At 73.3% G+C, this 57,462-nt stretch carries 51 protein-coding genes and 1 tRNA gene (2 of these 52 running past the window's edge); 35 read left to right on the plus strand and 17 right to left on the minus strand.

Annotated features, from left to right (window positions below):
- Positions 1-257: the 5' portion of a hypothetical protein gene (locus BU52_RS17650; protein ID WP_037935313.1), read on the minus strand. 19 nt of this gene lie to the left of the window's left edge; only the first 257 of its 276 coding nucleotides appear in the window; it begins with the start codon at positions 255-257; its stop codon lies off the left edge, out of view.
- Between the two features lie 299 nt (positions 258-556).
- Here BU52_RS17650 and BU52_RS17655 point away from each other — a divergent pair, with 299 nt between their 5' ends.
- The 4 genes from BU52_RS17655 (at position 557) to BU52_RS17670 (ending at position 6,102) form a co-directional block, all read left to right on the plus strand.
- Positions 557-3,430, plus strand: coding sequence for a beta-N-acetylglucosaminidase domain-containing protein (locus tag BU52_RS17655; protein WP_037935315.1), 2,874 nt, complete (start codon positions 557-559; stop codon positions 3,428-3,430).
- A gap of 79 nt (positions 3,431-3,509) precedes the next feature.
- Entirely contained in the window at positions 3,510-4,043 is a 534-nt protein-coding gene (locus BU52_RS17660) for a PadR family transcriptional regulator (RefSeq protein WP_037935316.1), read from the plus strand.
- Positions 4,040-4,738, plus strand: a complete 699-nt coding sequence (locus BU52_RS17665) for an ABC transporter ATP-binding protein (protein WP_037935317.1) — start codon at positions 4,040-4,042, stop codon at positions 4,736-4,738. Before BU52_RS17660 ends, BU52_RS17665 begins: the two co-directional genes overlap by 4 nt.
- Positions 4,735-6,102 carry a hypothetical protein gene (locus tag BU52_RS17670; protein WP_037935318.1) on the plus strand — a complete coding sequence of 456 codons (1,368 nt, stop codon included), beginning with the start codon at positions 4,735-4,737 and terminating at the stop codon, positions 6,100-6,102. The genes BU52_RS17665 and BU52_RS17670 overlap by 4 nt, the downstream gene beginning before the upstream one ends.
- 83 nt (positions 6,103-6,185) lie before the next feature.
- On the opposite strand, the gene BU52_RS17675 is transcribed toward BU52_RS17670, so the two are convergent.
- Positions 6,186-6,722: an HNH endonuclease gene (locus BU52_RS17675; protein ID WP_037935320.1), complete on the minus strand. Its 537-nt coding sequence runs from the start codon at positions 6,720-6,722 to the stop codon at positions 6,186-6,188.
- Between the two features lie 314 nt (positions 6,723-7,036).
- Here BU52_RS17675 and BU52_RS17680 point away from each other — a divergent pair, with 314 nt between their 5' ends.
- From BU52_RS17680 to BU52_RS17735, 11 genes are all read left to right on the plus strand, one after another.
- Positions 7,037-8,122, plus strand: coding sequence for a mechanosensitive ion channel family protein (locus BU52_RS17680; RefSeq protein WP_037935324.1), 1,086 nt, complete (start codon positions 7,037-7,039; stop codon positions 8,120-8,122).
- Between the two features lie 160 nt (positions 8,123-8,282).
- On the plus strand, positions 8,283-9,497 hold the full coding sequence (locus BU52_RS17685) for an ROK family transcriptional regulator (protein ID WP_037935327.1): 1,215 nt from the start codon (positions 8,283-8,285) through the stop codon (positions 9,495-9,497).
- A 52-nt stretch (positions 9,498-9,549) separates the two neighbouring features.
- Positions 9,550-10,815 (plus strand): 6-phospho-beta-glucosidase, encoded by a 1,266-nt coding sequence (locus tag BU52_RS17690; RefSeq protein ID WP_037935517.1) that lies wholly within the window; start codon positions 9,550-9,552, stop codon positions 10,813-10,815.
- A complete protein-coding gene (locus BU52_RS17695) occupies positions 10,806-11,777 on the plus strand; it encodes an N-acetylglucosamine kinase (protein ID WP_037935329.1) in 972 nt (323 codons plus the stop codon). Before BU52_RS17690 ends, BU52_RS17695 begins: the two co-directional genes overlap by 10 nt.
- A 261-nt stretch (positions 11,778-12,038) precedes the next feature.
- Positions 12,039-13,472: a hypothetical protein gene (locus BU52_RS17700; RefSeq protein ID WP_037935333.1), complete on the plus strand. Its 1,434-nt coding sequence runs from the start codon at positions 12,039-12,041 to the stop codon at positions 13,470-13,472.
- Positions 13,473-13,537: 65 nt separating this feature from the next.
- On the plus strand, positions 13,538-14,602 hold the full coding sequence (locus BU52_RS17705; protein ID WP_037935519.1) for a glutamate ABC transporter substrate-binding protein: 1,065 nt from the start codon (positions 13,538-13,540) through the stop codon (positions 14,600-14,602).
- 60 nt (positions 14,603-14,662) lie between these two features.
- Complete coding sequence (locus BU52_RS17710; protein WP_037935339.1) at positions 14,663-16,000, plus strand: hypothetical protein; 1,338 nt, start codon at positions 14,663-14,665, stop codon at positions 15,998-16,000.
- A 31-nt stretch (positions 16,001-16,031) separates the two neighbouring features.
- A complete protein-coding gene (locus tag BU52_RS17720) occupies positions 16,032-18,596 on the plus strand; it encodes a serine/threonine-protein kinase (protein ID WP_051858323.1) in 2,565 nt (854 codons plus the stop codon).
- Between the two features lie 3 nt (positions 18,597-18,599).
- Complete coding sequence (locus tag BU52_RS17725; RefSeq protein ID WP_037935521.1) at positions 18,600-20,117, plus strand: PP2C family serine/threonine-protein phosphatase; 1,518 nt, start codon at positions 18,600-18,602, stop codon at positions 20,115-20,117.
- Positions 20,118-20,229: 112 nt separating this feature from the next.
- The gene (locus BU52_RS17730; protein WP_037935345.1) at positions 20,230-21,576 is read left to right on the plus strand and encodes a vWA domain-containing protein; all 1,347 of its coding nucleotides are present in this window, start codon (positions 20,230-20,232) and stop codon (positions 21,574-21,576) included.
- Positions 21,577-21,658: 82 nt separating this feature from the next.
- The gene (locus BU52_RS17735) at positions 21,659-22,924 is read left to right on the plus strand and encodes an FHA domain-containing protein (RefSeq protein ID WP_037935348.1); all 1,266 of its coding nucleotides are present in this window, start codon (positions 21,659-21,661) and stop codon (positions 22,922-22,924) included.
- A 26-nt stretch (positions 22,925-22,950) separates the two neighbouring features.
- Here the strand turns inward: BU52_RS17735 and BU52_RS17740 are convergent, their stop codons facing one another.
- Positions 22,951-23,934 carry a methyltransferase domain-containing protein gene (locus BU52_RS17740; protein ID WP_037935351.1) on the minus strand — a complete coding sequence of 328 codons (984 nt, stop codon included), beginning with the start codon at positions 23,932-23,934 and terminating at the stop codon, positions 22,951-22,953.
- A gap of 49 nt (positions 23,935-23,983) precedes the next feature.
- On the opposite strand from BU52_RS17740, the gene BU52_RS17745 reads away from it, so the two are divergent.
- The 4 genes from BU52_RS17745 to BU52_RS17760 all read left to right on the plus strand — a co-directional run bounded on the left by BU52_RS17745 (position 23,984) and on the right by BU52_RS17760 (position 31,604).
- Entirely contained in the window at positions 23,984-24,397 is a 414-nt protein-coding gene (locus BU52_RS17745; protein WP_037935352.1) for a globin, read from the plus strand.
- Positions 24,398-24,540: 143 nt separating this feature from the next.
- Positions 24,541-27,819, plus strand: coding sequence for an FtsX-like permease family protein (locus tag BU52_RS17750; protein WP_037935356.1), 3,279 nt, complete (start codon positions 24,541-24,543; stop codon positions 27,817-27,819).
- Between the two features lies 1 nt (position 27,820).
- A complete protein-coding gene (locus BU52_RS17755; RefSeq protein ID WP_037935359.1) occupies positions 27,821-30,577 on the plus strand; it encodes an FtsX-like permease family protein in 2,757 nt (918 codons plus the stop codon).
- A 58-nt stretch (positions 30,578-30,635) separates the two neighbouring features.
- Complete coding sequence (locus BU52_RS17760; protein ID WP_037935362.1) at positions 30,636-31,604, plus strand: ABC transporter ATP-binding protein; 969 nt, start codon at positions 30,636-30,638, stop codon at positions 31,602-31,604.
- 19 nt (positions 31,605-31,623) lie between these two features.
- On the opposite strand, the gene BU52_RS17765 is transcribed toward BU52_RS17760, so the two are convergent.
- Genes BU52_RS17765 through ettA form a run of 3 tightly spaced genes read right to left on the minus strand, consistent with a single transcriptional unit; the run spans position 31,624 to position 34,380 of the window.
- Complete coding sequence (locus tag BU52_RS17765; RefSeq protein ID WP_037935366.1) at positions 31,624-32,289, minus strand: hypothetical protein; 666 nt, start codon at positions 32,287-32,289, stop codon at positions 31,624-31,626.
- Positions 32,286-32,711 (minus strand): acyl-CoA thioesterase, encoded by a 426-nt coding sequence (locus BU52_RS17770; protein ID WP_037935369.1) that lies wholly within the window; start codon positions 32,709-32,711, stop codon positions 32,286-32,288. The genes BU52_RS17765 and BU52_RS17770 overlap by 4 nt, the downstream gene beginning before the upstream one ends.
- A gap of 4 nt (positions 32,712-32,715) precedes the next feature.
- The gene (gene ettA, locus BU52_RS17775; protein ID WP_037935370.1) at positions 32,716-34,380 is read right to left on the minus strand and encodes an energy-dependent translational throttle protein EttA; all 1,665 of its coding nucleotides are present in this window, start codon (positions 34,378-34,380) and stop codon (positions 32,716-32,718) included.
- A 234-nt stretch (positions 34,381-34,614) separates the two neighbouring features.
- Here ettA and BU52_RS17780 point away from each other — a divergent pair, with 234 nt between their 5' ends.
- Complete coding sequence (locus tag BU52_RS17780) at positions 34,615-35,157, plus strand: DUF4262 domain-containing protein (RefSeq protein ID WP_157847890.1); 543 nt, start codon at positions 34,615-34,617, stop codon at positions 35,155-35,157.
- Between the two features lie 46 nt (positions 35,158-35,203).
- Here BU52_RS17780 and BU52_RS17785 read toward each other — a convergent pair whose 3' ends face one another.
- Complete coding sequence (locus tag BU52_RS17785) at positions 35,204-35,959, minus strand: GntR family transcriptional regulator (RefSeq protein ID WP_037935372.1); 756 nt, start codon at positions 35,957-35,959, stop codon at positions 35,204-35,206.
- Positions 35,960-36,039: 80 nt separating this feature from the next.
- Here BU52_RS17785 and BU52_RS36390 point away from each other — a divergent pair, with 80 nt between their 5' ends.
- The 8 genes from BU52_RS36390 (at position 36,040) to BU52_RS17820 (ending at position 40,954) form a co-directional block, all read left to right on the plus strand.
- A complete protein-coding gene (locus BU52_RS36390; protein WP_037935375.1) occupies positions 36,040-36,318 on the plus strand; it encodes a hypothetical protein in 279 nt (92 codons plus the stop codon).
- 308 nt (positions 36,319-36,626) lie between these two features.
- Complete coding sequence (locus tag BU52_RS33730; RefSeq protein ID WP_078903301.1) at positions 36,627-36,830, plus strand: hypothetical protein; 204 nt, start codon at positions 36,627-36,629, stop codon at positions 36,828-36,830.
- Complete coding sequence (locus BU52_RS36395) at positions 36,827-37,096, plus strand: hypothetical protein (RefSeq protein WP_051858329.1); 270 nt, start codon at positions 36,827-36,829, stop codon at positions 37,094-37,096. Before BU52_RS33730 ends, BU52_RS36395 begins: the two co-directional genes overlap by 4 nt.
- Positions 37,093-37,797: a GntR family transcriptional regulator gene (locus BU52_RS17800; RefSeq protein ID WP_327149978.1), complete on the plus strand. Its 705-nt coding sequence runs from the start codon at positions 37,093-37,095 to the stop codon at positions 37,795-37,797. The genes BU52_RS36395 and BU52_RS17800 overlap by 4 nt, the downstream gene beginning before the upstream one ends.
- The gene (locus tag BU52_RS17805) at positions 37,794-38,084 is read left to right on the plus strand and encodes a hypothetical protein (RefSeq protein WP_037935377.1); all 291 of its coding nucleotides are present in this window, start codon (positions 37,794-37,796) and stop codon (positions 38,082-38,084) included. Before BU52_RS17800 ends, BU52_RS17805 begins: the two co-directional genes overlap by 4 nt.
- Before the next feature lie 624 nt (positions 38,085-38,708).
- Positions 38,709-38,855, plus strand: coding sequence for a helix-turn-helix transcriptional regulator (locus BU52_RS17810; protein WP_235216372.1), 147 nt, complete (start codon positions 38,709-38,711; stop codon positions 38,853-38,855).
- Positions 38,855-40,117 carry a tyrosine-type recombinase/integrase gene (locus BU52_RS17815; protein ID WP_037935382.1) on the plus strand — a complete coding sequence of 421 codons (1,263 nt, stop codon included), beginning with the start codon at positions 38,855-38,857 and terminating at the stop codon, positions 40,115-40,117. Before BU52_RS17810 ends, BU52_RS17815 begins: the two co-directional genes overlap by 1 nt.
- A gap of 279 nt (positions 40,118-40,396) precedes the next feature.
- On the plus strand, positions 40,397-40,954 hold the full coding sequence (locus BU52_RS17820) for a hypothetical protein (RefSeq protein WP_063830015.1): 558 nt from the start codon (positions 40,397-40,399) through the stop codon (positions 40,952-40,954).
- A 19-nt stretch (positions 40,955-40,973) separates the two neighbouring features.
- Here BU52_RS17820 and BU52_RS17825 read toward each other — a convergent pair whose 3' ends face one another.
- The 4 genes from BU52_RS17825 to BU52_RS17840 all read right to left on the minus strand — a co-directional run bounded on the left by BU52_RS17825 (position 40,974) and on the right by BU52_RS17840 (position 46,828).
- A complete protein-coding gene (locus BU52_RS17825) occupies positions 40,974-42,380 on the minus strand; it encodes a Cys-Gln thioester bond-forming surface protein (RefSeq protein ID WP_037935384.1) in 1,407 nt (468 codons plus the stop codon).
- Between the two features lie 280 nt (positions 42,381-42,660).
- Positions 42,661-43,131: a single-stranded DNA-binding protein gene (locus BU52_RS17830; RefSeq protein WP_037935387.1), complete on the minus strand. Its 471-nt coding sequence runs from the start codon at positions 43,129-43,131 to the stop codon at positions 42,661-42,663.
- Between the two features lie 231 nt (positions 43,132-43,362).
- Positions 43,363-45,213 (minus strand): GTPase, encoded by a 1,851-nt coding sequence (locus BU52_RS17835; RefSeq protein WP_037935390.1) that lies wholly within the window; start codon positions 45,211-45,213, stop codon positions 43,363-43,365.
- A gap of 4 nt (positions 45,214-45,217) precedes the next feature.
- Positions 45,218-46,828 carry a dynamin family protein gene (locus BU52_RS17840; protein ID WP_037935395.1) on the minus strand — a complete coding sequence of 537 codons (1,611 nt, stop codon included), beginning with the start codon at positions 46,826-46,828 and terminating at the stop codon, positions 45,218-45,220.
- Positions 46,829-47,148: 320 nt separating this feature from the next.
- On the opposite strand from BU52_RS17840, the gene BU52_RS17845 reads away from it, so the two are divergent.
- Both BU52_RS17845 and BU52_RS17850 read left to right on the plus strand, forming a co-directional pair.
- A tRNA-Arg gene (locus BU52_RS17845) sits at positions 47,149-47,224 on the plus strand.
- Positions 47,225-47,607: 383 nt separating this feature from the next.
- On the plus strand, positions 47,608-48,579 hold the full coding sequence (locus BU52_RS17850; RefSeq protein ID WP_107061199.1) for an alpha/beta fold hydrolase: 972 nt from the start codon (positions 47,608-47,610) through the stop codon (positions 48,577-48,579).
- A gap of 69 nt (positions 48,580-48,648) precedes the next feature.
- On the opposite strand, the gene BU52_RS17855 is transcribed toward BU52_RS17850, so the two are convergent.
- From BU52_RS17855 to BU52_RS17865, 4 genes are all read right to left on the minus strand, one after another.
- Positions 48,649-48,924, minus strand: a complete 276-nt coding sequence (locus BU52_RS17855) for a hypothetical protein (protein ID WP_037935398.1) — start codon at positions 48,922-48,924, stop codon at positions 48,649-48,651.
- A 121-nt stretch (positions 48,925-49,045) separates the two neighbouring features.
- The gene (locus tag BU52_RS17860; protein ID WP_037935400.1) at positions 49,046-49,315 is read right to left on the minus strand and encodes a hypothetical protein; all 270 of its coding nucleotides are present in this window, start codon (positions 49,313-49,315) and stop codon (positions 49,046-49,048) included.
- Between the two features lie 161 nt (positions 49,316-49,476).
- Positions 49,477-49,761 (minus strand): hypothetical protein, encoded by a 285-nt coding sequence (locus BU52_RS33735; protein ID WP_235216367.1) that lies wholly within the window; start codon positions 49,759-49,761, stop codon positions 49,477-49,479.
- A 166-nt stretch (positions 49,762-49,927) separates the two neighbouring features.
- Positions 49,928-50,200: a hypothetical protein gene (locus tag BU52_RS17865; protein ID WP_037935402.1), complete on the minus strand. Its 273-nt coding sequence runs from the start codon at positions 50,198-50,200 to the stop codon at positions 49,928-49,930.
- 311 nt (positions 50,201-50,511) lie between these two features.
- Between BU52_RS17865 and BU52_RS17870 the strand changes: the two genes are divergently transcribed.
- Entirely contained in the window at positions 50,512-50,751 is a 240-nt protein-coding gene (locus tag BU52_RS17870) for a chaplin (RefSeq protein WP_037935404.1), read from the plus strand.
- A gap of 176 nt (positions 50,752-50,927) precedes the next feature.
- Here BU52_RS17870 and BU52_RS17875 read toward each other — a convergent pair whose 3' ends face one another.
- Positions 50,928-51,200: a hypothetical protein gene (locus tag BU52_RS17875; protein ID WP_037935408.1), complete on the minus strand. Its 273-nt coding sequence runs from the start codon at positions 51,198-51,200 to the stop codon at positions 50,928-50,930.
- Between the two features lie 158 nt (positions 51,201-51,358).
- Positions 51,359-52,117: a hypothetical protein gene (locus BU52_RS17880; RefSeq protein ID WP_037935410.1), complete on the minus strand. Its 759-nt coding sequence runs from the start codon at positions 52,115-52,117 to the stop codon at positions 51,359-51,361.
- A 320-nt stretch (positions 52,118-52,437) separates the two neighbouring features.
- Between BU52_RS17880 and BU52_RS17885 the strand changes: the two genes are divergently transcribed.
- The 4 genes in view from BU52_RS17885 to BU52_RS17900 are tightly spaced (at most 44 nt apart) and all read left to right on the plus strand, a layout consistent with a single transcriptional unit that may run on beyond the window.
- Positions 52,438-53,523: a hypothetical protein gene (locus BU52_RS17885; RefSeq protein WP_037935412.1), complete on the plus strand. Its 1,086-nt coding sequence runs from the start codon at positions 52,438-52,440 to the stop codon at positions 53,521-53,523.
- Positions 53,524-53,567: 44 nt separating this feature from the next.
- Positions 53,568-54,812 (plus strand): glycosyltransferase, encoded by a 1,245-nt coding sequence (locus tag BU52_RS17890; RefSeq protein ID WP_200881210.1) that lies wholly within the window; start codon positions 53,568-53,570, stop codon positions 54,810-54,812.
- Complete coding sequence (locus tag BU52_RS17895; RefSeq protein ID WP_037935414.1) at positions 54,809-56,236, plus strand: exopolysaccharide biosynthesis polyprenyl glycosylphosphotransferase; 1,428 nt, start codon at positions 54,809-54,811, stop codon at positions 56,234-56,236. The genes BU52_RS17890 and BU52_RS17895 overlap by 4 nt, the downstream gene beginning before the upstream one ends.
- A gap of 6 nt (positions 56,237-56,242) precedes the next feature.
- Positions 56,243-57,462 carry the 5' portion of an O-antigen ligase family protein gene (locus tag BU52_RS17900; protein WP_037935415.1) on the plus strand. The gene runs 124 nt beyond the window's last position, so 1,220 of the gene's 1,344 nt are visible here — the first part of the coding sequence; it begins with the start codon at positions 56,243-56,245; the stop codon falls past the right edge of the window.

Consider the following 57,462-nt stretch of genomic DNA (forward strand, 5'->3'; position numbering starts at 1 on the left):
TGGGCCGGGAAGGCGTCGAGGCCCGAGGCGTCCGAGAGATCCGTGAAGGCGTCGGACTCGCTGGTCAGGGGAGTGGCCTCGGCGAGCGGTGGTTCGCTGGTGAGGGGCTCGGCGTCGGGCAGCGGGGGTTCGCTGGTCAGCGGGAGCTCGGTGCAGGGGCCCTCCGCGCTGAAGACGCAGAGGTGGAGGTCGTCGGCGGTCGGCTCCGCCGCGTGTTTGGACAGGGCCGGGGGCGGAACGTACGCGGGTGCAGCCACAGAAGGCCTCCTCGTCGAGCACGGTCGCGGATCACGCGGGCGTGCGGGTGCGGGTCGTGCGGGTTATCCCGCAGCCCTACCCACCGGGCGCGAGGGCAGACGCAGAAAGCCTCCCAACGTGCTCCTGCTCACATTCTCTTCCCACCCCCTCACTCCACAGTGGGACAAATGCGCCACAACGTCCACTCTCATTGACACGTTCACCGCAGGAGTGGTGGGCTCTGGATTTCTCGGTAACGGAATGGACACGGTCGCCGGCCCTCGGCCGGGCGGCCGCCCCGAGCGACCCAGGAGGACCCGTGCAGCTGCGGCGTGGGAGGACGGCGAACGCCAGGAGGGCCGCCCTCGCGTTCGCCGTCCTCGCCGGGACCCTGGGGAGCGCGCCGGCCGCCGTTGCGGCACCGCCCGCGCCCGGGACGACCGCCTCCCCGGCATCCCGCGCGGCCGAGGCGGCGGATCCGTCCGTGTGGCCGCGCCCCCACTCCCTGCGGGCGAACGGCGCCGCGGTCCGGGTGACCGGCGAGGTGGCCCTGATCACGGACGGCGCGGCCGACCCGTACGCCGTCGAGGCGTTGCGGGAGCTGCTGCGCGAGGCCGGGGCGCGCCGGTTCACCGCCCCCGGCGCACAGGTGCCCGGGGGGGCGCTCGTGGTGCGCGTGGGCAGGGAACGCGCCTCGGGCGACCCGCGGCACGCCCTTCCGGCCGGCGGCTACACGCTCAGCGCCGGCAAGGGCGCCGTCTCCCTCACCGGCGCGGACGGCGACGGCCTGTTCCACGCCGTGCAGACACTGCGGCAGTTGCTGCGCCCGGACGGCACGATCACCGCGGCCGTCGTGCGCGACTGGCCGGGCACCGCGGTGCGCGGCATCACGGAGGGTTTCTACGGCACCCCGTGGACGCACCGGCAGCGGGTGGCCCAGCTGGACTTCATGGGCCGCACCAAGCAGAACCGGTACCTCTACGCGCCCGGTGACGACCTCCTGCGGCAGGCCCGCTGGCGGGAGCCGTACCCGGCCGGGCGGCGCGCGGAGTTCCGGGAGCTGGCCGAGCGGGCACGGCGCAACCACGTCACGCTCGGCTGGGCGGTGGCGCCGGGGCAGGCGATGTGCTTCGCCTCGGACGACGATCTGCGCGCGCTGACCCGCAAGCTGGACGCGATGCGCGCGCTGGGCTTCGGCGCCTTCCAGCTCCAGTTCCAGGACGTCAGCTACAGCGAGTGGCACTGCGGGGCGGACGCCGACCGGTTCGGGTCGGGCCCCGAGGCCGCCGCCCGCGCCCAGGCGCACGTGGCGAACGCGGTGGCCCGGCACCTGGCGGTCCGTCACCCGGACGCCGCACCCCTGTCCCTGATGCCCACCGAGTACTACGAGGAGGGTTCGACCGCCTACCGGCGGGCCCTCGCCCGCGCCCTGGACGGCGGGGTCGAGGTGGCGTGGACAGGGGTCGGGGTGGTGCCGCGCACCATCACGGGCGGGCAACTGGCTCAGGCACGGGACGTGTTCGGGCACCCGCTGGTGACCATGGACAACTACCCGGTGAACGACTACGCCCCCGGCCGGATCTTCCTCGGCCCCTACCAGGGGCGTGAGCCCGCCGTCGCCGCCGGTTCGGCCGCCCTGCTCGCCAACGCGATGGAGCAGCCCGAGGCGTCCCGCATCCCGCTGTTCACGGCCGCCGACTTCGCCTGGAACCCGCGCGACTACCGCCCCCAGGAGTCCTGGCGGGCGGCGGTCGCCGACCTCGCCGGCGGTGACGCCCGGCGCGAGGAGGCCCTCAGGGCGCTCGCCGGGAACACCGCGTCCTCGGTGCTGGGCGGCGAGGAGTCGGCGTACCTGCGTCCGCTGATGGACGAGTTCTGGCGGACCCGGCCGGCCGCGCGCGGCGGGGACGAGACCGGGGCGGCCGTCCGGCTGCGCGCGGCCTTCACCGCCCTGCGCGACCTGCCGGGGCGGCTGTCCGGCACCGCGCTGGCCACCGAGGTCGCCCCCTGGACGCAGCGACTGGCCCGCTACGGCGACGCCGGTACGACGGCGCTGGACATGCTGCGCGCACAGCAGGCCGGCGACGCGGACGCCGCCTGGACGGCGTACCGGAGGCTCGGCGAGCAGCGGGCCGGGGCCGCGCGGGTGACGGTGGGCAAGGGCGTGCTGGACCCGTTCCTGAGCCGGGCGCAGAAGGCGTACCGGAGCTGGGCCGGCATCGACCACGAGCCGCCCGCGCGGTCCGGCGGCGACCGCACGCTCGACCTCCCGCGCGCCCGCGCCCTGGACGCGGTGACCGTGCTCACCGACCCGGGGACGGAGGGGACCGTGGAGGTGCGCACGCCCGGCGGGGGATGGCGCCGTCTCGGCGCGCTGTCCGAGCGGGGCGCCACCGAGCTGCGCACCGGCGGCGAACCGGTCGGCGCCGTCCGGGTCACCGGCGCCGATCCCGCCCGGGTCCGGCATCTGGTCCCGTGGTTCGCGGACGCGTCCGACGCCTCCCTGGAACTGGCGGACGACCGTGCCGACGCCGACATCGGCGGCACCCTGCGGCTGACGGCCACCCTCGGCTCGCAGCGCCCCGGCGAGGTGCGCGGCAGGCTGACCGTCCGGGCCCCCGAGGGGATCGGCGTCAGGGTGCCGAAGGAGACGCTGACCGTGCCGCGCGGTACGCCGGTGAAGGTGCCGGTCGAGGTGACCGTGAAGCCGGGCACGCCCGCCCGGCCGTACGAGGTCCGGCTCGGCTTCGGCGGCGCGACCCGCACCCTGACCGTCCACGCCGTGCCGCGCACCGGTGGCCAGGACCTGGCCCGCGGGGGCCGGGCGAGCTCCTCGGCCGACGAAACGCCCGACTTCCCGGCCTCGGCGGCGAACGACGGGGACCCGGAGACCCGTTGGTCCTCTCCGGTCGAGGACGGCGCCTGGTGGCAGGTGGAGCTGGAGCGTCCGGTGCGGCTCGGGAAGGTCGCGCTGCACTGGCAGGACGCGTACCCGTCGGCGTACCGGGTGGAGGTGTCGGCGGACGGCCGCGACTGGCGCACGGCGGCCGAGGTCCGGGACGGCCGCGGCGGGCGGGAGACCGTCCGGATGGACGAGCGCGAGGTCCGCCACGTCCGGGTCCAGGGCGAGAAGCGGGCCACGCGGTACGGGTACTCGCTGTGGTCGGTGGAGGCGTACGCGGTCACGGACTGAGCGTCCCTGCGGCATCTCGCGGGAACGCTCCCCAGGACCGCTATTCACTCAGTACATGTACGCAGTGCATAATGGCGCGATGAGCACCCGTCACATCCTGCTGGGCCTGCTCGCCTCGGGGCCGAGCCATGGCTACGACCTCAAGCGACGCCACGACGAACGCTTCCCGCAGGCCCGCCCACTGGCCTACGGGCAGGTCTACACGACCCTGCAGCGCCTGGTCCGGGACGGGCTCGCCGAGGTCGAGGGCACCGGCTCCGACGGCGGCCCGGAGCGCACCATGTACCGCGCCACGGACGAGGGCACGCGTGAACTGACGTGCTGGGCCGGGGAGATCGCCCCACCCGCGCCCTTCGTGACGAACGAGATCTTCGCCAAGGTCGTGGTGTCGATCCTGGCCGACGGCGACCCCGCCGCGTATCTGCGCGCCCAGCGCGCGGCCCACATGGACCGGATGCGGGAGCTCACCGCGGTGAAGTCGGCGAAGGGCGCGGACCTGGCAACCGTGCTCTCGGCGGACTTCGCCCTCAACCACTTGGATGCCGACCTCCGTTGGATGACCACGACGGCGGACCGGCTCACCACCCTGACCGCGGAGGTCGACACGGCATGAGTAACGGGGACAACACGGCGGGACCGCTGCTCGCGGGCCGCGGGCTGGTCAAGGCGCACGGCAGGACCGAGGCGCTGCGGGGTGCCGGCGTCGAACTGAACGCCGGTGAGATCCTCGCGTTGACCGGCCCCAGCGGCAGCGGCAAGTCGACGCTGATGCACTGCCTCTCCGGGATCGTGCGCCCGGACGCGGGCACGGTGACGTACGCCGGCCGCCGGCTGGAGGAGCTGCCGGAGGAGCGGCTGAGCGAACTGCGCCGCACCGAGTTCGGGGTGGTCTTCCAGTTCGGCCAGCTGATCCCGGAGCTGACGGCGGCGGACAACGTGGCGCTGCCGCTGATGCTGGCCGGCGCCGACCGCGCCACGGCCCGGTCGGCGGCCGCGGAGTGGCTGGAGCGGTTCGGGGCGCGGGGTCAGGAAGATCTGCGGCCCGGTGAGATGAGCGGCGGCCAGGCGCAGCGGACCGCGCTGGCCCGAGCGCTGGTCACCGGGCCCAGGGTGGTCTTCGCTGACGAGCCGACGGGCGCCCTGGACTCGCTGGCGGGCGAGCAGCTGATGACGGCCCTGGTGCACACGGCCCGCGAGACGGGCACGGCGGTGCTGCTGATCACGCACGACGCGCAGGTGGCCGCGTACGCGGACCGTGAAGTGCGGCTGCGCGACGGGGTCCTGGCGCCGCAGGGGGTGGCGGCGTGACAGCCTCCCTCACCTCCGACCTGCGGCTGGCCTGGCGGCTCACCCGTGGTTCCGACCGGCGCGAGGGGTGGCGGATCGCGCTCACGGCGACCGGGGCGGCGCTCGCGACCGGGTTCGCACTGGCGGCCGGCGCCTTGGCCTCGTTGCGCGGCGACCACGTCTCCGTGTCCCTCGCCGAGGGTCTGCTCAGCCGGCCCGGTACGCGCGCCGGGGTGATCCTCGCCCTGCTGCTCCTCCTCGTCCCGGTGCTCGGCTTCCTCGGCCAGTGCGCCCGGATCGGGGCGGTGCACCGCGACCGGCGGCTGGCCGGACTGCGGCTGGCGGGGGCGACGCCGGGACAGGTGCGGCGGATCGCGGCACTGGAGACCGGTCTGGCCTGTCTGCTCGGCTCGGCGGTCGCGACGGCCGCCTCGGTGCCGGTCCTGCTGGGGACGTGGGAGCGGCCGGCCGTGCTCACCTGGGTGGTGCTCGCACTGGTCGCGGTCAGCGTGCCGGCACTGGGCGCGGCGACGGGCGCCCTCGCGCTGCGGCGGGTGGTGGCCTCGCCGCTCGGCTGGGTGCGCCGCGTCGGCCCGGCACGGTCGGGGCGCGGGCCGGGCCGGCTGTTCCTCGTGTCGCTGCTGCTGGTGGCCGGGCTGGCGCTGCTCGCGGCGAACACCACCTCAGCCGGCCCCCGCGGCCCGATGCAGCTGCGGACCCCGATGACGGTGTTCGCGGCGCTGCTCGGGGTCGGCGCGGGCGCGGTGTGGCTGTCCGGTGCGGTGTGCCGTCTGGTGGGGCGCACCCTGGCCGGCCGGGCCCGCTCGGCGGCGACGCTGATCGCGGCGGAGCGGCTGCGCGACGACCCGTGGGCGGCGGCCCGCACGCACGCGGCGGTCCTGCTGGTGACGGTGATGGGCACCGGGTTCGTGGGCGTACGGCAGGCGTTCCTCGACACGCTGTACGAGGACCGGCAACTCGGGGAGAGCATCACGTACTACACGACGGGGCTGGACCTGACCGCCGCCGCGATCGCGGTGGGCCTGGTGATCACCCTGTCCGCGCTCGCCGTCGGCACCGCCGAGTCGCTCTCCACCCGCCGCCGGGGCCTGGCCGCGCAGGCCGCCGCCGGGGTGCAGCGCGCGGTGCTGCACCGGGCGCTGATCCTGGAGACCGCGCTGCCGCTCGCGCCGTCCCTGCTGGTGGCGGGCGCCGGTGGGGCGGCGGTGGGGGCCGGCTACTCCGCGGTCACCGCGTCCGGCTCCCTGCCGTGGGCCGCGCTGCTGGTCCCGCTCACGGTCTACGCCGCCTGCCTCCTGTCTGCGGCCACCGCTCTCCCGCTCCTGCGCCGCACGCTCCGCCCGTCGGAACTGCGCCACGCCTGATCTCCGGCCGGGCCCGGCCCCGGGGGAACGGGGTCCCCCGGGGCCGGGGGGCCGTGATGTCGATGCGAAGGCCCGGACCGACGTCAGGCCGACAGGCCGTCGATCCGGGCCATGGCGTCGTCGGCGCCGTACGGCTGCAGGTACGGCAGCCAGCGTGGATCCCTGTGCCCGGTGCCGATGATGCGCCAGGCCAGACCCGTGGGCGGGGCGGGTTTGTGGCGCAGGCGCCAGCCCAGCTCGAACAGGTGGCGGTCGGCCTTCACGTGGTTGCAGCGGCGGCAGGAGGCCACCACGTTGTCCCAGACGTGCTTGCCCCCGCGACTGCGCGGGATGACGTGGTCGACGCTGGTTGCGACGCCACCGCAGTACATGCACCGGCCCCCGTCACGGGCGAACAGCGCCCGGCGGGTGAGGGGAACGGGCCCCCGGTAGGGGACCCGCACGAAACGCTTGAGCCGGACCACGCTGGGTGCGGGGACTGTGACGGTCGCGCTGTGCAGATGGGCGCCGGTCTCCTCGAGGCAGACTGCCTTGTTCTCGAGGACGAGCACGAGCGCTCGGCGGAGCGGTACGACGCCGAGCGGCTCGTACGACGCGTTGAGGACCAGGACATGCGGCACGGACGGCCTCCTTGTACGCCGGCGGCGCGTGGCTCGCGCCGGGACGATCCGTAGTCAGTCTCCCCTCATGCCTGGTGGACGCGCCACCATGTCCCGGTAACGGGCTGGGAGTGTTTTCGACCACATCCCGATTCATCCCCAGGACCATGGCCTGTTCAAGCACGGGTGAGGGCGGTCTCTTCTTCCCACACGGGGCCGTTCCCCCCACAATGCCCCGTTAGTGTGGTGGTTCTGCCCGTCCGGTGACCCGATCGTGACCTCGCCGGACTTGACCGCCGCACCGGGGGCAGACCGTGCACCTGGAGGTACCTGCTGTGTCCTTGTCCGCCGTCCTGTCGGCCGTCGACCCGTCGCCGACGCCCTCGGAGTCCGGGACCCCGCGGGTGCCCTCGCTCCAGGACGCCCAGGAGAGCGCCACGAACGCCGCCGGCTGGGTCGAGGAGAACTGGTCGACGTGGCTCGCCATAGGGCTCAGGGTCCTGCTGATCCTGGTGATCGCGGTCGTGCTGAGAGTCGTGGTGCGGCGGGCGATCACCCAGCTCGTCGACCGCATGTCCCGGACCGGCCAGACGGTGGACGGCTCCTCGCTGGGCGGTCTGCTGGTGAACGCCGAGCGGCGCCGTCAGCGCTCGCAGGCGATCGGCTCGGTGCTGCGCTCGGTGGCCTCGTTCCTGATCCTGGGCACGGCCGGGCTGATGGTCCTCGGCACGTTCCAGATCAATCTGGCCCCGCTGCTGGCCTCGGCCGGTGTGGCGGGCGTGGCGATCGGTTTCGGCGCGCGCAACCTGGTGACGGACTTCCTGTCCGGCGTCTTCATGATCCTGGAGGACCAGTACGGCGTCGGCGACTCGATCGACGCGGGCGTGGCCTCCGGGGAGGTGATCGAGGTCGGGCTGCGGGTGACCAAGCTGCGCGGGGACAACGGCGAGATCTGGTACGTCCGCAACGGCGAGGTCAAGCGCATAGGCAACCTCTCCCAGGGCTGGGCGACCGCGGGCGTCGACGTCACGGTCCGTTCCGACGAGGACCTGGACCGGGTGAAGGCCACGCTGAGCGAGGTCGCCGAGAAGATGGGCAAGGAGGAGCCCTGGAACGAGCTCCTGTGGAGCCCGGTCGAGGTGCTCGGCCTGGACTCGGTGCTGCTGGACTCGATGGTGGTCCGCGTCTCGGCGAAGACCATGCCGGGCAAGTCCCTGACCGTCGAGCGGGAGCTGCGCTGGCGCATCAAGCGCGCCCTCGACGCCTCCGGCATCCGCATCGTCGGCGGCGCCACGGCGACGGAGGACGCCCCGCCCGCCGACCCGACGGCCGGGATCGCGGCCCCCTCCGCCTACGCGAGCACGGTCTCCCCCCAGTCGATGGCCGCGTCCCCGCTGCCCCCGACGAGCACCACGAAGTAGCCGCCGGCCCGCACGAGGGCGGCACCCGGGACTCCCCGGGCGCCGCCCTTTCCCGTTTCCCTTGACGCCCCCTCCGCAGCGGGCTTACGTTCCTCCCGCACCGACAGGAAACTTTCCTGACAGTAGTGCCCGAGCCGAGGAAGGGCAGGTGCCGCATTCCATGGCAGGAACCGCCGGTACGCCCGGCACCCCGCGCGTGCTGCGCGCCATGAACGACCGCGCCGCCCTGGACCTGCTGCTGGAGCACGGGCCCCTGTCGCGCACCCGGATCGGCACGCTCACCGGCCTGTCCAAGCCCACCGCCTCCCAGCTCCTGGCCCGCCTGGAAGCGGCCGGCCTGGTCCTCGCCACCGGCACCACCGAGGGACGCCCCGGCCCCAGCGCCCAGCTGTACGAGGTCAACCCGTCCGCCGGCCACGCGGCCGGCCTCGACGTCACGCCCCGGCGGATCCGCGCCGCCGTCGCCGACCTCACCGGCCGCACGGTCGGCCACGTGGAACTCCCCACCCCCGGCCGCCGTGCCGCCGTCCCCGTCGTCCAGCAGGTCACCGACGCCCTGGACGGCGCGGTGGAGGCGGCGGGACTGTCGCGGGCCGACATCCACCGCCTCGTCATCGGGACACCGGGCGCCTTCGACCCGAACACCGGCCGTCTCCGCTACGCCTCCCACCTCCCCGGCTGGCACTCCCCCACCCTGCTCGACGACCTGGCCGCCGCGCTGGGGATGCCGTTCGAGTACGAGAACGACGTCAACCTGGTCGCCCTCGCCGAGCAGCGCCTCGGCGCGGCGCGCGGCCACACCGACTTCGTCCTCCTGTGGAACGAGGAGGGCCTGGGCGCCGCCCTGGTGCTCGGCGGCCGGCTGCACCGCGGCTGGACGGGCGGCGCCGGTGAGGTCGGCTTCCTGCCGGTGCCCGGCACGCCGCTGGTCCGCCGGGTCACCAAGGCGGGCAGCGGCGGCTTCCAGGAGCTGGCCGGCTCCCGGGCCGTGCTCCGGCTCGCCCGCGAGCTGGGCATCGAGGACATCCCGCGGGGCCCTTGCGCCGAGGCGGCCGCCGCCCTCCTGGAGCGCGCGGCGGCGGCCCCCGTCGACGGACCCCGCCACCGCCTCCTGCGGACCTACGCCACCCGCCTGGCCACCGGCCTGGCCTCCCTGGTCTCCGTCCTGGACCCCGAACTCGTCGTCCTGAGCGGCACCGGCCTCACCTCCGGAGGCGAGGCGCTGCGCGCGCTGGTCCAGGCCGAACTGGAGGAACTGGCCGCCCCCCGTCCCCGCCTCGTCGTGGGCCACGTCCGTGCACGGCCCGTGCTGCGCGGCGCGCTGGAGAGCGCGCTGGCGACCACCCGCGACGAGGTCTTCGACACCTCCCGCTAGGTGTTCTCCTTCGCCCAGAAGGCGTCACCCTCACCGGAACGAAGGGATGACCGTGAAACTCACCGTGGTCGGCGGAGGCTCGACCTACACCCCCGAACTCATCGACGGCTTCGCCCGGCTGAGGGAGACCCTCCCCCTCACCGAGCTGGTCCTCACCGACCCGGCGACGGAGCGACTGGAGCTGATCGGCGCCCTGTCCCGCCGCATCCTCACCCGCCAGGGCCACCCCGGCACGATCACCACGACCACCGACCTGGACGCCGCGGTCGACGGCGCGGACGCGGTCCTGCTCCAACTCCGCGTGGGCGGTCAGGCGGCCCGCCTGCAGGACGAGACCTGGCCCCTGGAATGCGGCTGCGTCGGCCAGGAGACCACCGGCGCGGGCGGACTGGCCAAGGCCCTGCGCACGGTCCCGGTCGTCCTGGACATCGCCGACCGCGTCCGCCGGGCCAGCCCGGACGCCTGGATCATCGACTTCACCAACCCCGTCGGCATCGTCACCCGGGCCCTGCTCCAGGCCGGCCACAAGGCACTGGGCCTGTGCAACGTGGCCATCGGCCTCCAGCGCAAGTTCGCGGCGCTCCTGGACACCGACCCGGCCGCCCTCCACCTGGACCACGTGGGGCTCAACCACCTCACCTGGGAGACGGCGGTCCGCGAAGGCGGCCCCGACGGCGAGGACGTCCTCCCCCGTCTCCTGGCCACCCACGGCGACACGATCGCCGCCGACCTCCGCCTCCCCCGCCCCCTCCTCGACCGCCTGGGCGTGGTCCCGTCCTACTACCTGCGCTACTTCTACGCGCACGACGAGGTCGTACGGGAACAGCGCACCCGTCCCTCCCGGGCGGCCGTGGTGGCCGACATGGAACGCCGCCTCCTGGCCCTCTACGCCGACCCGGCCCTCGCCGAGAAGCCGGCCCTGCTGGCCCGACGCGGCGGCGCCTACTACTCCGAGGCGGCGGTCGACCTGGCAGCGGCCCTGCTCAGGGGCGCGGGATCCCCCCACCAGGTGGTCAACACCCGCAACAACGGCACCCTCCCCTTCCTCCCCGACGACGCGGTCGTCGAGGTCCAGGCGACGGTGGGCCCGAAGGGCGCGGTGCCCCTCCCCGTCGCCCCCGTCGACCCCCTCTTCGCGGGCCTCATGGCCCACGTCACCGCCTACGAGGACCTGGCCCTGGAAGCAGCCCTGCACGGCACCCGGGACCGCGTCTTCCGCGCCCTCCTGGCCCACCCCCTGATCGCCCAGTGCGAGTACGCCGACACCCTCGCCGACAAGCTCGTCGCACACAACAGGGAGCACCTGACGTGGGCCTGACCGCAGGCGTCCTCGCCATCGACGCCGGCAACAGCAAGACCGACGTGGCGGTGGTCGCCCATGACGGCACGGTGCTGGCGACGGCCCGGGGGGAGGGCTTCCGTCCCCCGGCCGTGGGCCTCGCCACGGCGATGGGCGTCCTCGCCGCCACCGTCACCCGGGCCCTGACCGCCGCCGGCGTCCCCGCCGTCGCCCATGTCTCGGCCTGCCTGGCCAACGCCGACCTGCCCGCCGAGGAGCAAGGGCTGACGGCGGCACTGACGGCGTGCGGCTGGGGCAGGACCGTCGAGGTGCGCAACGACACGTTCGCGATCCTGCGGGCGGGGGTGACCGAGCCGCGGGGCGTGGCCGTCGTCTGCGGCGCGGGCATCAACTGCGTGGGCATGCGTCCCGACGGCCGTACGGCGCGCTTCCCGGCGCTCGGTCGTATCTCCGGTGACTGGGGCGGGGGCTGGGCGCTGGCCGAGGAGGCCCTCTGGCACGCGGCCCGCGCGGACGACGGGCGCGGCGCGCCCACGGAGCTGGCGGACGCGCTCCCGGCACACTTCGGGCTGCCCGGCATGCCCGCGCTGATCGAGGCACTGCACCTGGGGACGGTGTCCCCGGCCCGGCGCCACGAACTCGCCCCGGTCCTCTTCGCCACCGCGGCGCAGGGGGACGGGGTCGCGCGGGCGATCGTGGACCGGCAGGCGCAGGAGATCGTGACGATGGCGGTGGTCGCTCTCACGCGGCTGGATCTGCTGGACGAGGAGACGCCCGTGCTGCTGGGCGGGGGTGTGCTGGCGGCGCGGCACACCCTGCTGAACGACCGCATCCACACCCTGCTCACCGAGCGGGCGCCCAAGGCGGTGCCCCGGGTGGTCACGGCGAGCCCTGTGCTGGGGGCGGGGCTGCTGGGACTGGACCACGTGTCGGCACGGCGGTCCGCCCTGGCACGCCTGCGCGCGCATTACGAGGGCTGACACCCCGACCCACCCACCACCCGAAGGCGCCACCCGAGCCCCCACCGCAGGGAAAGCCGCGCCGCAGGCGTACGACCACCCACCCGCACATGGAACCGAACCGAATCGCCGGGCGTGTTCCTGGGCAGGGCGGGACAGGGGCGGCGGTGGCGGAATTCCCGGCAATCGCGCCGCAATCGGATCAAGATCGTGCCAAGGCCGGTGCATATGTCAGTCCCGGCGGCGATACTTGCCGCGGAGGATGACCATGGGGGAGGTCACATGACACACACGCCGAACAGCACGGCACCACCACACAACGCCACCGCGTCCCCCCTGCCCGCGATCCCGCCGCAGCGCGCCACCCCGGCGCCCCCCGCGCCCCCCGCGCCCTCCACCCCCCGCCGCACCGCCTTCGCCGAGGGCGTCGACCGCCTGCGCCATGCCGCCACCACCGAACCCGGCCGCCTCCGCGTCATCGGCGCGGTCCTGGCCACCCTCGTCGTCGCGTTCGGCGCCGTGACGGCCTGGCAGATGACGGACCGTGCCGCGGCCGCGGACGACGTCCTCACCAGCAGCCAGCCCCTCACCTCCGACGCCGCCGACATCTACCGCTCCCTCGCCGACGCCAACACCACGGCCTCCAGCGGCTTCCTCGCGGGCGGTCAGGAGACCGCCGCCTCCCGGGAGCGCTACGAGCGGGACATCCGCACCGCCGCCGCCAAACTCGTCAACGCCGCCGCCAACTCGCACCCCGGCTCCCCCTCCGCGGCGACGATCGCGAAGCTCAACCGCCTGCTCCCGGAGTACAAGGGCCTGGTGGAACGCGCCCGCACGTACAACCGCCAGGGCTACCCCGTCGGCGGCGCCTACCTGCGGTACGCGAACGAGAAGATGCAGGAGGAGATGCTCCCGGCGGCGGAGGACCTCTACACCAGGGAGAACCAGCGCCTCCGTTCCGACTACGCGGACGCGACCCCGTACCCCTGGCCCGCGATCGCCCTCGGCGTCGTCGCGCTCGCGGCCCTCGGCTGGGCCCAGCGCCGCACCTACCTCCGCACCAACCGCGTGCTCAACCACGGCCTGGTGGCGGCGACGGCGACGGCGACCGTGGTCCTGCTGTGGCTGACGGTCGGCCACACCCTCGCCCGCTCGCACCTCGACGACTCCTACGACCACGGCGTCCGCTCGCTCGACGTGCTGCACGACGCGCGCATCGCCTCCCTGAAGGCACGGGGCAACGAGAACCTGACCCTGGTGGCGCGCGGCGCGGAGACGACGACGGTGGGCGACGAGACGTACGACGCCTACGACTACGACTTCGGGCGCGACATGGACACCCTCGCCAAGGGCCTGGCCGGCGCGCAGCGACTCGCCGACGACGACAGCGGCGCGAAGCCGGTCACGGCGGCGGTGGGGAACATGACCGAGTGGAAGAAGCGCCACGAGGCCGCCCGTGAGCAGGACGAGAACGGCAACTACCCGCAGGCGCTGGACATGGTGATCGGCGCCAGGGGCGCGACGGGCGAGTGCTTCGACAGCGTCGACGAGAACCTGGCCACCGCGCTGAAGCACGAGGAGACCGAGTTCCGGCAGGCGGCCGGCGACGGCAGGGACGCGCTGACGGGCCTGCCGGCCGGCGCGGCGGTCCTGGCCGTGCTGGGCGCGGCCGGTGCGCTGCTGGGCATCGGCCGCAGGCTGTCGGAGTACCGATGAACGGACCGATGAACGCGCGCGTGCCGGGCCCGGACGGGGCGACCGAGCCGAAGGGGGCACCGGAGATGACCGCACCACGCCCGTGGGCCCGGCCGAAGGGCTGGGGCGGAGTCGGCGCGATGGCGACGGCCTGCGCCCTGGCCCTGGTCTTCGCTCTGCTCCTGACCTGCGCCGGATCCCTGAACAGCGACTCGGCGGCAACCGGCACCCCGGTGTCCCACACCGAACAGGCACAAGCACAAGCACAGACACAGACCCGGGCCGAAGAGGACTGCACGGCCCCGGAGAAGCAGACCCTGTCCCCCTCCCGCGCCGACGGCCCCACGATCGAGGCGATCAAGAACCGTCAGGGCGAGAAGCGCAAGCTGATCGTCGGAGTGGACCAGAACAGCTACCGCTGGGGCTACCGCGACCCCAACAGCGGTGAGGGCGGCGCCCTCGAGGGCTTCGACATCGACCTGGTGCACCGCATCGCCGAGGACATACTCGGCGACCGGGACGCGGTCCAGTTCAAGGCGATCCCCACCGACCAGCGCATCCCGGCGATCAAGTCCGGCCGGGTCGACATGGTCGTGCGCACGATGACGATCAACTGCGACCGGCTGCGGGACGTGGCGTTCTCCGCACCGTACTTCAGGACGGGCCAGCAGGTCCTGGCCCCCAAGTCCTCGCCGGTCGAGGGGTACGACGAGACCCTCGCGGACCAGGAGGTGTGCACGGCGGCGGGCTCCACGGCGCACTCGACGCTGGAGGCGGACCGGAAGGCGGGCCGGCTCCCGGAGTCCACCGACCTCCGCACGACCGTCCCCAACCAGCTCGACTGCCTGGTGCGGCTGCAACTCGGCGAGGTCGACGCGGTGGTGACCGACGGCGCGCTCGCGGCCAGCCAGGCCGCGCAGGATCCGGCGGTCGAACTCAAGGGGGAGGCCTTCACCGCCGAGTACTACGGCGTGGCGATGAAGAAGGACGCGGACGACCTGGTCCGCCGGGTCAACCAGATCCTGGTGGACTTCCGCGAGGACACCTCGGACGGCTGGGAGTCCTCGTACGCGGACTGGCTGTCGGCCACCCTCGGCGAGGACCCCTCCGCGTCGAAACCCCCGGCCCCCGAGTACCGGCGAACGAACTGACCACCCGCGAACGAACCGACCACCCACAACCGTCAACATCCCCGCAGCGAGAGGTGATCGATGGCCGACACGGATCCCGCCGGGCCGGTACTGGACCGGGACGAGGTGGACCGTGCGCTGGCGCGGCTCGGCGCGGAGCACGAGGCGATCGAGACCTCGCTCCTCGCGCTGCAGGACCACGCGGGCCGAAGACTCCTGGAGGGGGCGCAGCTCACAGGACTCACCGCCGAGCGCTGGAAGGCCACGGAGGCGTCGATCACGCTGCTGTGGACCTGCTTCGACGCGTACACGGACGCCCTGCGCACCGCTCGCGACATCCGGTCCCGCCGCCGCTGGTCCAGCCGGGAGGACCTGGCGGAGCTGACGGAGCTGCTGCGCGGCGAGCCGGTGACGCTGGCCGGCGGCGCGACGGCGGCGGTCGGGGCGACGGCGCCGCACGGCGGCCACCCGAACAGGCTCAGCGAGCGGTATTCGCTCGCCGCGCTCGTCGACCAGATGAACGAGCTGTACGCGACCTCGCTGGACATGGTCGTGGCGGCGGACGCGGTGTGGTCGGCGCTGCCCGCGCGGATCGATTTACTGGCCGCCGAGCTCCAGCGCACGAGCCGGCTCGCGCACTCGGTGGGCGTACGCCCGGGCGAGCACCCGGCGGGCGACGACCTGGAGCGGATCACCCGCACGCTGACGAAGCTGCGCGAGCAGGTGGTGTCCGACCCGCTGGCCTTCTGGAAGCCGGCGGAGGGCAGTTCTGCGCCGGGCGGCGGCAGACCGGACACCACGGTCTACGACCGCGAGGCACGCGCGCTGGAGGACGTGCGCCGGGAGATCGACGCGGTGCTGACGGTGCGCCAGGACGCCGAGAAGAGGATCGTGAGGCTGCGCGACGTGCTGTCCCGGGCCGACCGCACGCTCGCCGAGGCCCGCACCGCGCGCGGCGAGGTGCTGGCCAAGATCGCGGCGACGGAGGTGCCGGTGGTCAGCGGGCCGCCGACGGCGCTGCAGGAGCAGTTGTCGACGGCGGCCGAGTACCGCAGGCACGCGCAGTGGCACCGGCTGTCCCCGCTGCTCGAGTCCCTTGAGCAGAAGGCGGAGGACGAACTGCTGCGCGCCCGGGAGTCGTTGACCGCGGTGACGGCGCCGCTGGCGGTGCGAGCCGAGCTGCGCGGCCGGCTGGACGCGTACAAGGCGAAGGTGGCCCGGCACGGTCTGGCGGAGGATCCCCTCCTGGTGGAGCGGTACGAGAAGGCGCGCCGCATGCTGTGGAGCGCGCCCTGCGATCTGCGCGCCGCCGAGCGGGCGGTGCTGCGCTACCAGCAGGCGGCCTCGGAGCAGCTCGGCACAGCGCCGCGGGTGCCGGGCCAGAGCGGGCCCGACGACCGGAGGGGGCCGGGCGCGTGAGCGACAAGGGGGAGCGACAAGGGGAGGCGTCATGAGCGAGCCGGAGAGCCGGAGGCCCGAGGCCGGCCGGGCACCACGCGCCTGTCAGCGCCCCGAATGCGGCGGCGCGTACGAGGACGTCGGCGGCGGTGAACTGTACTGCGACACCTGCGGTCTCGCCCCGGTCGTGTCGCCGACGGGCCTGGTCGCCTCGCCCCCCACCGGCGTCACGGCCGGGGGCCGCGACGCGCACGGTTCGCACAGCGGGAGCTCCCGCGGCTCCCACGGCTCCCGTGCCGGCGGCCGCAGTTCCCGTACGTCGTCCCAGTCGTCGAAGTCCCGCCGCTCGGTCTCCGGACGGCTCTCCCGCTCCTTCTCGGGCCGGACGTCGGGCCGCTCGGTGTCCGTGCGCAGCTCCGGCACGGGCAGCGGCTCCTCCGGCCGGGGCCGCCTCGGTGCCGGGCTGGTGCAGGTCCCGCCGATCCCGCGCCCCGATCCGCGCGCGATGGTGCTGGACAACCCCGAGGTGCCCGAGCGGAAGCGGTTCTGCTCGCGTGCGGACTGCGGGGCGCCGGTGGGCCGCGCCCGCAGCGGCCGGCCGGGGCGCACGGAGGGTTTCTGCACCAAGTGCGGCCATCCGTACTCCTTCGTGCCGAAGCTCCGGTCCGGGGACGTGGTGCACGGCCAGTACGAGGTGGTCGGCTGCCTGGCGCACGGCGGTCTGGGCTGGATCTACCTCGCCGTGGACCGGGCGGTCTCGGACCGCTGGGTGGTGCTCAAGGGCCTGCTGGACACGGGCGACCAGGACGCGATGGCGGCGGCGATCTCCGAGCGGCGCTTCCTCGCGGAGATCGAGCACGCCAACATCGTGGGGATCCACAACTTCGTGGAACACCTGGACCAGCGGACCGGCTCGCTCGACGGCTACATCGTCATGGAGTACGTCGGCGGCAAGTCCCTCAAGGAGATCGCCAACGCCCGCCGCACCCCGGAGGGCAGGCGGGACCCGCTGCCGGTGGAGCAGGCCTGTGCCTACGGCATCGAGGCCCTGGAGGCGCTCGGCCACCTGCACGACCGGAACCTGCTGTACTGCGACTTCAAGGTCGACAACGCCATCCAGACCGAGGACCAGCTGAAGCTGATCGACATGGGCGCGGTGCGCCGGATGGACGACGAGGAGTCGGCCATCTACGGCACGGTCGGCTACCAGGCGCCGGAGGTCGCCGAGGCGGGCCCCTCGGTGGCGTCCGACCTGTACACGGTGGCCCGGACGCTCGCCGTCCTGACGTTCGACTTCCAGGGGTACACGAACGTCTTCGTGGACTCGCTGCCCGATCCGGACACCATCGAGGTCTTCCGGCAGTACGAGTCGTTCTACCGGCTGCTGGTCCGCGCCACCGACCCGGACCCGGCCCGCAGGTTCGCCTCGGCGCAGGAGATGACCGAGCAGCTGACGGGCGTCCTGCGGGAGGTCGTCTCGCTCCAGACGGGACGGGCCCGTCCCGCGCTGTCCACGCTGTTCGGCCCGGAACTGCGGGTGACGGACACGGAGTTGTTCCCCGCACTGGACGGGGACGTGTCACGCCTGGGCACCAGGACACCTGGGCCCCGGAAGCGCCGGCCCGCCCTCCCCGCCGGCGCCTCCGCCGCCACCACCGCCCCGCCCGTCGCCCTCGTCAAGCCGGTCGACTGCGCCACCGCGGCGCTGGCGCTCCCCGTGCCGCACGTCGACCCCTCCGACCCCAACGCCGGTTTCCTCGCGGGCCTGCTGACGTCCGCGCCCGGTGAGCTGATCAACGCGCTGGCCGCGGCGCCCGCCCCCTCGGCCGAGACCCGGCTGCGCGAGATCCGAGCCCGGCTGGAGACCGGTGAGTGGTCCACCGCGCTGCGGGCGCTGCGCACGGTGGAGGAGCGGGACCCCGACGACTGGCGGGTGGTCTGGTACCGGGGGGTGGCCGCCCAGGTCACCGGCGACCACGAGGGCGCGGCGCTCGCCTTCGACGCGGTCTACGACGCCTTCCCGGGCGAGATCGCGCCGAAGCTGGCGCTGGGCCTGTGCGCGGAGGTGCTGGGCCAGTTGGACAACGCCGCCGAGTACTACCGCCTGGTGTGGTCGACCGACCCGAGCTACGTGAGCGCCGCGTTCGGTCTGGCCCGCGTCCAGTTGGCGGCCGGCGACCGCGGTGGCGCCGTACGGACGCTGGAGTCGGTTCCGGAGTCCTCCATCCACTACACGGCCGCACGGGTGGCGGCCGTCCGGGCGCGGCTGCGGGGACGCGCGGCCACACCCGGTGACGTACCGTTCCTGGACGACCTGACCGCCGCCGCCGGGCAGGTCGAGGCCCTGGAGGCGTACGGTCTGGATCCGGCGCGGCGCGAGCTGTTGTCGGCCGAGGTCCTCGGCTGCGGGCTGGACTGGGTACTCTCCGGGGGCCGGGGTTCCGCCCCTCCCGCCGCCGGGGGCCGGACGCTGCTCGGCAGCGGCCTGGACGAGCGGGGCCTGCGCTTCGGCCTGGAGCGTTCGTACCGCACGCTGGCCCGGCTGGCGCGGAGCGGCGAGGAGAGGATCGACCTGGTGGAACGTGCCAATCGTTACCGCCCCCGGACGTGGGTGTAGTTGATGTCGCAGATGCCTCAGCAGGCCGCTCTGTCGAAGTGCCCGAGCTGTGAGGAGCCCCTCGAGTCGGGTGATCGTTTCTGCGGTGCGTGCGGATACGACCTGTCCGTGGTTCCCGCACGGCCGACGGACGAGCCGACCATCGCGCTGAACGGCTCGGTGCCGCTCCAGGCCCCCGCCGGCCGCGCCCAGTCCGGGCCCCCGTCTGCCCCGTCCGCCGCACCGGCCTGGCCCGCGCCCGGCCCGGACGGTTCCGGCGAGGGCTCCCCGCTGTCCGGCGAGGCCGGCCCGCCGCCCACCCTCGCCGCCGGGGCGCCGGCGGCAGGCACCCCCGTACCGCCGCCGTCCCCGTCCCCGGGCGCGCCCGTACCACCGCCGTCCCCGTCCCCGGGCGCGCCCGTACCGCCGCCCCCGCCCGCGGCGCCCCCCGCCCCGTCGTCCGGGGTGCGTTTCGACCGCCGTGCCCAGCCGGACGCGTCCCCCTCCTCGGTCCCGGAGGGGCACCCCGGCGGCGGCCGACGGCCCGCGCAGCCCGACGAGTACCCGCTCCAGGCGCCGGATCCGCGGGTGACCGCCGGGCCGGCTCAGCAGATCGCCGGTGCCGCGGTGGTGTGCGTGGCCTGTCGTGCGGGCAGGGTGGACGAGGACGGCTACTGCGAGAACTGCGGCCACGCCCAGCCGCGCGAACGGGACCACATGGAACAGGAATGCGGGCCCGTGGCCGCGGTCAGCGACCGCGGACTGCGCCACCACCGCAACGAGGACGCCTTCGGCGTCGGCACCACCACGCTGCCCGACGGCTCGCCCGTCTCCGTGGCGATCGTCTGTGACGGCGTCTCCTCGGCGACCCGCCCCGACGAGGCGTCCCTGGCCGCGTCCCGCGCGGCGAGCGAGTCGCTGCTGGCGGCCCTGCCGCGCGGCACGCACCCGCAGCAGGCGATGCACGACGCGATCATCGCCGCCTCCGACGCGGTCAACGCGCTGGCCGACGAGCCGGACGTGGCCGCCCGCGAGCACGCCCCGCACCAGAACGCCCCGGCGTGCACGATCGTCGGCACGGTGGTGACGGGTGATCTGCTGGTCGTCGGCTGGGTCGGCGACAGCCGCGCCTACTGGGTCCCGGTGGACCGCTCCGCCCCGGCGGCCCGGCTCACCGAGGACGACTCGTGGGCCGCGCAGATGGTCGCCGCGGGCCTGATGGGCGAGGCCGAGGCGTACGCCGACCACCGGGCCCACGCCATCACCGGCTGGCTCGGCGCCGACGCCTACGAACTGGAGCCGCACACCGCGTCCTTCAAGCCGGACCGGCCCGGGCTGATCGTGGTCTGCACGGACGGCCTGTGGAACTACGCGGAATCGGCCGACGAGATGGCCGGGGTCGTCCCGGCCGACGCGGCCGTCCGGCCGCTGCACAGCGCCCGGGTGCTGGTCGGTCACGCGCTCGACGGCGGGGGCCACGACAACGTAACAGTGGCCCTCGTGCCGTTCCCCGCCGTCCCGCAGGGGGCAGGATCGGCCTGAGGCCGCGTACGGGACGCGTCATACGGGGAGGCCTCAACGGACCGGAGGGGACCGGTCCGGCATCCGTCGTCGCCCCGCGCCGCCGGGGCATCCGAGGGGGGAGCGAACAGGCATGGCCATCTTCTCGAAACCGAACGTGCCGCGGTTCTCGGTGGACGTGTACCAGAACGAGTACCTGCCGGAGGGCGGCCGCGAGGTCAACGCCATCGTGACGGTGACGGCGACCGGTGGCGGCACCATCGGCAGCGCGGTGACCGCGCCCCACCTCTACGCGCCGGGTGAGGGACCGTCGGCGGCCGTGGTCCTCATGGTCGACTGCTCCGGCTCGATGGACCATCCGCCGGCCAAGATGCGCAACGCCCGCGACGCGACGGCCGCCGCGGTCGACGCCCTGCGCGACGGCACGCACTTCGCCGTGGTCGGCGGCACCCACGTGGCCAAGGAGGTCTACCCCGGTGCCGGCGGGCTCGCGGTCGCCGACGCCACCACCCGCGAGCAGGCCAAGCAGGCGCTGCGGAGGCTGAGTGCGGGCGGCGGCACGGCGATCGGCACCTGGCTGCGGCTGGCCGACCGGCTGCTGGCGTCGGCGGACGTGGCCATCCGGCACGGGATCCTGCTCACCGACGGCCGCAACGAGCACGAGTCGCCGGAGGACCTGAAGGCGGCGCTGGACTCCTGCGCCGGCCGGTTCACCTGTGACGCGCGCGGTGTGGGCACCGACTGGGAAGTGAAGGAAGTCACAGGCATCGCCTCCGCGCTCCTCGGCACCGCCGACATCGTCGCCGACCCGTCCGGACTCGCCGCCGACTTCACGCGGATGATGGAGACGGCGATGGGCAAGGAGGTCGCGGACGTCTGGCTGCGGCTGTGGACCCCGGTCGGCACGGCGGTGAGGTTCGTCAAACAGGTCGCTCCGACGGTCGAGGAGCTCACCGGCCGCCGCACCGGGGCGGGCCCGCGGGCGGGCGACTACCCGCTCGGCTCCTGGGGGGACGAGTCCCGTGACTACCACATCTGTGTCGAGGTCCCGCCCGCGGGCATCGGCCGGGAGATGCTGGCGGCCCGGCTGTCGCTGGTCGTTCCGGAGCCCGGGGGGAACGTGCGCAACCTCGGGGCGCAGGGTCTGGTGCGGGCCGTGTGGACCGACGACATGGCCGCGTCGACGTCGATCAACCCCCAGGTCGCCCACTACACCGGGCAGGCCGAACTCGCCCAGGTCATCCAGCAGGGGCTCGATCTGCGCAAAGTGGGCGATTTCGACGGAGCAACGGCCAAACTGGGCCGTGCCGTTCAGCTCGCGAGTGCGTCCGGCAACGCGGATACTGCGAAACTGCTTGCGAAGGTGGTGGACGTCGTTGACGCCGCGACCGGTACTGTGCGACTGAAGGCGAAGGTGGAGGAGGCCGACGAGATGACACTCGAGACCCGGTCGACCAAGACCGTTCGTGTAAAGAAGTGATCTGTAGTAATCGAGCCCGACCCCCAGGGGTTGGAGAAATCCGGTCGGAACCGACCGGACAAGGAGAGGGGGAAGCGCCGACATGCCGACCTGCCCGAACGGACACCAGTCGGGTTCCGACGACTGGTGCGAGGTGTGCGGTCACCGCATGGCGGGTGCCGTGCCCCCACCTCCTCCCCCGCCGCCGGCGCCCGGTGGCGGCTACGGCTTCCCGCCGCCCGGCGGCCCTGGTGGCCCGGGAGGCCCCGGTGGTTACGGCGGCCCCGGCGGTTACGGCGGCCCCGGTGGCCCCGGTGGCCCCGGTGGTCCCGGTGGCCGTACGGAGCTGTGCCCGCAGTGCCGCACGCCGCGGGAGGGCGGTGCGCCCTTCTGCGAGGAGTGCCGGTGGAACTTCCTGACGAACACGGCGACGTCGTACACCCCGGCCGCCCCGCGCCCGCCGGCCCCCGGCCCCGGTCCGGGCGGGCCCTTCCAGCAGCAGCCGCCCGGCCCCTCGTACGGCGGTGACTCCTTCGACTACCAGGGCTCGCGTCCCTCGCAGATGAACCGGCCCGCCGAGCCGATCCCGCCGGGCCCGCCCGGCTTCGGCGGCGACCCCTCGCGCCCGGTTCCGCCGCCGCCCGGACCGGGTGGACACGGAGGTCCAGGAGGCCACGGAGGTCACGGCGGCCCCGGCGCTCCACAGGCGTTCCAGCCCGGGCCGCCGGCCCCGCCCGGGTTCCCGCAGGACACCGGCCGCCCCCAGCAGGGCGGGCCGTCCTTCGGCGGCGGTGACGACGACTGGGTGATCTCCCCGCCGGGCGGCCCCGGTGGCCCCGGTGGCCCCGGTGGCCCGAACGGCCCCGGTCAGGGGGGCGGTTACGGCTACCCGCAGCCCGGTGGCACCCAGGCGCCGCCCGGGCCCGGTGGGTTCCCGCAGCAGCCCCGCCCCCCGCAGGGCCCGGCGACCTGGACCGCGACCATCGGCCCGGACCGCGAGTACTTCATGGCGATGATGCAGCGCTCCGGCCCCGAGGCCGCGGGCCTGAACCTGCCCGCGTACTCGCCCGAGCAGCAGCGCCAGCTCACCGGCAACCAGATCACCATCGGCCGCCGCCGCCACTCCACCGGCGACACCCCCGACATCGATCTGTCCACGCCGCCTGAGGACCCGGGCGTCTCGCACCAGCACGCGGTGCTGGTCCAGCAACCGGACGGCACCTGGGCGGTCGTCGACCAGAACTCGACGAACGGCACGACGGTCAACGGCTCGGACGAGCCGATCCAGCCGTTCGTCCCGGTCCCGCTCCAGGACGGCGACCGCGTCCACGTGGGCGCCTGGACGACGATCACCATCCGCCGGGGCTGAGCCGGAGCCCCGTCCGCCGGACGGGGCTAGGCGGCGGGCACCGGCCAGACGTGCGGCCCCCCGGGTTCGTCCAGCCAGACGCGGTCGCCCTCGGCGTCGGCGGTCAGGCCGTAGCGTTCGCGCTGCGGCCTGCCCGCGTCCTCCCACAGGTCGTACGCCCGCCGCGGGTCGAGGGCGCCGGCGGTCAGCGCGAGCAGGAACCGGAACAGATCGCTCCCCCGGGCCGCGGGCGGCAGCCCCTCCAGGTCGGGCTGCTCCCGCCACGACCGTCCCGCGCCGCGCAGCGGCACGAAGTAGGCGGGCGTGTGCAGGAAGCGGCCCTCGGCGTGCCCGGCGTCGCGCACGGTGAGGGCGACGAGTCCGGTGGCGAAGGGGGCGAGGATCCGGCCGCCGGGGCGGCACTGGGCGAGCCAGGCACGCGGCACGGACGGCAGGGCGCAGGTCGCGATGATCCGGTCGTAGGGAGCGCGTGCCGGCACCCCGCGCGTGCCGTCGCCGGTGACGACGGCCGGACGGTGTCCGGCGGCGTCGAGGTGCCGGCGGGCCGACTCGGTGATCTCCGGGTCGAGGTCGACGGTGGTGACCAGGTCGTCGCCGAGCCGGTGGGCGAGCAGGGCGGCGTTGTAGCCGCTGCCCGTGCCGATCTCCAGGACCTTCTGCCCGTCCCGGACCTCGAGGCCGGCCAGCATCAGCGCCATGAGGGAGGGCTGGCTGCTGGAGGAGAGCAGCTCGCCGTCCCGCAGCCGGGTCGCCAGCGGGGCGTCCTCGTAGGCGCCGCGCAGCCACCGTTCGCGCTCCCGTGGGTCGGGGTGCTCACCCCACCGGCGTTCGTATCCGCCGACGACACCCACGTAGTAGTACGGCACGAACAGATGGCGCGGTACGGCGGCGAACGCCTCCCGCCACACCGGATCGGCGTGGAAGGCCCCGCTCGCGCCGATCTCCCGCACGAGCGCCGCCCGCGCCACCGCGGCGGGATCGTCTCGCGCCTCACGGTCGTGGCCGTCCATGTCTCCACCGTACTGAGGCCTTGAGTCCTACGCCGTCGCGTCTGAGACCATGGACGGCGTGACAGAGATTCGGCGCGGCACGCTTCAGGAGCAGACCTTCTACGAGCAGGTCGGCGGGGAGGAGACCTTCCGCCGGCTCGTCCACCGTTTCTACCAGGGAGTGGCGGACGATCCGCTGTTGCGGCCCATGTACCCCGAGGAGGACCTGGGTCCGGCCGAGGAGCGGCTCGCGCTCTTCCTCATGCAGTACTGGGGTGGCCCGACCACCTACAGCGAGAACCGCGGCCACCCGCGGCTGCGGATGCGGCACGTCCCGTTCAAGGTCGACCGCGCGGCCCACGACGCGTGGCTGAGGCACATGCGCGACGCCGTGGACGAGCTGGGCCTGCCCGAGGAGCACGAACAGACCCTGTGGAAGTACCTGACGTACGCGGCGGCGTCCATGATCAACTCTCCGGACTGACGGACGGCCCGGACGGTCGTACTCCGATCCCCCCGCACCGCGTTCCGATCACAATCCGGTCAAGCCCGCGCACCAACCGGTTACCCCCGCCCCGCCCCCTCTGACAGCATCACCCGAAGGTCCGCACAACCACGGGGGGTTGAGTGACTGCCGCAGGGGGCCCGGCACGATTCGTCCTCGCCCGCGCCCGGGCTCACCGCCCCCTGCTCGCGGCCGCGCTCCTCACGGTCCTGCTGACCACGGCGGTGCTGGCGACCCTCACCGCCTACTCCACCACGATCGGCGACGCCGCCCTGCGGCACGCCCTGTCGGATCCCCGTCACGCCGCCGACACCACCCTCACCGTCGAGGCCGAGATCCCCGCCGGCCGGCGTGCCGCCGCGGACCGTGCCGTGCGCGAGGCCGCGCGGGAGGCCTTCGACGGGCTCCCGGTGACCCTGCGCACGCTGACCCGCTCCGGCCCGTACGCCCTGCCCGGTTCCCTGCGCGCACCGGACGGGCGCGCGGCGCCGGACGACGACCCGGACCTCACCCATTTCGCGGCGCTGGACCCCGCCCAGGTACGCGTCACCGAGGGCCGGATGCCCCGCCCGGACGCCGGTGCGGAGATCGAGGCGGCCCTCCCGGAGTCCGCCGCCCGGGCCCTCGGCGTGAAGCCGGGCACCCGGCTCACCCTGGACAACCGGCTCGCGGGCCCGCCGGCGACGGTCCGCGTCACCGGCCTGTACCGGCCGGTCGACACCGCGGCGCCGTACTGGCGCCTGGACGAGCTGCACGGCCGCGGCATCGTCACGCTCCACTTCACGACGTACGGCCCCCTGCTGGCCGACCCCGCCGTGTTCACCGGGAACCGGGTCAGCGCGGGCGCGTCGGGCTGGCTGGCGTCGGCCGACTTCTCGTCGATGACCGGCGAGCGTGTCGACGCGCTGCGCGAGGCGGCACGTGAGGGCACCGCCGCCCTGCCGAAGGCCGCGGCGCTGGGCGGCACGGCGACCGCCGCGAGCGACCTGCCCGCCGCGCTGGACCGCGTCGAGCGCTCCCTGCTCGTCTCCCGCTCCACGCTGCTGGTCATCGCCCTCCAGCTCGCCCTTCTCGCCGCCTGCGCCCTGCTGCTGGTGGCCCGGCTGCTGAGCGCCGAACGGGCGGGCGAGACCCGGCTGTTGCGGGCCCGCGGCGGTTCACGCGTCCAGGTGGCCCGGCTCGCCGCGCTGGAGGCGCTGCTGCTGGCCGTGCCCGCGGCGGCCTGCGCCCCGCTGCTGGCGGGACCGCTCACCAGGCTGCTGGCCGGTCAGGGGGCGCTGGCCCGGATCGGACTGCGCCTGGACGCCTCCGTGGGTGCGGTCACCGGACAGGGCTCCGTGTGGCTGGTGTCGGCGGCGGTGGCGGTGGGCTGCGCACTCGCCGTCACCCTTCCGGCGCTCCTGTCCTCCTTCACGGCCGGCCGTGCCAAGCCGTTGCCGGGCGTGGTGCGCGCCGGTGCGGACCTGGGGCTGCTGGTGGTGGCCGGTGTGGCGTACTGGCAGCTGAGCCGCCGGCCCTCCGGTGCCGTCGGCGAGGACCTCGGGGTCGATCCGCTGCTCGTGGTCGCCCCGGCGCTGGCGCTGCTCGCCGGCACGGTGCTCACGCTGCGGCTGCTGCCGCCGCTGGCGCGGCTCGCCGAGCGCCGGGCGGCGGCCGGCCGGGGGCTGCCGGGTGCGCTGGCGGGCTGGCAGCTGAGCCGCCGCCCGATGCGCGGGACGGGACCGGTGCTGCTGCTGGTGCTCGCCGTGGCGCTCGGCATGCTCGCGATCGGACAGGGCTCCTCGTGGGAGCGCTCGCAGGACGACCAGGCGGACTTCCGGGCCGGCGCCCAGGTGCGCGTGCTGGCCGCCGGGGAGAGCGAGTTCGGCCACACGCAGACGTACGCGGCCGTCCCCGGCGTCCGCCGGGCCGCCCCCGCCTCCCGTACGACCGTGCCGCTGTCCGGCGGCAGGACCGCGACCGTGCTCGCGCTGGACACCACGCGGGCGGCTGAGTGGCTGCTGATGCGCCCCGACCTGGCGCGGGTGCCGGTGGGCACGGCGGTCGCCGGACTGTCGCCCGGGACCACCTCGGCGGGGGTGCGCGTCCCGGCGGGCACCGCGCGCCTCGCGCTCACCGCCCGGATGCGGGGCGCGGCCCCCGAGACCGCGATCGACGTCCACGCCACGGTGGAGGACTCCTCCGGCACGCCGTACACGCTCGGCCTCGGCGGACTGCCCACCGACGGGCGGCCGCACGCGCTCACCCTCGACCTCACGGCGCTCGCCGGGGCGCCGCCCGGCGCACTCACGCTGACCGGGCTCCGGCTGGACCTGCTGCAGCCGTTCGGGAAGGGCGAGCGGCACCGTCTCACCCTGGCGGCGCTGACCGCCACCGACACCGGCGGCCGGGAGCGGGAGCTGCCGCTGCCGGCCACCTGGGAACTGTCGGCCCGCGCCGACGGCGCGGCGTCCTCCCCCGGCGCGAAGACGAGCCCCACCAGGCCCCGCGCGGTCCCGGGCGACCCGGCGACCATCACCTACGCCACCGGGTACCAGCCGCCGGACCTGATCTGGCAGCCCTCGCCGCTCACCATCGGCCTGAGGGTCCCGCAGCCGGCGGCGCCCGAGGTCACCGGCGTGGCCACGGACCGCTACCTCGCCTCCACGGGCGCGCGGCCCGGGCAGCGGCTGGACGTGCGGATCGGCGGGGCCACCGTTCCGGTGCGGATCGTCCGGGCGGTGCGGGCGCTGCCGTCCGTGCCGGGCGGCGGGAAGGACGACGGGGGCGCCCTGCTGGTCGATCTGCGGTCCGTCAACCGGGTGCTCCAGGAGCGCCAGGACGAGGCAGTGCCGCCGAACGAGTGGTGGCTCGCGGTCGAGCCGGGCCGGACCGAGCGGGTGGCCGCCGCGCTGCGCGACCGCCCCGACATGGATCCGTCCCGCGTGGTGGTGCGGGACGAGATCGCCGAGGCGCTGCGCGACGACCCGTTCGGCGCCGGTCCGGGCACGGCGTTCGGGGCGGCGGCCCTCGCGGCGGCGGCGCTGACGGCGGTCGGGTTCGCGGTGAGCGCGGCCGGGTCGCTGCGCGAGCGGTCCGCCGAGTTCGCCGTGCTGCGCGCCCTCGGCGCCTCCCGGCGGCGGCTGGCGCGGGTGGTGCTCGTCGAGCAGGGGGTGCTGGTCGGTCTGGCGCTGGTGGTGGGCGTGGTGCTGGGCGCGGTGCTGGCCCGTGCCGTGGTCCCCCTGATCATGCTGACCGCGGAGGCCGGCCGCCCGGTCCCGGAGGTACTGGTGGAACTGCCTCCCCTCCGGGTGGCGGCCCTGCTGGCCGCCGTGGCCACGGCCCCCCTGCTGATCACGGCCGTGCTGTCCCTGCGCAGGGCGGATTCGGTGACATCTCTGCGCGAACGGGGAGGCGAGTGACGTGACCTTCCGGAGGGGGAGGCGGCCGCGCGCGGTCGCGCCCTGGGTGCGCACGCGGCTGCGGTCGGCGCCCGGGGCTTCGGTGGCGCTCGCGGTGCTGGTCGCGGTGACCGCGTTCCTGGCCGCCGCGCTGCCGCTCGCCGTGGACCGGTACGGCGACGCGGGACTGCGCCGGGAGATGGAGGTGGCCGGGCCCGGCCGCACCACCGTCCAGCTCTTCACCTCCCACGCCGACGCCGCCCTGCCGCAGGAGATGCGGGAGGCCGAGCTGCGCCGGGACGCCGCGCGCGGACCGTACGACAGGATCCTCGCGCTGTCCGGGCGCGCCCTCCCGCTCGACGCGGACCAGTCGTCCCACGGGGTGCGCACCACCCGGCGGCTCGAGGTCCCGGACCCCTGGCTGTCCCGGCCGGACGGGGTACCCCCGCAGTTCCACCTCGTCGCCCGGAGCGGGCTCGCCGGCCACTCCCGGCTGCGGGCGGGCCGGCTGCCGAAGGCCCCGGGCGACGTCACCGCCGCGACGACGGCCGTGGAGGCCGCCGTCAGCGGCGAGACGGCTCGGAAGCTGAACATCGAGGTGGGCTCCGTACTCCACGTGCCCGCCGTGGAACGCGACCCGCTCGTGGTGCGGGTCACGGGCATCGTCGAACCGCGCGCCCCGCAGGAGGCGTACTGGTCGGCCACGCCCGTGCTGCGCACCCCGTACCGGACGACCCGGCCCGACGACCCGTCGCGCAACCAGTACTGGGTCGGCGCGCTGCTGCTCCCCCCCGACGCGGGCCCGGCCCTGCTGGGCACCGGCGGGATGCCCGAGCGGTACTGGATGCTGGCCCCGGACACCTCCGCCCTGCACGCCCACGACCTGCCGGGACTGACGTCGGCCGTGGCCTCCCTGGAGGCGGGCCCGCTGCTCCAGCGGGCGAGCACGGCCGCCTCCGCCACCCTGCTCGCGGAGACCTCGCTCGACGACGTGCTCGGCGAGTACGCCCGGCTGCGGGCGGCCATCGGACCGGTCGTCGCCGTCGCCGCCTTCGGCACCGGCACGGTCGCGGCCGTCGTGCTGATCATGGCCGGCTCCCTCGCCGCCGACCGGCGCCGCACCGAACTCGCCCTGCTGCGGGCCCGTGGCGCCTCCCTGCGCGGTCTCGCGGGCCGGCTGCTGGCGGAGACGGCGGTGGTCGCCGTGCCCGCCGCCGCGCTGGGACTGGCCGCCGCCCGGCTCACGGTCCCCGGGACCCGGCTGCCGTACGCCGTGGCCGCCGCCGGCGCCGTCGCCTTCCTCGCCTGTGTGGCGCCGCCGCTGCGGGCCGTCGCCGCCCACCGCGCGGTGCGCGTGCACGCCGCCCGTGACGACGTCGCCTCGGCCCGTCCGTCGCGGCGGCGCACGGTCGCCGAACTCACGCTGCTCGCCCTGGCGGTGGGCGCGGTGGTGACGCTGCGCACGCGTGGTGCGGCGGACGGCGGGACGGCGTCCGGTGACGGACTGGTGCCGTTCGCGCCGGTGCTGGTCGGGATGATCGCCGCGTTGCTGCTGGTGCGCCTCCACCCGCTGCCGCTGCGCGGGCTGGCCCGTCCGGCGGCGCGGCTGCGCGGCGTGGTCGGGCCGCTGTCGCTGGCCCGCGCGGGCCGTGCGCCGGGGTCCGCGGTGCTGCCCCTGCTGGCGCTGCTGACCGCGCTGACCACCGCCGCCTTCGGCGGCAGCGTCCTCGCCGGGGTGGCCGACGCCCGGGACCGCGCGGCCACGGTCGCCGTCGGCGCCGACGCCCGCGTCGAGGGTGTGCGGGCCCTGCCGTCGGACCTCGCCGGGAAGGTCCGGCGGGCACCGGGGGTGCGGGACGTCACCGCCGTGAGCGTCTTCCACTACTCCTACGCCTCGGACGGCAGGCTGACCGTGCCGGTGGCCGGTGTCGACCCGGCCGGCTACGCGGCACTCACCCGGCACACCGGCATCGGGGCGTTCGACGCGGACGAGCTGAAGACGTCCGGTGCCCCCGGCGGCGGGGCACTGCCCGCCCTGGCCTCCCCCGAGGTGGCCGACCGTTACGGCACCCGGCCGTTCCCGGTGCGCCTGGACGCGGGCCGCTCCGTCACCGTACGGATCGTGGTGGTGCGGGAGCGGACACCGGTGCTGGCCGGGCAGGAGTTCCTGCTCGTGGACCGGTCGGGACTGCCCGCGAAGTCCGCCCGTCCGACCGCGCTGCTGGTCACCGGCGACCGTCCCGACGCGGACGCGCTGCGCGAGGCGGCCGGCGGCGCCGCGCGGGTCCAGCTCCGCACGGAGAGGCTCGCGGATTTCGTCGGCTCGCCGCTGCAGTCCGGCGCCGAGCGCCTCTACACGGCGGCGGTGGCGGCCGGTGCCGGGTACGCCGTGCTCGCGCTGCTGCTGACCCTGCTGCGCGCCGCCCCCGAGCGGGCCGCGCTGCTGGCCCGGCTGCGCACCATGGGCCTCACCCGGGCGCAGGGCCGTCTGCTGCTCGTCCTGGAGTCGCTGCCGCAGGCGCTGCTCGCGGCGGGCGGCGGCATCCTCACGGCCTGGGCCGCCGTCCAACTGCTGTCGCCCGGCATCGACCTGACGACCATCGCCGTCTCGGCGTCCTCGTCCCCGGCGGGCCGGGCGGCGCTGCGCACCGACCCGGTGTCGCTGGTGGTGCCGGCTCTGGCCGTGGTCGCCCTGACCGTCGGGATCTCCGCGGCGCAGGCCTGGTGGTCGGGGCGCAGGGGCCCGGTGCGCGAGCTCCGGGCCGGGGACGCCCGGTGAACCCGCCCCGGCACGCCGTCGTGCCGCGTCGACTTCTCCCCGCAGGAGGCTGCTCCCCATGACCTCGAACCCCACCCTGGCGGATCTCGCCGGCCGCGTCGCCGCCGACCGCGACCGCCCGGCCTACGGCCATGACGCGCTCATCACCTGCGACCGGCTGGTCCGCGTGTTCACCGCGGACGGTGTGGAGGTGCAGGCGCTGCAGGGACTCGACCTGCTGGTGCGCGAGGGCGAGCTGATGGCGCTCGTGGGCGCCTCCGGCAGCGGCAAGTCCACCCTGATGAACATCCTGGCCGGCCTGGACACCCCGACGGCCGGCGCGGCGCGGGTGGCCGGCCGTGACCTGCTCACGATGAGCGCCAAGGACCGCCTCGCCTACCGCCGTGAGGTCGTCGGGTTCGTCTGGCAGCAGACCTCCCGCAATCTGCTGCCCTATCTGACCTCGGCGCAGAACGTCGCGCTGCCGATGCAGCTGGCCGGACGCCGCGGCCGCTCCCGGGCCGGGCGCCGCGCCCGCGCCGAACGCGCCCGGGAACTGCTGGAGCTGCTGGAGGTCGCCGACTGCCGGGACCGCCGCCCGCACGAGATGTCCGGCGGCCAGCAGCAGCGCGTCGCCATCGCCGTGGCCCTCGCGGGCGATCCGTCGGTGCTGCTCGCGGACGAACCCACCGGTGAGCTGGACTCCCACACCGCGGAACAGATCTTCGCCGCGTTCCGCACCGCGAACGAACGGCTCGGCACGACCGTCGTGATCGTCACCCACGACCAGGCGGTGGCCGGCGAGGTGCGCCGCACGGTCGCCATCCGCGACGGCCGCACCTCCACCGAGGTGCTGCGCCGCAGCGAGGTGGACGCCGTCACCGGCCACGAGAGGGTGGTCGCGCGCGAGTACGCCATGCTGGACCGCGCGGGCCGCCTCCAGCTGCCCGCGGAGTACACCCGGGCCCTGGGCATGCGCGACCGCGTCGCGCTGGAACTGGAACCCGACCACATCGCCGTCCGGCCGGACGACAGCGACCGGGAGTGAGCGGCCGGGCGGGCCGGCGTCAGCGCACGCTGAGGCCCAGCGCGCCGATCCCCGCCCGGCGCACGGCGACCGAGCCGTAGGGCGTACGCAGCCGGAGCCAGGACCCCGAGGAGAGCAGGGTCTGCTCGGTGCCCCGCAGGAACCCCAGCGACTGCGCGGCGTGCACCGCCCGCACCGGCAGGCCGGTCCCCGCGACCGTGCGGGACCAGATCTCCCGTCCGGTCCGGTCGAGTTCGGCACGGGTGCGCCGCTCGGGCGGCAGTGTCTCCGTACGGGAACGGAACTCCGCGACCGACGCGGCGACGAGCCCCCGCAGTTCCTCGGGTGCCGGGAGCCCGGGTTCCGCCTGCCAGCCGCCGCGCGGCGGCAGCACCCCGGCCCACGGCGGTCCGGTCACCGCACCGGGTACGGCCGCCGTGGCGGCGGACTCGTCCACGGACTCCAGCAGCTCACCCGCGGACACGGTCACGTCGAGCGTGACGTCGAGCCCGTTCTCGTACGGCTTCGCCAGCCGTACGGCGCGGATCGCGAGCACCTCGAAGGACGGCGGACGGCCGAAGACGGCCAGGGCCGTACCGGCCGCCTGCAGCCGCACCGCGGCGGAACGGTCGTAGTGCAGCAGCCGGGAGAGGAAGGCCGCGAGATCCGCGGCCTCCCCCCCGTCGGCGAGGTGGAGCACCGTCATGCGGCGACGGCCTCCTCCTTCTTGTCCACGGCGTCGTCCATGTACTCCTCGAGGAACTCGCGCTCCTCGTCGGTGATCCGGCGCGGACGCTGCGTCTCGAAGTCGAACGGCACGATGACCGTCGCGGCACGGACATAGATCTGGTCGTCGCCGTCCTTCACCTCGTAGGTGAGGGTGAAGGACGCCGCCCTGATCTCCGTGACCCACAGCTCGATGTCCACGGGCGTGTGCCGGTGGACGAGCTGCCGCTTGTAGTCGATCTCGTGGCGCGCCACCACGGACCCCTGCTTGAAGTCCTTGTCCGGACGGAACAGGAAGTCGATGCGTGCTTCCTCCAGATAGCGGAGGAACACCACGTTGTTGACGTGGCCGTACGCGTCCATGTCCGCCCAGCGCAGCGGGCAGCGGTAGATGTGCCGCAAGAGATCAGCCCCGGGTCAGCTTCTTGTAGGTGGCGCGGTGCGGACGCGCCGCGTCCGGCCCCAGCCGCTCGATCTTGTTCTTCTCGTACGACTCGAAGTTGCCCTCGAACCAGAACCACTTGGAGTCGCCCTCGTAGGCGAGGATGTGCGTGGCGACGCGGTCCAGGAACCACCGGTCGTGGGAGACGACCACGGCGCACCCGGGGAACTCCAGGAGGGCGTTCTCCAGGCTGCTGAGCGTCTCGACGTCGAGGTCGTTGGTCGGCTCGTCGAGGAGCAGCAGGTTGCCGCCCTGCTTGAGCGTGAGCGCGAGGTTCAGCCGGTTGCGCTCACCGCCGGAGAGCACGCCGGCCGGCTTCTGCTGGTCCGGTCCCTTGAACCCGAAGGCGGAGACGTAGGCCCGCGAGGGCATCTCGACCTGGCCGACGTTGATGTAGTCCAGTTCGTCGGAGACGACGGCCCACAGCGTCTTCTTCGGGTCGATGTTCTCCCGGCTCTGGTCGACGTACGAGATCTTGACCGTCTCGCCGACCTTGATGGACCCGGAGTCGGGCTCCTCGATCCCCTGGATCATCTTGAACAGCGTGGTCTTGCCGGCGCCGTTCGGCCCGATGATGCCGACGATCCCGTTGCGCGGCAGCGTGAACGACAGGTCGTCGATGAGGAGCTTCTCGCCGAAGCCCTTGGTGAGGTTGTTGACCTCGACGACCACGCTGCCCAGGCGCGGGCCCGGCGGGATCTGGATCTCCTCGAAGTCCAGCTTCCGCATCTTGTCGGCCTCGGCGGCCATCTCCTCGTACCGGGCGAGACGCGCCTTGGACTTGGCCTGCCGCCCCTTGGCGTTGGACCGCACCCACTCGAGCTCTTCCTTGAGCCGCTTCTGCCGCTTGGCGTCCTTCTGGCCCTCGACCTTGAGGCGGGCGGCCTTGGTCTCCAGGTACTTGGAGTAGTTGCCCTCGTAGCCGTGCAGCCGGCCGCGGTCGACCTCGCAGATCCACCCGGCGACGTTGTCCAGGAAGTACCGGTCGTGGGTGACGGCCACGACGGTGCCCTCGTACTTGGCGAGGTGCTGCTCCAGCCAGTTCACCGACTCGGCGTCGAGGTGGTTGGTGGGCTCGTCGAGCAGCAGCAGGTCGGGCGCCTCCAGGAGCAGCTTGCACAGCGCCACGCGGCGCTTCTCGCCACCGGAGAGGTTGGCGACCGGCCAGTCGCCGGGCGGGCAGCCCAGGGCGTCCATGGCCTGCTCGAGCTGGGCGTCGAGGTCCCAGGCGTTCGCGTGGTCGAGCTGCTCCTGCAGCTTGCCCATCTCGTCCATGAGCTCGTCGGTGTACTCGGTCGCCATCTGCTCGGCGATCTCGTTGAACCGGTCGAGCTTGCCCTTGACCTCGGCGACACCCTCCTGGACGTTCTCCAGGACGGTCTTGTCCTCGTTCAGCGGGGGCTCCTGGAGCAGGATGCCCACGGTGTAACCGGGAGTGAGGAAGGCGTCACCGTTGGACGGCTGCTCCAGGCCCGCCATGATCTTCAGAACGGTCGACTTACCGGCACCGTTCGGACCGACGACACCGATCTTCGCCCCCGGCAGGAAGCTCAGGGTGACGTCGTCGAGGATCACCTTGTCGCCGTGCGCTTTGCGCGCCTTGCGCATGGTGTAAATGAACTCAGCCAAGAGAAACCGTCCGGCAGCTTGAAATCAGGCAGTGGGCAGATACACCCCATCTTGCCCGACCGCCACCCCTGGGGGGAAACCCGTTCCACCCGGAGGTCCTGACCTGGCCTTTCCCGGATGACGCCTGAGCCCCGCCTGTCACTGTCGGTCACCACCGGTCGGCCTCGGGCACCCTCGCACGGCCCAGGGACGGCCCGGCACCAGCAATGATCAGGACGCCGTAACCTTCCTCGGGTGAATGACTCCCCCTGCTTCTGCCTCCTGTGCGCGCCCCCTACGGACGCCCCGGCCTTGGACGAACGCGACGGTCACATAGCCGCGAATGTGACCGACCACGGCTGGCACGTGATGGGTGTCGGAGCCGGGGACGAGGCACCGGCGGACTGGGCCTACTCGATCGGCCTGTGGCACACCTTGCGCAGCCCAGAGGTCTGCATCTTCGGCCTGCGGGTCGAGACGATGATGTCCGTCCTGAACGTCGCGGGGCGGGAGATCCGCAACGGTCACCCTCTGGAATCCGACCAGCGTCGTGACGACATCCTGAACGGCTACTCGGTGGCTGTCCGGCCGGTGCACCCGAGCTGGTACCGAAGCTTCTTCGGTGCCGGGATCGACTTCTACCAGGCGCCTCCGTTCCCGATCATGCAACTGTTCTGGCCAGACAAGGAGGGCCGGTTCCCCTGGGACGACCGGGCGCAGGAGTACTGCCGCGCGAGTCAACCCCAGCTGTGGAGCTCGAAGGACGGAACCAGCGGACCCTGGACCGCCCTCGACTGAGATCCCGTCCCGACTCCTGCCCTGAGCCCGCTACTCCACTACGCGGCTAGCGACTGATCGGAATCTCGTAGACGATCTCGCAGAGCGCGGCGGGCACCACGATGTCCGCGGTCTCCACGGGGCGGCCCTGGTCGCTGTAGTAGGTCCGCCTGATATGCGTGACGAGTGAGCCCTTCTGAATGCCAAGGAGTGAAGCCTCCTCCGCGGTCGCCTGCCTCGGCTCCGGCTGTTCCACGGCGTGGCTGACGGTGATGCCGATCTCCGCCATGCGGTTCACGACCCCTGCCCCGGCGTGCGGCCCGCCCTCGGGGAGGACGACGAGTGTGCCGGCGGTGAGGTCGTACGGCTCCCAGCTCGTCGACAACTGCACCGGCCGACCGTCGGCGAGGAACTCGTACGCGGTCCGCACGCACAGATCGCCTTCGGCGATACCGAGACGCGCGGCGATCTCCGCCGGCACCGGAACCTTGGCCTCGGTCCGGCTCTCCCAGTCACCCTGCCTGCCTACGGCCTTCATGTCCGCGCGGAACGGTGAGCCGCTGGGCTGCTCACGCGCCGATGACCGGACCACGCGCACGCGCTGCCGTGGCTCGGCGACGTAGGTGCCGGAACCGGCACGCCCTTCGAGCACGCCTTGGGAGATCAGCAACTCCTGCGCCCGGCGCACCACGTTGTCACCGACGCCGTACTCCTGGCCGATCTGGGCGCGGGAGGGCAGTCGGTCTCCCGGCTCCCACTCGTGTTCCGCGATCCGTCGCCGGAGCTCGTCGGCGATGCGGAGATAGGGCGGCTGCTCAGGCATATGGAAAATCTAGTCCACTAGCTCTAATCTAGTTAACCAGCTTTACTCAAAGTGATCGCCGCTAACCGGAGGGCTGCCCTGTGCCTGCTTCCAAGGTGCGCGCGGAGGCCATCGCCGCCCGGTTATCGGCCGTCGGGCTCGCCACGCGCGTGGAGGAGCGCGACGACTGCACGGCCATCGAGGCGGAGGTGCCGAAACCACTCTCCGCGGAGTCATGGCGGGAGGTCCTGGAAGCGGTGGCTACGGCTGACCGCTTCGGCCTCCTCGCCACCAGTTCGAACGACCGCACCCTCTGGGCGGTCGTACACAAAACGGTCCCCGCGACGGGCGATGTCGGGGGACCGGGCCATCAGCGATAGGAGCTGAACACCGTGCTCAATCGTATCCGCCGTACCGCCTCGCGCCTCAGGGAGCGATACCTCCACAAGGGCCGACACCGCCGCTCCTCTGGGCCTGTGCGGCCGGTGACTGTGTCCCCGGAAGTCGCTTACGGCGCAGTGCTGGTCCTGCGTCGGCACCGCGAGCACACGGGCGTTCTCGTGGGCGAGGAGACAGCGCTCGTCCGCCCGTACGTACTGGCCAGTGAGGCGCGCACATGGCATGGCTCGAAGGCCGCGAGCTGTGCTCCCCACGCCGCTCCTTGGTACGCCTCGGCGGGTGACCGCTGATGCCTTCCCGCCCACAGCCCCACGCCACCCAACCAGGGCTCGCGTCCTACCGGTCGACCTCCTGCCGGATCGGTACGCACCACGCCTGCGCGGAGTCGTCCCCGGACACGGCACCGGTCGACGTGCCGGTGATCTATGAAGTCTGCGACTGCTCGTGCCACACCATCGCCAACTGCCCCGTACCGACGGAGGCGGCACGGTGAGGGAAGCGGCACTCAGCGGCGCGGTGCTCTCCCCTGTCGAGATCACCTCGGCCAGCGTGCAGCGCAGCGACGTCATCCAGGTCGGGGGCCGGCACTGCCGGGTGACTGACCTCTTCCAACTGCCCGGCGGGGCCAAACGACTCGTGTTCGACTCGGGCGAGTTGCTGACGATCCACACTGGGACCCGACTCATCGCCCTGCGGCTCGTGCGAGTGAGAGGCGGTGATCCCGCTAATGCCCTCGCGACGCGACGCCATCGCCGATGACCTCCGGGGACCGGATCGCCACCGGCCGGCTCAAGCCCGGCGAACGCCTGCCCTCCGAGGCACACCTGGCCACGCAATACAGGGTGAGCACCCCGACGCTGCGCCATGCCCTCGCCGTACTCCAGGCAGAAGGCCTCGTCGAGAAGGCTCATGGCAAGGGCAACTTCGTTCGCCGCCCCCTCCGCAGAATCACCTACGTTGGAGGGGTCCGAACCCCCGACACGCACGTCGCGGATCTCGCGCCGCTGAGCGTCACCTTCCGTGTCACCAGGGTTCGGGCCAGCGGGCATCTGACAACCCTGCTGAACACCCCGCCCGGCACCCCGCTGACCGAGATTCTCTGTCTCGGCCACGAAGGCGAGAGGCCTCACAGCCAGGCTCGCATCTTCGTACCGAGGGACCTGGCGCCGCCTGCCGCGCTCCGCGAGTCGCTCCCATACGAGGTACTGATGTCACGACTGACGGAACTCCGCCCGCCGCTGGCCGAAGTCCGGGAGGAGATCGGCGCTCGCCTCCCGACACCGGACGAGGCGTCCACCCTGCGGATCAGCTCCGCCCTGACGGTCCTCGCCGTCACACGCCAGACGACCGACACCGCTGGACGCGTGGTCGAGGCTGCGCTCCTGGTGCTGCCGGGGGATCACGCCGGCGCAGTGTTCACCACTCACTACGTGCTCGACGAGAGGTCGGCGAAAGCATGACGACGTCCAACGAACTTCGGCTCCTCCCCTGGACAGGACCTGACGGCAAGCCGTGCTTCCTCAGCACCGACGACAGTGGCGGCTACCTGTCCCGTCTGGCCGACAACCTCGAATCAGTACAACTCGGCATGGCCACCGAACTCCTGGACCAAGCGTTAGACATGCTCGCTGACGCCGAGACGAACCCGGACGACCTGCGGCACCTGACGAAGAGCCTGACAGGGGCCCTGAGGGACACGCTCCGTGTGGCGACCAGCCGCGGTCATCGGCTGAGTAGCAGCCCCTGATCAGCCCGTCCGCTGACCAGCGGTCCTGAAGAAGCCCACGGCTCTGACCAGTTCAATGGCCGTGGGCTTCCGTAGTTGCTGATCGGCGTCGATTGGGTTGACCTCGCACGGACCATAGACGGACAGGACTTGGCTTGGGGCCGCGTCGGCCAGTTCATTCACCGCTGCTGCCGTCGTAGGCTCTCAGTCGCTGATGAGCACCGCATTAGGAGTTCGATCCGCCCTCGGCCTGCCTGGGGCGGGCCATGTGCACGGGTGCCAGTCGTGGCTGCTGCATGTCGCTGCCGTCCGCAGTCGTTGATGTCAGCGTTGGATGTCAAAGGGACAGCCCCGGCACCGGGCAGACCTCCCATGACTGGTCCGGTCGGTCGACCCAGCCCTCGCCGGGCATGCTGGCCGTGGCACTCACACAGCGACCGGCAGGTCCGCCAGCCACCGTCCCCTCATGAGGAGAGCCCGAGGCCATCCGATCTCTTGAAGTGGCCGCACTCTGGACACTCTGGGGGCGTTGATAACGCGGCGATCGTCGATGTCGTAGGTCACCTGACCTGCCCGTAGAGCGGGAGTGGTGACGTGTCCCCCGAGCTGCCGAACCGCTTCCTCACCCCAGACGACCTGGTGGAAATGTTCGAGCTGCCCAGCGTCGAGACGGTCTACCAGTGGCGCCGTAAGCGCACCGGTCCCCGCGGCTTCCGCGTCGGCCGGCACCTCCGCTTCGACCCGACCGACGTGCGGGCCTGGGTGGACTCCCGTATCGGGGAGGCTGCCTGATGGCCGGACACATCCAAGACCGCTGGTACCGAGCCGAGATCGGCCCGGACGGCAAGACCCGCAAGGTCAAGACCGACCGCCACGGTTCGGGCATGCGCTACCGGGCCCGTTACATCGGCCCCGACGGCACCGAGAAGTCCAAGAGCTTCCCGGACAAACAAAAGCGCCTGGCTGATGCCTGGCTGACCAGCATCGAAGCCGACATGGCGCGGGGGCAGTACATTGACCCGAGGGCGGCCCGTGTCACCTTCCGCGAGTACGCGGACCGCTGGCTCGGCGCTCTCACCACCGACCTGACGAGCCGGGCCGCCGTCGAAGGCAGGTTGCGCCTTCACGCCCTGCCGTACCTCGGCACGCGCCCGATCGGTTCGTTCCAACCTGAGCACATCCGCGACTGGAACCGCCAACTGGAAGACGCCGTGTCCTCTGCTCAGTACCGGCGCCTCATCTTCGACGCGGTGTCCTCGGTGCTGAACGCGGCCGTGGACGACCGCCTCCTGGCCTCGAACCCCTGCCGGGCGCGATCGGTCAAGGCACCTCGTCCCGCGCCGTCACGCGTGCGTCCGTGGACCGCTGAGCAGGTCTTCGGCGTACGCGCCGGGTTGCCCGAGCGGTACCGGGCCATGGTGGACCTGGGCGCCGGGTGCGGGCTGCGGCAGGGTGAGGTCTTCGGCCTGGCCGTCGACAACCTCGGTGACCTCGGCTGGCTCTACGTCCGCCAGCAGGTCAAGAAGGTGCGCGGCACGCTGGTCTTCGCCCCGCCCAAGCGCGGCAAGCTCCGGGACGTTCCCCTCGACCCCGAGGTGTCGGCGGCGCTCCGCGAGCACATGGCGGCCTTCCCTCCGGTCGACGTGACCTTGCCGTGGCTGACTCCGACCGGTCCCAAGGTCACGCACCGGCTCCTCTTCACGAGCGGCGTCGGCGCAGCCATCTGGAGCCAGGCGTTCAACGACCAGGCATGGAAGCCCGCCCTCGCGTCCGCCGGCATCATCCCGGCCCCCGAGAAGGGCATGCGCTACGCCGCCGCCCGCGAGCACGGCATGCACGCGCTCCGGCACTTCTACGCCTCGGTCCTCCTGGACGCCGGGGAGAGCATCAAGGCTCTGAGTTTGTATCTCGGTCACAGCGATCCCGGGTTTACCCTCCGGGTCTACACGCACCTGATGCCGTCCAGCGAGACGCGGACCCGGAAAGCCATCTCCGCGATGTACCGGGCCGCCGGTCACGCCCACGACGGCCCTGGGACGGCCCAAGCCGCCTGACACGGCCCCTCATCGGCGGCATAACCGCTGGTGAGGGGCCTTTTCATGCCCGCTCGCGGTAAGTAACACCCCATCTTGCCGTACCGCCACCCCTGCGCGGAAACGCGTATGGCGCGGCGCCTCCGACCTGCGGCTTCGCGGGCGGCGATGTGCGGCGCTGGTACGAGCGGGTGGTGTTGTGCGTGCGGACGGGTGAATCGTGCGGTTTTCCCCTTGTCGGGTGGAAGGAAAGGAAGGCACTCATGCGTCAGGGAGACGCATGGGCATGAGGGAGGAATCATGCTGCCGATACGCGTGGCCGCGCTGGTGCGCGGCGGTGCGGTGCTCGTCACCGCCGCGGCGACCGCCGCCCTGCTGACCGTCCCCGCCGGAGGCACCGAGGCCGATGCCCACGACGGGCGGACGGACGGCGGGCGGACGGACGGCGGGCGGACCACCGAGACGAGGCAGATCGCGTCGTCGGTTCTGAACGACGTCAGGTTCACCCTGACCGCTGTACGCTCCGCCGCCGATCCCCTGATGGCCTCCGTCCGGCTGGAGGCCTCCGTTCGGGAGAACGGCCGGTTCGTGCCGTCGGACGAGGTACGGGTCGGCGCGGTGGACGGCTGGTTCTGGTTCCCCCTCACCGGGCGGGGCGCGATCTGCGAGTTCTCGACGGCGAACACCGAGCCCGCGCCCGTCGCGGTGAGCCTGTTGATCACCCCGTCGATCGGTTGCTCCGCTCCTCAGCGCTTCGAGTTGCGGGACGGGACGTTCGAGACCGACGGCCAAGGGGCGCGCGCCCCGCGCGGCGGAGTGAGCGCCGGTGGCGGCGGCACGGCAGGACGCGCCGCCTGACCCGGTTCCCCGTCGGACCTCAGTTTCCCGGGGTCTGCCTGCGGCGGGTGAGGACCAGGCCCGCTCCGCCGAGGACGACCAGGGCGATGGCGGAGCCGGCGATCCACGGGGTGACGTCGGCGGCGCCGGTCTCGGCGAGGTTGGTGTCGGTCGGGGTGCCGGCGACGGGCGTGGGGTTCGGGCCGGTGAGGGTGTGGGTGGTGGTACCGGTCTCGGCGGCCCGGGTCAGGCAGTCGAGCATGCCGGTGAAACGCCGCTCGAAGCCGCCGGGACCGCTGACCGTGACGTCGTACGGCCGGTCCTCGCTCAGCGGAACCGTCACCGTCCGGTACGCGCCGCCCGCGACGGTGTGCTCCGCGCCCGCCAGTTCGAAGGTGAACGGCTCGTCGTCCTGGTTGGTGACGGTGACGTCCACACCGCCCTTGGCGCAGTTCTCCCGTGCGGACAGCGCGGGTATCGCGCCTTCCAGCGCCCAGGTGGCGCTCGCCGTCGCCGAGACGGTGGACTCGCTGGACCCGGCCAGGATCTGCGTCTGGCTCCGGCTGTCGGAGACGAAGGCACGGCCGACCGGCACCGTGGTCGAGGCCTGCGCGGTGAGCTCCACGGTGTCCGCCGCCTCGTCCTCGGGCACCTCGAAGAAGAGCCGGCCGCCGTCGGCGGCGGTGGTGACGGGCTCGCCCTTCTTGTTCACGATCCGCACCCCGCTCGTGGCGTCCGCGGGCGGCAGGACCGTCACGCTGCGCGCGTCCGTGCGCACGGTCACCGGGCCGATCCGCTCGCCCGGGCGGCCGGAGACGGCCGGCGGGTCAAGTGTCAGCGAGGCTTTCGGTTCCGGCTGGTTGCGGGCGTTCTTCTCCAGGTAGTCGGCCAACTGCTCGGCCTGGGGGTCGACGGCGTCCACGTCCACGTCGTCGGAGTGGCGCCAGATGGCCACCTGGGTGCCGGCCGCCGCGTCCTGTTCGGTGAGCTGGCCGCGGACGCCCGCCTTCTTCGCGAGCGCCGCGAGGTCGTTCACCTGGGGGTAGGAGTTCTGCAGGATCCAGCGGATGCGGCCGGCGTCCTTGTTGGTGCCCAGCGAGGTTCCGCTCCAGGCGGTCTCGTGGTACTTGGCGTCCTTCTGCGTGGGCGTGTGGATGTCGACGCAGTACGTCTGCAGCATGCCGCCGCCCTCGACGGACATCTCGAACAGTCCCGCCGAGACCTGCTGGTCCCCGGCGGTGCCGCGTATGACGGCCTCGCCGTAGGTCTTGAGTCCGGTGATGGTCGCCGCGGCGCCGCTGTGCCCGGGTGCCGTCCCGTCGTCGGCGGCGGCCGTCCCGGCACCGGCCAGCACGGTGGTGGCGACCAGTCCGGACACCAGCGTTCCCGCGGCGAGGCGGGCCGACCCACGTCCGCACGCGGACGGCGCGGAGAACCAAACAGACACCGAATTCCCTTCCGAGCAGGACCCGTTGACGTGGGGGGTCGGTCCCACCAGCAGAATCTCCGGCCCCCGAGAACACCCAGGAGCCATGCCCGGCATCCTAAGGAGACGGCGGACAGCGCTTGCCGATGATCGCATCGGAGGACTGATCCGACTCGGAATCGTTATCGCCGGAGGCTTGTCGAACAGGGTTTATCGACAAATCCACCAGGATGGTTTCGGCATGCATCCGTCGATAAGCCTCAGTTCGGTCGGCGGGCGGTGCCGGCCCTCGTCACTGACGTCACGTCACCGTTACCGGCTCCGGCGGACGTTGCGTCCTCCCGGTGCCGGAGGGCGGTGAATCGTCGGGCACTGTCTCCCAGTTGGGCTCGGGTGAGGTCTGCTGTTCCGTGCGCTGCGCGCGGCGGAAGGCGGTCGTGCCCCGCGCGAGGTCGTGGCCGATCGCCACCGCGTCGATGTCCGCCGACATCCAGCCCGGCTGCCCCTCCCGTGTCTCCGTGCGCACCTTCAGCCGGCCCTGGACGATCACCGGTTCGCCCACCGACAGGGACGCCGCGGCGTTGGTCGCGAGCTGCCGGTTGGCCCACACCGTGAAGAAGTTGGTGTGGCCGTCCGCCCAGGCGCTCTTCTCCCGGTCCCAGTACCGGGCGGTGACCGCGACCCGGAACCTCGCCGCGGGGCCGGAGGCCGTCTCCCGGTACACCGGCCGCGTCGCCACGTTCCCCACCACGCACAGCATCGTCTCGTTCATCGCGTTTCCCTCCCTCGCCCGGACCCGCCGGCATCCGTGCCGGCGCCGGGCGGACACGCCTACGGGCCCGTCCCGTACGGCTGCCGTCTGGCGCGGCGGCCGCGAGCCGTCCCGCGATCGCCGTGGAGCCAGACTGCCTCCGCCGGGCCGGGCCCGCCGAGCGCTGTGGACCACCGAGGACCTGTGGAGAACTCCGTCCCCCGAACGAAGGGTTCCGTCACAGGCCGGGCCTCAGCTCCCCCCGGTCCCCACCCCCACGACCCGCCCGTACTGCTCCCGCACCTCCCGGTACCGCAGCAGCTCCGCCGCCACCGGATCCAGCACGCGGGCCCGCCCGCACCCCGCGGCCGCCTCCCGCAGCCGCCTCTCCGCCTCCAGCCCGTACCGCCGGGCCGGCCCCCGGGCGGCCATGCGGCAGCTCCACTCGATGAGCGGCCCGCCGACGATGCCGATCACCATCAGCAGCACCGGCACCCCCAGGTTCGGCGCCATCACCCCGATGATCTGCCCCAGCAGCCACAGCCCGCCCACGAACTGAAGGGCCGTCATCGACACCTGGGCGAACACGGCCACCGGCCACCAGCCGGGCCGCGGCGGTCGCCCCGGAGGCAGTCCGGCGCGCACCGCCAGCTCGTCCAGTGCCTCGGGCAGCCCCTGGGATCCGCGCACGGCCGCCTCCCGCACCGCCTGGGCCCACGGCACCGGCAGCCCGGCGGAGGCACGGTCGGCCACCGTGCGCACGGCCTGCTCCACGCGCTGGCGGGCGGTGACCTCCTCGTCGGTCTGGCCGCGCAGGGCGACCCTGCCGGTGGACGGCTCGCCCCGCTCCTGGCACCAGCGCCACAGCCGCAGCCAGGGCGTGCCGCACGCGCGGTTGGCGTTGCGCAGCCACGCGCGTTCGGCCGCCTCGCCCGCCGCCGTGGCGCCCACGGCGTCGGCGAGCCGGTCGGAGAACTCCTCACGCGCCTCCTCGCTCAGCCCGGTGCGGCGGCGGGTGGCGTACACGGGCCTCAGCCGGGCGGCGGCGATGTCCACGTCCGCGGAGATACGGCGGGCCGGGGCGCCGCGTTCGGCCACGAACCGCCCGAGCGCCTCGCGCAGTTCGCCGACCCCGTCACCGGTGAGCGCGGACAGTGCCAGCACGGCCGTCCCGGGTTCGCCGTACTCGCCGAGGACGATGCCGTCCTCGTCGAGCAGCCGCCGCAGGTCGTCCAGGACCTGCTCGGCGGCGTCCCCGGGCAGCCGGTCGATCTGGTTGAGGACGACGAACATGACCTCCGCGTGGGCCGCCATGGGCCGCAGATAGCGCTCGTGCAGCATGGCGTCGGCGTACTTCTCGGGGTCGACGACCCAGATGACCGCGTCGACCAGCCCGAGGACGCGGTCCACCTGCTCGCGGTGCTGCACGGCCGCCGAGTCGTGGTCGGGCAGGTCGACCAGGACGAGCCCGCGCAGCCGTTCGTCCGCGTCCGCCGTCGCCTGGAGGGGGCGCCGTCTCAGCCGGGGCGGGATGCCGAGGCGCTCGATGAGGCTCGCCGCGCCGTCGCTCCAGCTGCACGCGATGGGCGCGGCGGTGGTCGGCCGGCGCACGCCGGTCTCCGAGATGGGCACCCCGGCGAGCGCGTTGAAAAGCTGCGACTTGCCGCTGCCGGTGGCGCCCGCGAGGGCGACGACGGTGTGCTGTCCGGAGAGTCCGCGCCGTGCGGCCGCCTCGTCGAGCACCCGGCCCGCCTGGGCGAGGGTCCGGTTGTCGAGCCGGGCGCGGGACTGACCCACCAGCTCGCGCAGCGCGTCGAGCCGCGACCCCAGCTGGGGGCCGTACGTCAGGGGCGTCACCTTCTGCGGTGTCGAGGCCCGGGGCTCCGTCACGCGGTACTGCTCCTCCCCGGTGCTCCCGTTCACGCGCCGCGCGATCAGCCCGTCGTCCCAGGGACTCACGTCCCCGCGGGGAGAGCCCTCGGCGTCATGGTCGGAGCGTTCGGGACGCTCAGGGTGCTCGGGACGCTCAGGGTGCTCGGGACGCTCAGGGTGTTCGGGACGCTCAGGGTGCTCGGTGTGGTCCTGGTCCGTGGCGGCGGTCACACGATCACCTCTCCTTCTGCAGTACGGACAACGCGGCGATGAGTTCGGGCTGGGGCTCCGCGTGCACCTCGAGCGCGTCGAGCGGGGCGAGCCGGCGCTCACGTTCGGCGTGCATGACACGGTCCACGTGCTCCACGAGCAGCCGTCCGCCGCGGTCCCGGAGCCGCAGCGCGCCGTGCGCCCCGATCCGCTCGGCGAGCCCCTCTCCGGCGGTCCTGGCCCGGCGGCCGCCCAGGAGCACCGTGGCGACCAGCGCGGCGACCATCTCGGGGTCGGGCGCGGGGCCGCGGTCCAGCTCCCGCACCTCGTCCTCGGCGTACTCCTCGAGTTCGCGCCTCCAGCGCCGTACGGCCAGCCCGATGCGGTGTTCGGCGCTCTCCGGGGCGGCGGCGCGCGCGGCGAGTTCCGGGGCGTCCGCGGCCGGTTCGCGCCGCCAGGCGTCGTCGACGCGCTCGTCGGCGGCGGCGACGGCGCACAGCAGCAGGGCGCTGAGACTCTCCACCAGGGTGTCGAGGAGTTCGCCCGGGGTGCAGTCCAGGGGGAAGGCGCGCCACCGCTTGAGGGCGTCCCCGGCGAGCACGGCCCCCGCCTGGAGCCGGCCGCGCACCCGCGAGTGCTCGTTGTCGTAGGCGCTCTCGATGGCGGCGGTGAGCCGCAGGGCGGCGGCGTACTGGGCGGCGGCGGCCCCCGCGAGTTCGGGCAGGCGGGCGTTGAGGGAGTCGAGGACGCCGTACGCGGTGCGGGCCATGACGTGCTGGCGGGCGGCGGGGTCCAGCGTCTGGTGCACGAGCCAGGTCCGCAGCGCCGCCACGGCGGTGGCGGGCAGCAGGCCGCCGCCCCAGGCCGACTCGGGCAGCTCGGGCACGGTGAAGCGGGGTACGTGGCCCAGCCCGGCCTTGGTGAGCAGGGCGCCGTACTGCCGCGACACCTCGGAGACGACCTGGTGGGGCACGCGGTCGAGGACGGTCACCAGGGAGACGTCGTACTCCTTGGCGGTGCGCAGCATGTGCCAGGGGACGGCGTCGGCGTAGCGGGCGGCGGTGGTCACCATGATCCAGATGTCCGCGGCGTTGATGAGTTCGGCGGCGAGGACGCGGTTGTCGGACACGAGGGAGTCGATGTCGGGCGCGTCCAGGAGGGCGAGGCCGGGGGGCAGGGTGTCGGCGGTCTCCACGCGGAGCACCCGCGCGGGGTCCTCGCCGGGAAGGAGCAGGTCGTCCGCGGGGTCCTGGTGGTGGGGCACCCACACGCGCGTGAGGTCGGGCAGCACCCTCATCCCGCTGAACCAGTGGTGGTCCTCCGGATGGCAGACGAGCACCGGCGTGCGTGTCGTCGGCCGCAGCACGCCGGCCTCGCTGACCCGCCTGCCCACGAGGGAGTTCACCAGGGTGGACTTCCCGGCCCCGGTGGACCCTCCGACGACAGCCAGCAGGGGCGCTTCGGGATCTCTCAGCCGGGGCACCAGATAGTCGTCGAGCTGGGCGAGCAGTTCGTCGCGGTTGGCACGCGCGCGTGCGGCCCCGGCCAGGGGCAGCGGGAAGCGTGCGGCGGCGACACGGTCGCGCAGGGCGGAGAGTGCGTCGAGCAGCTGAGGCCGTACGTCCAAGGTCACCACATGCGAAGAATGCCCAATTTTAGGGGAATTCTGAAGCATATGAGCATGTCTGCGCGCCGACAGGACACAAGCGACGGAAGGGACGACCGAGGCACGGGCGCAGCCCAGGCATAACGAGTGCACAACACCCGGTGCGCGAGAGGCCAAAAGCGGTGCACGATTCGTACCTGCCTGCGATTATCAGGACCGCTTCACCGAACCTCCACACCGAGCCACGGAGGCGAGGCGGCAGGGACAAGGATGCGGGAGCCCTATCCTTGTCTCCGGCGACGCCGAGGACAGGCCAGAACCGGCCACCGCGGCGACAGGCCACCACACCGGCCCCCGTAGCTCAGTGGATAGAGCAGGCGCCTTCTAAGCGCTTGGCCGCAGGTTCGAGTCCTGCCGGGGGCGCCACCCGCCATGACACAGGTGAGCAGCGCACGGTTGCCACCGGTTGCGCGATCTTCCGAGGGCCACGGCGCCCAGCGCGTCCGTCCAGCGGGCCTCGCCGGCCGGCCGGCGGCCTTCCCCCAGACTCCCAGCCGGCTGCGAGCATTCCGGACACCTCGGCACACCTGACGGAACCCGGCAGCCGGGCCGCATCGAGACGGCGGCACGCGGGGTGGCCCGCATAGTCCGCGAGAGCGCCATGACCGGCCGCCAGAGACTCCGTACGACGGCCGTCAAACGGTCGACTTCTTCGGGATCGCCCACAATTGAGTGATTACGCCCGAATGGCGCGATTGCTGGTAATCATGGGAGGGTTCTCCGTCGTTCCGCCCTTCCCGGAGCCGCTCATGCGCACTGCCGTCATCGCCGCCCAGGACTCACCCCGCACGGGGTGCTCCGGGCCGCCCCTCCCTCCGGCGCCGGAGCAGGTGGAGGAGCGGGGGCTCGCCTTCGGGGGGTTCGCCTACACCTGCCGGATCGTCCATCAGAGCGCGCCGCGCACGGCTCCGTTGCTGCTGCTCGGAGGCTCGTCGCAGAACCGGTACTCCTGGCAGAGCCACGAGAAGTGGCTGGCGCCGCTGTGCACACTGATCACCGTCGACCTTCCCGGCTACGGCAGCTCGGACTTCCTCCCGGCCCGGTACGACATCGATTTCCTCGCCGACGCGGTCCGGCACATGCTGGTGGAGATCGACGTGCCCGAGGTCAACCTGTTCGGCGGGTGCTTCGGCGAGGTCGTCGGCCTCCGCTTCGCGCAGCGCCATCCGGAGTTCGTCAGGCGCCTCGTCTTCGCCGGCGCCGCCATCCGCCTCCCCGGGCTCTACAGCGAGGCCGTGCCGCAGTTGTCGCAGACACTCGCGCGGGGTGACATCGAGCAGGCCGCCGACGGGCTGGTGCGGCTGTTCATGTCGAACCCGGGGGCCGGAAAGGTGCGCCGGCACGCGGCCGTGGCGCGGCTGCTCCAGCGGCAGTTCGTGAACCAGACGCCGGACGAGATCAGCAAGGCGGTCGAGCACAACACCCGGCTGGTGACGCACGGCTGTTACCGGCCCCTGCCGGTCCCCGTCGTGCCGTCCCTGGTGTTCACCGGGGAGTACGACACCCTGTGCACCCCGCAGATGGGCCGCGAACTGGCCGCGACGATGCCCGGTGCGCTGTTCACCACCGTCAAGGAGGCGGACCACCTGGTCACGGTCGAGCGCAGGCAGGAGTCGGCGGACCTCATCGGCCGGTTCTGCACCGACCGCCCCGTCGACGACCTGCCGTACTGCACCCCCGTCGAGTCTCCGTGCGCCGCCCACGCTCCGGCGCCGGTCTGACGGAAGCCATGAGGAAGGGCCGGGACCCGTTGTCGGGTTCCCGGCCCTTCCTCATGGCCGACGGAGGTGTCAGGACCTCTCGCCGGGCACGGTCAGGCTCGACACGCACGTCATCCCGTGGGAACCGGTGCAGTTCTGCGTCGACTCGTTGTTGACGCGGAGCTTTCCGTGTTCGCCCGTGGTGACCCGGTACTCGTGCTGCACGCAGCGGACGTTGCCCTTGCCGTCGTCGGCGCACTGGGGTGCCATCTCCGCAGCCGTGGCCTGAACGGCGCCGGCACCGATCAGGGCAAAGCTTCCCAGGATCCCGACGGCCGCCGCCACGATCTTATTCGACTTGATCATTTGCCTTATTCCCTCAAGGTCGACCCCGCGGTGCGCGAAGTCGTACTGCTTCCGAACGGGGCAGGCCCGGGACCCGGGCACATGAGCCGGGACCCGGACCTGCCCCCTCACCTGGAGTTGGTCACTCGCCGCCGAGCGAGAGGCCGTTGGCGCAGTGCACGGCGTCGGTGTCGTTGTCCTCGACGTTGTTGAGACCGAGGATGGCCAGCGCGAGGTTCAGGTCGTCGATGTTGATGAGACCCTGAGTCGTGTTCTTCTGCGTGCAGGCGTTGGCCTGCTTGTTGTTGAGTTCAGCGCTCGGCTCGTCGCCGGCGTGGCTGATGCCGGCGCCGAGGAAGCTGACGCTGCCGAGCATGGCCATCACGACGGCGGCCTTCTGGTACTTGCGCATTACCTCTCCATTTCTCGCGTTGACACAGTCCGCAATGGACCGGCCTCTGACATTCGCCAAGATTAGGCGAATTCACTGCGGCAATCAGTAGGCGAAACGCCGAACCCGGGAATTACCCCGAATAGGCACGCGTGGCGCAATAAAGCACCTATTCGACAATCCTAATAACCGACGAACCGAGGACGGGATGTAGATTCCTTGCGTTTCGTGGTCACGTCATTGGTGCAGGAAATCTTGCCGGCCGAAGTGGAGCACACCGGCTTGGAGCCGTTGGTGGAGTGATGGACCGTCCCGTCCTTGTCGACCGCGATCCGCTCCTCGGTCACCTGCACACAGCGAACTGTGCCCCTGCCGTCGTCGACGCACCCACCGGGCTCTTCGGCACCGAAGGCCTGGACGGCGCCGGCACCGAGCAGCGCGAGACCCCCGAGGACTCCCGCGGCCACGGACGCGATTCTTCTCGACCTGATCATCTGTCTTCTCCCATCGATCGCCTCCGGCGCCTGGACGGCGGGCCGGTTCCGGACGTGTGAGCCAGTCGTGGAGCCGGGCAGGCCCGAGGCCCGGACACATGGTCCGGGCCCCGGGACGTGCCAGATCACCTGGCAGTGATCACTTGCCGCCGATCGCGAGACCGTTGGCGCAGTGCACGGCGTTGGTGGTGGAGTCCTCGACGTTGTTGAGGCCCAGGAGCGCGGCGATCGGGACGTTGACGTCGGTGACGTTGACGAGCCCCTGGATCGTGTTCTCCTGCGAGCAGGCGTTGGCCTGCTTGTTGTTGAGCTCGAACTCCGGGCCCTCGCCCGCGAAGCTCGCGCCCGCGCCGAGGAAGCTGACGCTGCCGAGCATGGCCATGACGACAGCGGCCTTCTGGTACTTGCGCATTACCTCTCCGTTCTCGAGTGGACACGGTCCGCAACGGACCGGTCACTGACGGTGCTAACGTAAGCGACCTTTGCGACTTTTGGTAGCCGAAACGCCCAATTGCGTAGTTTTCTCGTGGAGAGGCAGGTCAGAGCCCTGTGCGAGGACGCCGGACGGCCGAACGACGTGGCGCGTCGAGTCCACAGGCACCGCAAACACGGACCAAAGAGTGATCCCTGGACATACCCCGTGACCCGGACCGGTGTCCCGCGTTGAGCGGGGAGTGCGGCCGCTCATGCTGCCGCTTTAACAGAACCAGTAAGGAGAACGTGATGTCTCGCATCGCGAAGGCGGCCACCGTGGCTCTCGGCACGGGCGCCGTGGTGCTCAGCGGCGCCGGAATGGCCTCGGCTCACTCCGGCGCCGAGGGTGCGGCGGTCCACTCACCCGGCGTCGCGTCCGGCAATGTCGTCCAGGTTCCGGTCCACGCGCCCATCAACGTGTGCGGCAACACCGTGAACTTCGTCGGCTTCCTCAACCCGGCCGTCGGCAACGTCTGCGTGAACAAGTAACGCACTACAGGGACTTACGGCTACGGACGTCCGTCGCAGTTACCCCGAGAGCCCCGGCAGCGCCCGCGCGCCGGGGCTCTTCCCGTATCCGAATGCCGTATCCGAAGCGGTCACGGCCGGACAAAGAAATTCGGCCCCCGGCAAGGACCGGGGGCCGAAGGCGCAGGACCTGGTTCTCAGGCGCGCAGACCCACGTCGCCGTGCACCGGCTTGGCCTCGTTCACGACGGCCGCCGCTTCCTTCGTGGTGCCGAGCAGCGAGTCGTCCTTGGAGTCGACGAGCGAGTCCGAGTCGTACAGCGGCATGAGCTCGAAGGGGACCGCGGTGCGCAGACCGGTGTCGAGGCCGGTGGACGCCAGGTCGGTGGAGTCCGCGGCGTGTGCGGGAGCGGCGAAACCGGCGGCGATCAGGGACCCGGCAAGGACGGCGGCAGCCTTCAGGGACTTCATCGTGTTCCTTTCTTCGGCAACGCGGGTCGCCGGAGGGGAATTCTGTCGCCGTGCTCAACGATCCTTGGCCCCAGCGGAAACCGGGAAGCCGAAGATTGCCGAGTCCTCATATGAAATCTATGAACGACTGACGGGGTGTGCGCCGCCGCGGACGGGGTTCACGACGCCGGCTGGAGGAGCGGGGTGAGCGCGGGGAGCGTGGCCGGCGTGGTGGACGCCGGCGTCGTCGCCCCGGCCGGTGCGGGCAGCGTGGACACCTCGGTGTCCACGCCGGTCAGCGCGTCGACGAGCTCGTCGATTCGGGCCAGCAGATCGTCGACGGCCGACGGCTCCTGATCGTCCGCCTGGCCGGCGGCCGTGGTGTCGTCCTCGGGCAGCAGCAGGTCCAGGAAGTCCTCCAGCGCCTCGCGCACGGCGTCCAGCGCGTCGCTCGTGGGGTCGGCGGTGTCGACGGCCGGCAGGAGCACGCCGGTCGGGACGGCCGGTGCGACCGTCGCGGGCGGGACGAGCACCGGAGCCGTCGCGGGCGGGACGAGGGCCGGGGTCACGGCGGACGTGCCCGTGCTGGACGTCGCGGTGGTCGTGGTCACCGTCGTCATGCTGATCGTGGTGGACGGGCCGTCGTCGTCCGCCCCGGCCACGGCGGCCCTCGCGGCGTCGCCCAGCTCCCTGGCCCGGTCGGGGGCCAGCCGGCCGCCGTCCGCCTCAAGCACGGCCTTGACCAAGTGGACGACCGGGGCGAGTTCACCCTTGTGCGCGTCGGCCCTGCCGACCTGTGCGAGCAGTTCGGCGGACGACGCCGCCCGGCCGCGTACGGGGGCCGAGTCGGCCGCCATCGCGGCGGGGCCCGTGGTTCCGGCCAGAAGGGCGGCGCACAGTGCGCCGAATGCGATACGCCGTGCCGGCAGAGCGCGCATGGAGGTTCCTTTCACGGGGTTGCGGATCTTGAACTCACCGTGAGAGGGCCCGCCGCCTCCCGCAACCGGGCGTACGCCTTTCGGCGCGTGGCCGCTTCACCCTCCTGCGCGTTCCGCCAGTTGAGGCGGTACGCGGGGCCGGTCGCGAAGCAAACCCGGTTTCACGATTCCAACACACTTGCCACCCTTCGCCGAATTTCGGTGAATTTGTCCGTTTGGTGACTAGAGTTGCGAACCTCCGAAGCACCCTCATGGGCGGACGCATCGCACTCGTCCCTGCTGCCTGCCGCCGCCACCCGTTCCGAAAGGCTCCGACGGTCATGCGTCAAACCCTGGGTCAGTTGCTTCGCCGTACGACGGTGGGCGTCCTCGCCCTCGCCGCGATGTGGACGCCCTGCGGCGCGGCGGCCGCAGCGCCGGTCGCGCCCGCGCCGGAGGCCGACAGCCTCGCCTTCGGCGAGCGGTACCGGACGCTCCAGCACGGGAACATCGTGCGCGCGGCCAACTCCTCCCACACCTGCCGCGCCCAGGCGTCCACGTGCCGGGACGTGCAGGCGGGCGCGCCCGGGGTGAACGGCGGCTTCGACATGGGCTACATCGACGTCGACAAGGACCCGAACACCTACAACTCCTCCCGCGCGGAGGTGCGGCTGCCCGCCGGGTCCCGCGTGACGTACGCACGGCTGTACTGGGGCGGCAACCTGCTCGTGGGCGAGCAGAAGCCGGCCGCGGACAACGAGCGGGTGCTGATCGCCGAACCGGGCGGGGACTACAAGGAACTGCTCGCGGACACCGTCGTGGGCCACCGCGTGGCGGACGGCGCGGACGCCTTCCAGGCCTCCGCGGACGTGACGCGGCTGGTGCGGGACAGCGTGCCGGGCCTGTACACCGTGGCGCAGCTCAACGTGGCCGGCGGCAGATCGGCGGCCGGCGCCTGGGGCGGCTGGACGCTGGTGGTCGCGTACGAGAACCCGGCGGAACCCCTGCGGCACCTGTCGGTCTGGGACGGTTTCCAGCCGCTCGGCGCGCGCGAGGGCGTGGCGGTCGCGCTGCGCGACATGCCGTACGCCGCGGGCGCCGGGGGGCGCGTCGGGCTGGTCGCGTACAACGGCGACCGCGGCACCACGGGCGACTCCCTCACCCTCGCCACGGGTGACGGTCCGTCCGCCGCGTTCGGCGACGGGGCCAACCCCCTCGACGACGTGCTGAACTCCACCGTCTCCGACCCCGCGGGCGCCCCGGCCCGGGTACCGGCGTACGCCAACACCCTCGGCTACGACTCCGACGTGTTCGACCTCGGAACGGGCCTGCCGCGCGCCGGTGACCGGGCCACCGTCCGGCTCACGTCCCAGCGGGACGCCGCGTGGGCGGGCGTGCTCTTCGCCGCCGTCGACGCCCGTCGGTGAACGCGTTGTCCGCCGTCCCGAACCACAGCGCGAGCGAGGAAGCCGTGTCCACGGACCTGTCACTGCCCGGCCGCCGGCCACGGGTCCTGCACCTCACCCAGCCCGTGGAGGGCGGGGTCGCGCGGGTCGTGACGGATCTGGTCCGGGCCCAGCTCGCGGACGGGTTCGACGTCACCGCGGCCTGCCCGGACAGCGCGCTCAGCGGCCACCTGCGGTCGCTCGGCGCGCGCGTACTGTCCTGGCGGGCGACGCGGTCGCCGGGCGCGTCCCTGGCCCAGGAGGTACGCCGGCTGTCCCGGCTGCTCGACGAGGTGCGCCCCGACCTGGTGCACGCGCACAGCGCGAAGGCCGGGCTCGCCGGGCGGCTCGCGGTGCGCGGGCGGATCCCCACCGTGTTCCAGCCGCACGCCTGGTCGTTCGAGGCCGTGGGCGGCTCCACCGCGGCCCTCGCGCTGCGCTGGGAACGCTGGGCGGCACGCTGGGCCGCGCGGGTGGTGTGCGTGAGCGAGGCCGAACGTGCCACCGGCGTGCGCGCCGGGATCGACGGCCGGTGGACCGTCGTACCCAACGGCATCGACCCCGAGCGCTTCCGCCCGGCCCCCGCGGACACCGTGCGGGCCTCTCTCGCGTCGCCGGCCGACCTGGGCGCGCGGGCGCCGCTCGCCGTGTGCGTGGGCCGGCTGTGCCGGCAGAAGGGGCAGGACGTCCTCCTGCGGGCCTGGAGCGCCGTGCTGCGCCAGGTGCCCGACGCCCGTCTCGTCCTGGTCGGCGACGGACCGGACAGCGACCGGCTGCGCGCCGCCGCCCCCGGGTCCGTGCTGTTCGCCGGCGCCGTCGCGGACGCGGCGCCCTGGTATCAGGCCGCCGATCTCGTCGTCCTGCCGTCCCGCTGGGAGGGCATGGCGCTGGCCCCGCTGGAGGCCATGGCCTGCGGGCGGCCCGTGGTGGTGACGGACGTCGACGGCGCCCGCGAGAGCCTGCCGCGGTCCTTCGCCGCACCCTGCGTGGTGCCGCCGGAGGACCCGCGGGCCCTGGCGGGCGCCGTCGCCGCGCTGCTGCTCGACCCGGCACTGCGAACGTCCCTCGGCGACCGGGGCCGCCGCCATGTGCTGTCCCTCCACGACGTACGGCACACCGCGAGGGCGGTCGCCGGCGTCTACCGCGATCTGCTCGGCACCGGGCCGGCCGCGACATGGGCGCGCGCGTACCGGGCGGCCGGGGACGCCGGAGCCGACCGGACGACACCGCACGTCGAGCCATCCGAGCACAGGGAGTCCATCCACTCGTGACCGCCGAACGCACCGTGCCCTCCCCCGGCGTACCGCCACGGGACCACGGCTTCTCGCCCGTCTCCGTCATGCCGCCGCGCGGCACCGACCACGGCCCCCGGCTGCCCGCCTCGCGGCCCCCGGCACGGCCGGACTCCCCGGTGCCGCTCCTCGTCGCGGACGGTGCCGCCGTCCTGCTCGCCGCGCCGGTGCTCGCCTCCGCGCGGCCCTCCTCTCTGCTCGTCGCGCTGCTGATCGGGTTGTCGCTGCTGCTGCGTCCGCGCGGCGTGCGGACGCCGGCACCGGGATTCCTGGACGAACTGCCCGCCGTGTGCGGTCGCGGCGCGGTGGCCTGGCTGGCGACCGCGGCGCTGTGGGCGGCGTACCGGCCGGAGCACGCGCTGTCCGCCGGGACCGTGCTGGCGGGGCTCGCCGTGCAGGTGGCCGCGGGCTGTGTGCTGCGCGCGGTCGTGCACGGGCGGCGGCGCGCCGCGCTGCTGCGGCACCCGCACGCCGCACTCGTCGTCGGCCCGGCGGCGACCGCGCAGCGCGTCGCCGCCGCCGTGCTGCGCCACCCGCGCTGCGGGGTACGGCCGGTGGGGATCGTCGCCGGCCAGGCGGAGGGCGGTGAGGGCCTGCCCGTGCTGCGCACGGAGGAGGAGGTCGAGCGGGCGGTCATCCAGAACGGGGTGCGCGCGGTGCTCGCCGTCCACCCCTCGGTCCGCGCCGAACAGGGCCCGCTGCTGCGGTCGCTGGCCGAGTCGGGCTGCGTGGTCTGGGAGGTCGACGCCGACCCCGCGCCGTACCCGACGCGGGAACGGCTGGCCGGGTTCTCCTGCCGGCGGCTGGACTTCGCCCCGGCGCGCGGCGGCGGCATCGGCAAGCGGATGCTCGACATCCTGGTGTCCGGCACTTTGTTGCTGCTGGTCAGCCCGCTGCTGCTGGTGTGCGCCGTGACGCTGCGGATGAGTGACGGGCCGGGCGTGGTGTTCCGGCAGGAGCGCATCGGCCGCGACGGGAAGCCGTTCACGCTGCTGAAGTTCCGCACCCACCGCCCGGTCGACGAGCACGAGTCGGCGACCCGGTGGAGCGTGGCCAACGAGCACGAGATGCGCCGGTTCTGCCGCATGCTGCGGCGCACCTCGCTCGACGAGCTGCTCCAGCTGTGGAACGTGCTCAGGGGCGACATGAGCCTGGTCGGCCCGCGTCCCGAACGACCCTTCTTCGTCGCGCAGTTCAGCCAGACGTACCCCGGTTACGCGGCCCGGCACCGGATGCGCACCGGCATCACCGGGCTCGCGCAGATCCACGGGCTGCGCGGGGACACCTCGATCGAGGACCGCTGCCGGTTCGACAACGCGTACATCGACGACTGGTCGCTGTGGCAGGACATCTGCATCCTGCTGCGCACCGCGGCCACACTGGTCCGCCCGACGGGGAGCTGACGGCCCGTGAGCCACGTCCTCATGCCGCTGCCGCGCCGGGCCGCCGCGCTGGTGCCGGTCCTGCCGCTGGTGGCGGTGGTCGCCCTGCTGGCCCTGCCGCCGACGGGGGACGGCGCGGGACCCGCCGACGTGGTCTCCGCGCTGGCGGTGGGGTACTGCGTGCTCCGCCTGCTGCGGGAACGGCGGCGACCGCTGTCGCCCCGCGCGGCGGTGCTGCTGGGGCTGCCGGTCGTGGGGCTCGCGCTCGCCGCCATGGGGGCGGGTTCCCCGGCGGCGGGGATCGGCGGCATGGGCCGCTATCTGCAGGTCTTCGTGCTCGTGCCGGCGACCGTGCTGGTGCTGCTCCGGGGCAGGGCCGACTTCCGGGTGCTGGCCTGGTCGTTCGTGGGGCTCGCGCTGTGGCAGGGGGCCGTGGGCGTGCACCAGTACGTCACCGGGACCGGCGCCTCCTACCAGGGCGAGACCATCCGGGCGGTCGGCACCTTCGGGGCTCAGGACGTGATGGGCATGGCGACGGCGGTGTCCCTGGGCGTGGTGTGCGCGGCCGGTCTCGCACTGGGCCGGGCGCCGCTGCTGCAGCGGGCGGTCGCCAGCGGCTGCGCGCTGGTGCTGATGCTGCCGCTGGCGCTGTCCTTCAGCCGGGGCGCCTGGATCGCGACCGCCGTCACGTGCACCGTGCAGCTGGTGCTGGCGGGGCTGCGGCGGGCACTGAAGGTGGGGGCGGCCGTGGTCGCCTCGGGAGTGATCCTGGTGGGCGGGTTCGGGGTCGGTACGGCGATGCTGCAGGAGCGGATCGACAGCATCACGCAGGTCACCGACGCCCCGGACCAGTCCGTGATCGACCGGTACACCCTGTGGGCGGCGGCCACCGGCATGTGGCGTGAGCACCCGTTGACCGGTGTGGGGCTGAAGGGCTTCCCCGAGTACCGGGACGGACACGCGACCCTGGCGCTGTCGTCGGGCAGCGACATCGACGGCGCGGGCGAGACGTACCACAAACAGGCGCTGCTCTCGCCGCACAGCATGTACCTGCTGGTGCTGAGCGAGCAGGGCCTGGTCGGTCTGCTCACGCTGGTCGGGAGCTGGCTGGCGCTGCTGGTGTGCGCGGTGGGCGGGCTGCTGCGGGTGCGCCGCCGCGGGCCCGGCCTCGACTGCGCCCTGGTCGCCTGCGGCCTGCTGCTGTGGCTGCTGACCGACTTCCTGTACGGCGACATCGGCGGCCCCTC

The sequence above is a fragment of the Streptomyces toyocaensis genome (assembly GCF_000725125.1).
GTDB classification, from domain to species: domain Bacteria; phylum Actinomycetota; class Actinomycetes; order Streptomycetales; family Streptomycetaceae; genus Streptomyces; species Streptomyces toyocaensis.

What these genes read in the sequence shown, in the direction of transcription:
- BU52_RS17685 (WP_037935327.1), top strand. Translation starts at nt 8,283, where the DNA reads ATGGCAGGAACCGCCGGTACGCCCGGCACCCCGCGCGTGCTGCGCGCC.
- BU52_RS17865 (WP_037935402.1), bottom strand. Translation starts at nt 50,200, where the DNA reads ATGCGCAAGTACCAGAAGGCCGCTGTCGTCATGGCCATGCTCGGCAGC.
- BU52_RS17820 (WP_063830015.1), top strand. Translation starts at nt 40,397, where the DNA reads ATGCTGCCGATACGCGTGGCCGCGCTGGTGCGCGGCGGTGCGGTGCTC.
- BU52_RS17875 (WP_037935408.1), bottom strand. Translation starts at nt 51,200, where the DNA reads ATGAAGTCCCTGAAGGCTGCCGCCGTCCTTGCCGGGTCCCTGATCGCC.
- BU52_RS17725 (WP_037935521.1), top strand. Translation starts at nt 18,600, where the DNA reads ATGTCGCAGATGCCTCAGCAGGCCGCTCTGTCGAAGTGCCCGAGCTGT.
- BU52_RS17720 (WP_051858323.1), top strand. Translation starts at nt 16,032, where the DNA reads ATGAGCGAGCCGGAGAGCCGGAGGCCCGAGGCCGGCCGGGCACCACGC.
- BU52_RS17740 (WP_037935351.1), bottom strand. Translation starts at nt 23,934, where the DNA reads ATGGACGGCCACGACCGTGAGGCGCGAGACGATCCCGCCGCGGTGGCG.
- BU52_RS17745 (WP_037935352.1), top strand. Translation starts at nt 23,984, where the DNA reads ATGGACGGCGTGACAGAGATTCGGCGCGGCACGCTTCAGGAGCAGACC.
- BU52_RS17730 (WP_037935345.1), top strand. Translation starts at nt 20,230, where the DNA reads ATGGCCATCTTCTCGAAACCGAACGTGCCGCGGTTCTCGGTGGACGTG.
- BU52_RS17785 (WP_037935372.1), bottom strand. Translation starts at nt 35,959, where the DNA reads ATGCCTGAGCAGCCGCCCTATCTCCGCATCGCCGACGAGCTCCGGCGA.
- BU52_RS33730 (WP_078903301.1), top strand. Translation starts at nt 36,627, where the DNA reads ATGCCTTCCCGCCCACAGCCCCACGCCACCCAACCAGGGCTCGCGTCC.
- BU52_RS17815 (WP_037935382.1), top strand. Translation starts at nt 38,855, where the DNA reads ATGGCCGGACACATCCAAGACCGCTGGTACCGAGCCGAGATCGGCCCG.
- BU52_RS17805 (WP_037935377.1), top strand. Translation starts at nt 37,794, where the DNA reads ATGACGACGTCCAACGAACTTCGGCTCCTCCCCTGGACAGGACCTGAC.
- BU52_RS17665 (WP_037935317.1), top strand. Translation starts at nt 4,040, where the DNA reads ATGAGTAACGGGGACAACACGGCGGGACCGCTGCTCGCGGGCCGCGGG.
- BU52_RS17800 (WP_327149978.1), top strand. Translation starts at nt 37,093, where the DNA reads ATGACCTCCGGGGACCGGATCGCCACCGGCCGGCTCAAGCCCGGCGAA.
- BU52_RS17705 (WP_037935519.1), top strand. Translation starts at nt 13,538, where the DNA reads ATGACCGCACCACGCCCGTGGGCCCGGCCGAAGGGCTGGGGCGGAGTC.
- BU52_RS17700 (WP_037935333.1), top strand. Translation starts at nt 12,039, where the DNA reads ATGACACACACGCCGAACAGCACGGCACCACCACACAACGCCACCGCG.
- BU52_RS17710 (WP_037935339.1), top strand. Translation starts at nt 14,663, where the DNA reads ATGGCCGACACGGATCCCGCCGGGCCGGTACTGGACCGGGACGAGGTG.
- BU52_RS17855 (WP_037935398.1), bottom strand. Translation starts at nt 48,924, where the DNA reads ATGATCAAGTCGAATAAGATCGTGGCGGCGGCCGTCGGGATCCTGGGA.
- BU52_RS17810 (WP_235216372.1), top strand. Translation starts at nt 38,709, where the DNA reads ATGTTCGAGCTGCCCAGCGTCGAGACGGTCTACCAGTGGCGCCGTAAG.
- BU52_RS17880 (WP_037935410.1), bottom strand. Translation starts at nt 52,117, where the DNA reads ATGCGCGCTCTGCCGGCACGGCGTATCGCATTCGGCGCACTGTGCGCC.
- BU52_RS17765 (WP_037935366.1), bottom strand. Translation starts at nt 32,289, where the DNA reads ATGACGGTGCTCCACCTCGCCGACGGGGGGGAGGCCGCGGATCTCGCG.
- BU52_RS17660 (WP_037935316.1), top strand. Translation starts at nt 3,510, where the DNA reads ATGAGCACCCGTCACATCCTGCTGGGCCTGCTCGCCTCGGGGCCGAGC.
- BU52_RS17885 (WP_037935412.1), top strand. Translation starts at nt 52,438, where the DNA reads ATGCGTCAAACCCTGGGTCAGTTGCTTCGCCGTACGACGGTGGGCGTC.
- BU52_RS17860 (WP_037935400.1), bottom strand. Translation starts at nt 49,315, where the DNA reads ATGCGCAAGTACCAGAAGGCCGCCGTCGTGATGGCCATGCTCGGCAGC.
- BU52_RS17760 (WP_037935362.1), top strand. Translation starts at nt 30,636, where the DNA reads ATGACCTCGAACCCCACCCTGGCGGATCTCGCCGGCCGCGTCGCCGCC.
- BU52_RS17735 (WP_037935348.1), top strand. Translation starts at nt 21,659, where the DNA reads ATGCCGACCTGCCCGAACGGACACCAGTCGGGTTCCGACGACTGGTGC.
- BU52_RS17830 (WP_037935387.1), bottom strand. Translation starts at nt 43,131, where the DNA reads ATGAACGAGACGATGCTGTGCGTGGTGGGGAACGTGGCGACGCGGCCG.
- BU52_RS17850 (WP_107061199.1), top strand. Translation starts at nt 47,608, where the DNA reads ATGCGCACTGCCGTCATCGCCGCCCAGGACTCACCCCGCACGGGGTGC.
- BU52_RS17870 (WP_037935404.1), top strand. Translation starts at nt 50,512, where the DNA reads ATGTCTCGCATCGCGAAGGCGGCCACCGTGGCTCTCGGCACGGGCGCC.